Source organism: Aromatoleum evansii, assembly GCF_045689615.1.
In the GTDB taxonomy this organism is placed as follows: domain Bacteria; phylum Pseudomonadota; class Gammaproteobacteria; order Burkholderiales; family Rhodocyclaceae; genus Aromatoleum; species Aromatoleum evansii.
This window is the reverse complement of sequence record NZ_CP141259.1, coordinates 5,112,546-5,168,206: the sequence shown is the minus strand read 5'-3', so window position 1 is coordinate 5,168,206 and position 55,661 is coordinate 5,112,546. Positions and strand designations below refer to the sequence as shown.

53 protein-coding genes (2 of these 53 cut by a window edge) are annotated in these 55,661 nt (G+C 68.7%); 29 read left to right on the top strand and 24 right to left on the bottom strand.

Translation table 11 applies throughout. The features are described 5' to 3' along the window. Together trmB and sppA are read left to right on the top strand one after the other, a co-directional pair. Positions 1-726, top strand: the 3' portion of a protein-coding gene (gene trmB / locus U5817_RS24200) for a tRNA (guanosine(46)-N7)-methyltransferase TrmB (protein WP_407279111.1). 45 nt of this gene lie to the left of the window's left edge; only the last 726 of its 771 coding nucleotides appear in the window; the start codon falls outside the window, past its left edge; the stop codon is at positions 724-726. Between the two features lie 121 nt (positions 727-847). Continuing rightward, positions 848-2,659, top strand: a complete 1,812-nt coding sequence (sppA, locus tag U5817_RS24195) for a signal peptide peptidase SppA (RefSeq protein WP_407279110.1) — start codon at positions 848-850, stop codon at positions 2,657-2,659. 302 nt (positions 2,660-2,961) lie between these two features. Here sppA and hemW read toward each other — a convergent pair whose 3' ends face one another. The 5 genes from hemW to U5817_RS24170 are packed head-to-tail and all read right to left on the bottom strand — an operon-like array spanning position 2,962 to position 7,401. Further along, the gene (gene hemW / locus U5817_RS24190) at positions 2,962-4,188 is read right to left on the bottom strand and encodes a radical SAM family heme chaperone HemW (protein WP_407279109.1); all 1,227 of its coding nucleotides are present in this window, start codon (positions 4,186-4,188) and stop codon (positions 2,962-2,964) included. Continuing rightward, on the bottom strand, positions 4,185-4,781 hold the full coding sequence (rdgB, locus tag U5817_RS24185; protein WP_407279108.1) for an RdgB/HAM1 family non-canonical purine NTP pyrophosphatase: 597 nt from the start codon (positions 4,779-4,781) through the stop codon (positions 4,185-4,187). The genes hemW and rdgB overlap by 4 nt, the downstream gene beginning before the upstream one ends. 4 nt (positions 4,782-4,785) lie before the next feature. Beyond that, positions 4,786-5,505 carry a ribonuclease PH gene (gene rph / locus U5817_RS24180; RefSeq protein WP_407279107.1) on the bottom strand — a complete coding sequence of 240 codons (720 nt, stop codon included), beginning with the start codon at positions 5,503-5,505 and terminating at the stop codon, positions 4,786-4,788. 9 nt (positions 5,506-5,514) lie between these two features. After that, on the bottom strand, positions 5,515-6,432 hold the full coding sequence (locus U5817_RS24175; protein ID WP_169125238.1) for a protein phosphatase 2C domain-containing protein: 918 nt from the start codon (positions 6,430-6,432) through the stop codon (positions 5,515-5,517). 18 nt (positions 6,433-6,450) lie between these two features. Next, positions 6,451-7,401 (bottom strand): serine/threonine protein kinase, encoded by a 951-nt coding sequence (locus tag U5817_RS24170; RefSeq protein WP_407279106.1) that lies wholly within the window; start codon positions 7,399-7,401, stop codon positions 6,451-6,453. 93 nt (positions 7,402-7,494) lie between these two features. Here U5817_RS24170 and U5817_RS24165 point away from each other — a divergent pair, with 93 nt between their 5' ends. Continuing rightward, positions 7,495-8,361 carry a YicC/YloC family endoribonuclease gene (locus U5817_RS24165; protein WP_407279105.1) on the top strand — a complete coding sequence of 289 codons (867 nt, stop codon included), beginning with the start codon at positions 7,495-7,497 and terminating at the stop codon, positions 8,359-8,361. Between the two features lie 45 nt (positions 8,362-8,406). Here the strand turns inward: U5817_RS24165 and U5817_RS24160 are convergent, their stop codons facing one another. Then, positions 8,407-8,880 carry a C-GCAxxG-C-C family protein gene (locus U5817_RS24160; RefSeq protein WP_407279104.1) on the bottom strand — a complete coding sequence of 158 codons (474 nt, stop codon included), beginning with the start codon at positions 8,878-8,880 and terminating at the stop codon, positions 8,407-8,409. A gap of 208 nt (positions 8,881-9,088) precedes the next feature. Here U5817_RS24160 and U5817_RS24155 point away from each other — a divergent pair, with 208 nt between their 5' ends. Then, on the top strand, positions 9,089-10,228 hold the full coding sequence (locus U5817_RS24155; protein WP_407279103.1) for a S8 family serine peptidase: 1,140 nt from the start codon (positions 9,089-9,091) through the stop codon (positions 10,226-10,228). Positions 10,229-10,279: 51 nt separating this feature from the next. Here U5817_RS24155 and U5817_RS24150 read toward each other — a convergent pair whose 3' ends face one another. The 3 genes from U5817_RS24150 to U5817_RS24140 form a co-directional block, all read right to left on the bottom strand. Beyond that, positions 10,280-10,705, bottom strand: a complete 426-nt coding sequence (locus U5817_RS24150; protein WP_407279102.1) for a DUF488 domain-containing protein — start codon at positions 10,703-10,705, stop codon at positions 10,280-10,282. Between the two features lie 54 nt (positions 10,706-10,759). Then, entirely contained in the window at positions 10,760-11,551 is a 792-nt protein-coding gene (locus U5817_RS24145) for an EcsC family protein (RefSeq protein WP_407279101.1), read from the bottom strand. Between the two features lie 144 nt (positions 11,552-11,695). Beyond that, positions 11,696-12,352: a PEP-CTERM sorting domain-containing protein gene (locus U5817_RS24140; protein ID WP_407279100.1), complete on the bottom strand. Its 657-nt coding sequence runs from the start codon at positions 12,350-12,352 to the stop codon at positions 11,696-11,698. Between the two features lie 321 nt (positions 12,353-12,673). On the opposite strand from U5817_RS24140, the gene U5817_RS24135 reads away from it, so the two are divergent. From U5817_RS24135 to U5817_RS24110, 6 genes are all read left to right on the top strand, one after another. Then, the gene (locus U5817_RS24135; protein WP_407279099.1) at positions 12,674-13,897 is read left to right on the top strand and encodes an Eco57I restriction-modification methylase domain-containing protein; all 1,224 of its coding nucleotides are present in this window, start codon (positions 12,674-12,676) and stop codon (positions 13,895-13,897) included. A gap of 89 nt (positions 13,898-13,986) precedes the next feature. Further along, positions 13,987-15,279, top strand: coding sequence for a glutamate--cysteine ligase (gene gshA / locus U5817_RS24130; protein ID WP_407279098.1), 1,293 nt, complete (start codon positions 13,987-13,989; stop codon positions 15,277-15,279). Positions 15,280-15,288: 9 nt separating this feature from the next. Beyond that, a complete protein-coding gene (gene gshB / locus U5817_RS24125) occupies positions 15,289-16,245 on the top strand; it encodes a glutathione synthase (RefSeq protein ID WP_169125228.1) in 957 nt (318 codons plus the stop codon). Beyond that, entirely contained in the window at positions 16,242-17,297 is a 1,056-nt protein-coding gene (locus U5817_RS24120) for an FAD:protein FMN transferase (RefSeq protein WP_407279097.1), read from the top strand. Before gshB ends, U5817_RS24120 begins: the two co-directional genes overlap by 4 nt. Then, on the top strand, positions 17,297-18,196 hold the full coding sequence (locus tag U5817_RS24115) for a DMT family transporter (RefSeq protein WP_169125227.1): 900 nt from the start codon (positions 17,297-17,299) through the stop codon (positions 18,194-18,196). Before U5817_RS24120 ends, U5817_RS24115 begins: the two co-directional genes overlap by 1 nt. 92 nt (positions 18,197-18,288) lie before the next feature. Then, entirely contained in the window at positions 18,289-18,891 is a 603-nt protein-coding gene (locus U5817_RS24110) for a 2-hydroxychromene-2-carboxylate isomerase (protein WP_407279096.1), read from the top strand. 86 nt (positions 18,892-18,977) lie between these two features. On the opposite strand, the gene U5817_RS24105 is transcribed toward U5817_RS24110, so the two are convergent. After that, the gene (locus U5817_RS24105) at positions 18,978-19,619 is read right to left on the bottom strand and encodes a hypothetical protein (protein WP_407279095.1); all 642 of its coding nucleotides are present in this window, start codon (positions 19,617-19,619) and stop codon (positions 18,978-18,980) included. Positions 19,620-19,684: 65 nt separating this feature from the next. Here U5817_RS24105 and U5817_RS24100 point away from each other — a divergent pair, with 65 nt between their 5' ends. After that, a complete protein-coding gene (locus U5817_RS24100) occupies positions 19,685-21,616 on the top strand; it encodes an ATP-binding cassette domain-containing protein (protein WP_407279094.1) in 1,932 nt (643 codons plus the stop codon). Positions 21,617-21,761: 145 nt separating this feature from the next. Here the strand turns inward: U5817_RS24100 and U5817_RS24095 are convergent, their stop codons facing one another. Then, positions 21,762-22,970, bottom strand: coding sequence for an HD-GYP domain-containing protein (locus U5817_RS24095; protein WP_169125224.1), 1,209 nt, complete (start codon positions 22,968-22,970; stop codon positions 21,762-21,764). A 194-nt stretch (positions 22,971-23,164) separates the two neighbouring features. On the opposite strand from U5817_RS24095, the gene ilvA reads away from it, so the two are divergent. The 3 genes from ilvA to purU all read left to right on the top strand — a co-directional run bounded on the left by ilvA (position 23,165) and on the right by purU (position 26,131). Beyond that, on the top strand, positions 23,165-24,403 hold the full coding sequence (ilvA, locus tag U5817_RS24090; RefSeq protein WP_407279093.1) for a threonine ammonia-lyase: 1,239 nt from the start codon (positions 23,165-23,167) through the stop codon (positions 24,401-24,403). A gap of 236 nt (positions 24,404-24,639) precedes the next feature. Then, the gene (thrH, locus tag U5817_RS24085; protein WP_169125222.1) at positions 24,640-25,251 is read left to right on the top strand and encodes a bifunctional phosphoserine phosphatase/homoserine phosphotransferase ThrH; all 612 of its coding nucleotides are present in this window, start codon (positions 24,640-24,642) and stop codon (positions 25,249-25,251) included. A gap of 4 nt (positions 25,252-25,255) precedes the next feature. Further along, positions 25,256-26,131, top strand: a complete 876-nt coding sequence (purU, locus tag U5817_RS24080; RefSeq protein ID WP_407279092.1) for a formyltetrahydrofolate deformylase — start codon at positions 25,256-25,258, stop codon at positions 26,129-26,131. Positions 26,132-26,176: 45 nt separating this feature from the next. Here purU and U5817_RS24075 read toward each other — a convergent pair whose 3' ends face one another. The 5 genes from U5817_RS24075 to U5817_RS24055 all read right to left on the bottom strand — a co-directional run bounded on the left by U5817_RS24075 (position 26,177) and on the right by U5817_RS24055 (position 31,105). Further along, positions 26,177-27,811, bottom strand: coding sequence for a methyl-accepting chemotaxis protein (locus tag U5817_RS24075; protein ID WP_169125220.1), 1,635 nt, complete (start codon positions 27,809-27,811; stop codon positions 26,177-26,179). Positions 27,812-27,879: 68 nt separating this feature from the next. Continuing rightward, positions 27,880-28,326 carry a rhodanese-like domain-containing protein gene (locus U5817_RS24070; protein ID WP_407279091.1) on the bottom strand — a complete coding sequence of 149 codons (447 nt, stop codon included), beginning with the start codon at positions 28,324-28,326 and terminating at the stop codon, positions 27,880-27,882. Positions 28,327-28,497: 171 nt separating this feature from the next. Continuing rightward, positions 28,498-29,961: an ammonium transporter gene (locus tag U5817_RS24065; RefSeq protein ID WP_407279090.1), complete on the bottom strand. Its 1,464-nt coding sequence runs from the start codon at positions 29,959-29,961 to the stop codon at positions 28,498-28,500. An 11-nt stretch (positions 29,962-29,972) separates the two neighbouring features. Then, positions 29,973-30,311 carry a P-II family nitrogen regulator gene (gene glnK, locus U5817_RS24060; protein WP_169125217.1) on the bottom strand — a complete coding sequence of 113 codons (339 nt, stop codon included), beginning with the start codon at positions 30,309-30,311 and terminating at the stop codon, positions 29,973-29,975. Between the two features lie 50 nt (positions 30,312-30,361). Continuing rightward, positions 30,362-31,105, bottom strand: a complete 744-nt coding sequence (locus tag U5817_RS24055; RefSeq protein ID WP_169125216.1) for a TorF family putative porin — start codon at positions 31,103-31,105, stop codon at positions 30,362-30,364. 330 nt (positions 31,106-31,435) lie between these two features. Here U5817_RS24055 and U5817_RS24050 point away from each other — a divergent pair, with 330 nt between their 5' ends. The 12 genes from U5817_RS24050 to U5817_RS23995 all read left to right on the top strand — a co-directional run bounded on the left by U5817_RS24050 (position 31,436) and on the right by U5817_RS23995 (position 45,600). Next, positions 31,436-31,699, top strand: coding sequence for an accessory factor UbiK family protein (locus U5817_RS24050; RefSeq protein ID WP_407279089.1), 264 nt, complete (start codon positions 31,436-31,438; stop codon positions 31,697-31,699). A 285-nt stretch (positions 31,700-31,984) separates the two neighbouring features. Next, complete coding sequence (locus U5817_RS24045; RefSeq protein WP_407279088.1) at positions 31,985-33,484, top strand: YifB family Mg chelatase-like AAA ATPase; 1,500 nt, start codon at positions 31,985-31,987, stop codon at positions 33,482-33,484. A 75-nt stretch (positions 33,485-33,559) separates the two neighbouring features. Further along, the gene (locus U5817_RS24040) at positions 33,560-34,753 is read left to right on the top strand and encodes a multidrug effflux MFS transporter (RefSeq protein WP_407279087.1); all 1,194 of its coding nucleotides are present in this window, start codon (positions 33,560-33,562) and stop codon (positions 34,751-34,753) included. A 173-nt stretch (positions 34,754-34,926) separates the two neighbouring features. Then, complete coding sequence (locus tag U5817_RS24035; protein ID WP_407279086.1) at positions 34,927-36,360, top strand: aminotransferase class I/II-fold pyridoxal phosphate-dependent enzyme; 1,434 nt, start codon at positions 34,927-34,929, stop codon at positions 36,358-36,360. 13 nt (positions 36,361-36,373) lie between these two features. Beyond that, positions 36,374-37,348, top strand: coding sequence for a peptidase U32 family protein (locus tag U5817_RS24030; protein WP_407279085.1), 975 nt, complete (start codon positions 36,374-36,376; stop codon positions 37,346-37,348). Positions 37,349-37,376: 28 nt separating this feature from the next. Further along, entirely contained in the window at positions 37,377-38,324 is a 948-nt protein-coding gene (locus U5817_RS24025) for a peptidase U32 family protein (RefSeq protein WP_407279084.1), read from the top strand. Then, positions 38,321-39,280 (top strand): peptidase U32 family protein, encoded by a 960-nt coding sequence (locus U5817_RS24020; protein WP_407279083.1) that lies wholly within the window; start codon positions 38,321-38,323, stop codon positions 39,278-39,280. The genes U5817_RS24025 and U5817_RS24020 overlap by 4 nt, the downstream gene beginning before the upstream one ends. Before the next feature lie 131 nt (positions 39,281-39,411). Next, positions 39,412-40,341: an ABC transporter substrate-binding protein gene (locus tag U5817_RS24015; protein WP_407279082.1), complete on the top strand. Its 930-nt coding sequence runs from the start codon at positions 39,412-39,414 to the stop codon at positions 40,339-40,341. 5 nt (positions 40,342-40,346) lie between these two features. After that, positions 40,347-41,327: a peptidase U32 family protein gene (locus U5817_RS24010; RefSeq protein WP_407279081.1), complete on the top strand. Its 981-nt coding sequence runs from the start codon at positions 40,347-40,349 to the stop codon at positions 41,325-41,327. Continuing rightward, a complete protein-coding gene (locus U5817_RS24005; RefSeq protein WP_407279080.1) occupies positions 41,324-43,951 on the top strand; it encodes a PEP/pyruvate-binding domain-containing protein in 2,628 nt (875 codons plus the stop codon). The genes U5817_RS24010 and U5817_RS24005 overlap by 4 nt, the downstream gene beginning before the upstream one ends. Continuing rightward, a complete protein-coding gene (locus U5817_RS24000; protein WP_407279079.1) occupies positions 43,896-44,750 on the top strand; it encodes an SDR family NAD(P)-dependent oxidoreductase in 855 nt (284 codons plus the stop codon). Before U5817_RS24005 ends, U5817_RS24000 begins: the two co-directional genes overlap by 56 nt. A gap of 4 nt (positions 44,751-44,754) precedes the next feature. After that, positions 44,755-45,600 (top strand): fumarylacetoacetate hydrolase family protein, encoded by an 846-nt coding sequence (locus U5817_RS23995; protein WP_407279078.1) that lies wholly within the window; start codon positions 44,755-44,757, stop codon positions 45,598-45,600. 174 nt (positions 45,601-45,774) lie between these two features. Here the strand turns inward: U5817_RS23995 and bla are convergent, their stop codons facing one another. The 8 genes from bla to U5817_RS23955 all read right to left on the bottom strand — a co-directional run bounded on the left by bla (position 45,775) and on the right by U5817_RS23955 (position 53,973). Beyond that, positions 45,775-46,635 (bottom strand): class A beta-lactamase, encoded by an 861-nt coding sequence (gene bla, locus U5817_RS23990; protein WP_407281128.1) that lies wholly within the window; start codon positions 46,633-46,635, stop codon positions 45,775-45,777. 247 nt (positions 46,636-46,882) lie between these two features. Next, positions 46,883-47,326 carry a GFA family protein gene (locus U5817_RS23985; protein WP_407279077.1) on the bottom strand — a complete coding sequence of 148 codons (444 nt, stop codon included), beginning with the start codon at positions 47,324-47,326 and terminating at the stop codon, positions 46,883-46,885. A gap of 78 nt (positions 47,327-47,404) precedes the next feature. Continuing rightward, positions 47,405-48,142: an ABC transporter ATP-binding protein gene (locus U5817_RS23980; protein WP_407279076.1), complete on the bottom strand. Its 738-nt coding sequence runs from the start codon at positions 48,140-48,142 to the stop codon at positions 47,405-47,407. After that, positions 48,132-48,908 (bottom strand): ABC transporter ATP-binding protein, encoded by a 777-nt coding sequence (locus U5817_RS23975; RefSeq protein WP_407279075.1) that lies wholly within the window; start codon positions 48,906-48,908, stop codon positions 48,132-48,134. The genes U5817_RS23980 and U5817_RS23975 overlap by 11 nt, the downstream gene beginning before the upstream one ends. Continuing rightward, on the bottom strand, positions 48,905-50,005 hold the full coding sequence (locus U5817_RS23970; RefSeq protein ID WP_407279074.1) for an ABC transporter permease subunit: 1,101 nt from the start codon (positions 50,003-50,005) through the stop codon (positions 48,905-48,907). Before U5817_RS23970 ends, U5817_RS23975 begins: the two co-directional genes overlap by 4 nt. A gap of 18 nt (positions 50,006-50,023) precedes the next feature. Beyond that, a complete protein-coding gene (locus tag U5817_RS23965) occupies positions 50,024-50,956 on the bottom strand; it encodes a branched-chain amino acid ABC transporter permease (RefSeq protein ID WP_169127762.1) in 933 nt (310 codons plus the stop codon). A gap of 274 nt (positions 50,957-51,230) precedes the next feature. Continuing rightward, positions 51,231-52,346, bottom strand: a complete 1,116-nt coding sequence (locus tag U5817_RS23960) for a branched-chain amino acid ABC transporter substrate-binding protein (RefSeq protein ID WP_169127764.1) — start codon at positions 52,344-52,346, stop codon at positions 51,231-51,233. Between the two features lie 514 nt (positions 52,347-52,860). Continuing rightward, positions 52,861-53,973, bottom strand: coding sequence for a branched-chain amino acid ABC transporter substrate-binding protein (locus tag U5817_RS23955; protein WP_169127766.1), 1,113 nt, complete (start codon positions 53,971-53,973; stop codon positions 52,861-52,863). 162 nt (positions 53,974-54,135) lie between these two features. Here U5817_RS23955 and U5817_RS23950 point away from each other — a divergent pair, with 162 nt between their 5' ends. The 3 genes from U5817_RS23950 to U5817_RS23940 all read left to right on the top strand — a co-directional run. After that, the gene (locus U5817_RS23950) at positions 54,136-54,621 is read left to right on the top strand and encodes a hypothetical protein (protein ID WP_407279073.1); all 486 of its coding nucleotides are present in this window, start codon (positions 54,136-54,138) and stop codon (positions 54,619-54,621) included. Between the two features lie 4 nt (positions 54,622-54,625). Next, positions 54,626-55,204: an outer membrane protein assembly factor BamE gene (bamE, locus tag U5817_RS23945; RefSeq protein WP_407279072.1), complete on the top strand. Its 579-nt coding sequence runs from the start codon at positions 54,626-54,628 to the stop codon at positions 55,202-55,204. 73 nt (positions 55,205-55,277) lie between these two features. Continuing rightward, positions 55,278-55,661, top strand: partial view of an alpha/beta fold hydrolase gene (locus U5817_RS23940; RefSeq protein ID WP_407279071.1) — the beginning only. The gene runs 453 nt beyond the window's last position; only the first 384 of its 837 coding nucleotides appear in the window; its start codon is at positions 55,278-55,280; its stop codon lies off the right edge, out of view.

Below are 55,661 nucleotides of genomic sequence, written 5' to 3'. Positions count from 1 at the left end.
GCCGCCAACCCGGCCGAACCTCCCCAGGTCGCGTCCGGCGACCCCGAGGCGCGCTTCTCCAGCCGCTCGATCCGCAGCTTCGTGCTGCGTCAGGGGCGCATGTCGGTCGCGCAGCAGCGCCACATGGAAGAGACCTTCCCCAAGGTCTCCATTCCTTACCGCATCACGCCGCTCGACCTCGACGCCGCCTTCGGCCGCGCTGCGCCGAAAATCGTCGAGATCGGCTTCGGCATGGGCGAGACCACCGCGAAGATCGCCGCGGCGCTGCCCGACAAGGACTTCCTCGGCATCGAGGTGCACGGCCCCGGCGTCGGCAGCCTGTGCAAGCTGATCGCCGACAACGGCCTCGCCAACCTGCGCATCATGCAGCACGACGCGGTCGAGGTGCTGCGCGACATGATCCCGGAAGGCGCGCTCGCCGGCGTGCATGTGTTCTTCCCCGATCCCTGGCACAAGAAGCGCCACCACAAGCGGCGCATCATCCAGCCCGACTTCGTCGCGCTGATCGCCTCGCGCCTCGCCCCGGGCGGCTACCTGCACTGCGCGACGGACTGGGAGGAATACGCGCAGTGGATGATGGAGATCCTCTCCGCCGAGCCCGCGCTGGAAAACACCGCCGACGGCTTCGCGCCGCGCCCGGACTACCGGCCGCTGACCAAGTTCGAGAACCGCGGCCTGAAACTCGGCCACGGCGTGTGGGACCTGGTGTTCCGCAAGCGCGGCTGAACGCCCGGAATTCGCTTGAGGACGGAAGTGGGAGCGGCTTCAGCCGCGAATCGGTTAGCATTCCGCATACCGCTCGTTCGCGGCTGAAGCCGCTCCCACCGGATGAACCGAGGTAAGGCACATGTTTGGGTTTCTGGGCAGGATGTTCGCATGGATCTGGCGTGCGCTCGACCTGCTGCGGCGCGTCGTCGTCACGCTCGCGTTCCTGCTGGCGGCTGCCCTGGTCATCGCGTTCGCGCTGCATCCGGGGCCGTCCGTGCCCGACGGCGCGGCGCTGCTGCTGCGGCCCGCGGGAACCCTGGTCGAGCGCGTGCGCGTCGATGATCCGCTGGGCATCATCCGCTCAGGCGGCGCGCCGGTCGCGCAGACCTCGCTGCCCGACCTGCTCGAGGCGGTGCGCGCCGCGCGCGAGGACGATCGGATCAAGGCGCTGGTCATCGAGACCGATCAGCTCGGCCAGGGCGGACTGTCCAAGCTCGCCGAACTGCGCGAGGCAGTGCTCGCCTTCAAGAGCGGCGGCAAGCCGGTCTATGCGCGCGGCGAGCGCTTCACGCAGGGGCAGTACTTCCTCGCCAGCATTGCCGACGAGGTCCATCTCGCGCCCGACGGCTTCCTGCTGCTGCCCGGGCTCGCCCGCAACGTCAGCTATTTCAAGGGCGCGCTCGACGCGCTGGGCGTGAAGGTGCATGTGTTCCGCGTCGGCGAGTACAAGTCCTTCAGCGAACCCTTCACGCGCACCGACATGTCCGACGAGGACCGCCAATCCTCGCGCGAGCTGCTCGACGCGCTGTGGGCGGGCATGCGCGAGCGCGTTGCCGGCAGCCGCAAGCTCTCTCCGGAAGCGCTCGACCGCTACGTCGAGGACTACGCCGGGCTGCTGCAGGCCACCGGCGGCGACGCGGCCCGTGCCGCGCGCGAGGCCGGCCTGGTCGATGCGCTGAGCCAGCGCGACGAATGGCACCAGCTGCTGAAGGCGCGCGTGGGCGAGAGCGCCGACGGCAAGGACTATCGGCGCATCGACGCCGACGACTACCTCGCCGCGGTGCGCGCCGCCCGCTCGCACGAGGACGCCCGCGTTGCGGTGCTGGTCGCCCAGGGATCCATCGTCGACGGTGCCGCGGACGAGGATTCCGTCGGCGGAGACAGCCTGGCGGCACAGATCCGCGCGGCACGCGAGGACGAGCGCGTGAAGGCGGTGGTGCTGCGCATCGACAGTCCCGGCGGCAGCGCCTGGGCGTCGGAGGTGATCCGCCGCGAGCTGGAGCTCACGCGCCGTGAGGGCAAGCCGGTCGTCGCGTCGATGAGCTCGGTCGCCGCCTCGGGCGGCTACTGGGTCGCCGCCGGCGCCGACGAGATCTGGGCGCGGCGGGAGACGCTTACCGGTTCGATCGGCGTGTTCGCGATGTTCCCCGAATTCACCGAACCGCTGGCCCGGCTGGGCGTCACCACCGATCGTGTTGCCACGGGGCCGCTGGCCGGTACGCTCGACCCGCGCCGCCCGCTGGAGCCTGCGCTGGCGCAGGCGATGCAGCTGGGCGTCGAGCACAGCTACCGGCGCTTCCTCGAGATCGTCGCCACGGCACGCCGGAAGGACATCGCCGAGATCGATGCCGTGGCCCGCGGCCGCGTATGGACCGGCGAGGCCGCCTTGCGCCTGGGGCTCGTCGACAAGCTCGGCGGCATCGAGGATGCGGTCGCGGCCGCGGCGAAGCGCGCGCAGCTCGAACGTTACGAGACGGTATGGCCGACCGGCGAGATCAACATCCGCAACCTGCTGCTGCGCCGCCTGATGTCGGTGGTCGGCCCCGTGGGGATCACCACCGAATCGCCGCTCGCGCGCCTCCTCGGCAGCCTGCAGGCCCAGGCCGCCGACCTGCTGCGCTGGAACGACCCGCAGCACCTGTACGGCCACTGCCTGTGCGACGCGCCCTGACGCGGGTGCGCGCGCGTCGCGGGCCTCGGCACGTGGGAGCGGCTTCAGCCGCGAATGGGCGCCGATTCGCGGCTGAAGCCGCTCCCACCGCGAAGTCGGGCATCGCGGGCTTGATCTCGGTGGGCACAGGATGATCAGCTGCAGGCGTCATCCGCCGGATGTCGGTTTCCGTAGGGCGGGAGGAGCGCAGCGCATCCCGCCGCGCAGCGTTGAAGCAGGCGACGCGGGGCGCCCCCCGGCAAGGACGGCGCGATTCCACCCCGCCCCACTCCCCTTCGGCAGACGTCCTCCGTCGCCGGAGGTCAGTCGCGCAGGAACAGCGTCAGCAGATCGTTGAGGAAGCGCCGCCCCTGTTCGGTGGGGCGGATCTCCTCGCCGTCGGTTTCCACCAGTCCGCGCCGCCGCGCCTCGATCAGCTCCGCCTCGATCGCCGCGAAGGGCAGGCCCGTGCGCTCGGCGAACAGCCGGCGCGGGAAGCCGCCGGTGAGCCGCAGCGCGTTCATCATGAACTCGAAGGGCAGCTCCGCGACGCCGACCTCGCGGCGCTCCTGCACGAACTCGCGCCGCTGCGCCCCGTCGAGGTAGCGCGTGGGGTGCTTGTGGCGCATCTCGCGCACGATGCCCTCGTGGCTCGAGAGCTTGCCGTGCGCGCCGGCGCCGATGCCGAGGTAGTCGCCGAAGGTCCAGTAGTTGAGATTGTGCCGGCACTCCTGGCCGGGCTTCGCGAAGGCGGAGGTCTCATAGTGGCGGAAACCCGCGCCGGCGAGCCGCGCCTCGATCGCCTCCTGCATGTCCGCCGAGAGATCGTCGTCGGGCAGCGGCGGCGGGTTGTGCGCGAAGGGCGTGTTGGGCTCCAGCGTCAGGTGGTAGCACGACAGATGCGTGACGCCGAAGCCGAGCGCGGTGTCGAGGTCGGCGAGCGCCTCGGCGAGCGTCTGCCGGGGCAGCGCGTACATCAGGTCGAGATTCACGCGCTCGAAGTGCGCGAGCGCCGTGTCGATCGCGCGGCGTGCCTCGTCGCCGCCGTGGATGCGACCCAGCTGCGCGAGCTGGCGGTCGTCGAAGCTCTGGATGCCCAGCGACAGGCGGTTCACGCCCGCCGCGCGATAGTCGCGGAAGCGGCCTGCCTCGACGGTGCCGGGGTTGGCCTCCAGCGTGACCTCGGCCAGCGGGTCGAGCGGCAGCAGCGTGCGGATGCCGGTCAGCAGCCGGTCCAGCCCCTGCGCGGACATCAGGCTCGGGGTGCCGCCGCCGAAGAAGATCGAATGCACGCGCCGCCCCCACACCTGGGGCAGGGCGGATTCCAGGTCGGCGAGCAGGGCGTCGATGTAGGCCGCCTCGGGAATCTCGCCGCCGCGCTGGGCGTGCGAGTTGAAGTCGCAGTACGGGCACTTCTTCACGCACCACGGGTAATGCACGTACAGCGCGAGTGGTGGCGGGGAGGTCAGTTGCGCGCGCTCCGGCAGTTCGCCGGGCGCCTGGCCCGCGGCCGGCGCGACCGCGAGCGGGATGATGCGGCGTTCGGTCACAGCGGGTCGGTTTCCAGCCTCGACAGCAGGTGGCGCATCGCCGCACCGCGGTGGCTCAGCGTGTTCTTCAGCTTCGCGTCGAGTTCGGCGGCGGTCTGGCCCAGTTGCGGCACGTAGAACAGCGGATCGTAGCCGAAGCCGGCCTCGCCGCGCGGCGCGTCGAGGATCGCGCCGTGCCACTCGCCGTCGGCGATCTGCGGGCGCGGGTCGTCGGCGTGGCGCACCAGCACGACCACCGAGTAGAAGAAGGCGCGCCGGTCGGTGACGCCAGCGAGGCGCTCGATCAGCAGCGCGTTGTTGCGCGCGTCGGACTTGGGTTCGCCGGCATAGCGTGCGGACTGCACGCCCGGGGCGCCATTCAGCGCCATCACGCACAGGCCGGAGTCGTCGGCGATGGCCGGGAGCCCGCTCAGCTTCGCCGCATGGCGCGCCTTCGCGAGCGCGTTTTCGACGAAGGTGTTGTGCGGCTCATCCGCTTCGGGGATGTCGAAGGCCGACTGCGGCACCACCTCGATGCCGAGGGGGGCGAGGAGGGTCGCCATCTCGGCGGCCTTCTTGGCGTTGTTGCTGGCGAGTACGAGTCGTTTGCTCATCGTGTCACTGCTCCGCAATGGCCGCGCGCTGTGCGGCGAACAGCTGGCGAATGCCTCCTTCTGCGAGTGCCAGCAGCGCGTCGAGTTCCTCGCGCGTGAAGGGCGTGCCCTCGGCCGTGCCCTGCACCTCGACGAAGCCGCCGGCGCCGGTCATCACGACGTTCATGTCGGTGTCGCAGTCCGAATCCTCCGCGTAGTCGAGGTCCAGCACCGGCACGCCCTGGTGGATGCCCACCGACACCGCGGCGACGAAGTCGCGCAGCGGGCTCGCCTTGAGCCTGCCGGTCGCGACCAGCTTCGCGATCGCGTCATGCACGGCGACGCAGGCGCCGGTGATCGCCGCGGTGCGCGTGCCGCCGTCGGCCTGCAGCACGTCGCAGTCGACGATGATCTGGCGCTCGCCCAGCGCGGCGAGATCGGTCACCGCGCGCAGGCTGCGCCCGATCAGGCGCTGGATCTCCTGCGTGCGTCCGCTCTGCTTGCCCTTGGCGGCTTCGCGCGCGCTGCGCGTGTGGGTCGAGCGCGGCAGCATGCCGTACTCGGCGGTCACCCAGCCCTGGCCCTTGCCGCGCAGGAAGGGCGGTACGTTCTCCTCGACGCTCGCCGTGCACAGCACGCGCGTCGCGCCGAACTCGACCAGCACCGATCCCTCGGCGTGGCAGGTGAAGTTGCGGGTGATGCGGACGATACGCAGTTCGTCGGGGTGGCGGTGGCTCGGGCGCATGTGCGGTTCCTATTTGCTGAATTTCTGGATGGCGGCGTTGATTTCGGCAATCGCCTTTTCGATGTCGTCGTCGCTGATGTCGAAGCGCGAGGCGGGTGCGCGCGAGGTGTCGAAGCTTTCGAGCTGCGTCGTGAAATTGTCCAGCGCCATGGTCTGCGTCGATACCGCGTCGCCGTGCGGCTCGGTGGTGTCGTCGTGCCAGCGCATCGCGATCATCGACAGGTTGTCGCAGCTCGGCCCCGCGAGCTCCTCGGCGCGGTTCATCAGCGCAGGCACCGCCTGCATGATGTCGGGTGCCGACAGTCCGGCGGTCAGTGCGGTGTCGCCGAGCGGCCCCCACACGCCGTCGGTGCATAGTGCCAGGACGTCGCCGTCGCGCAGCGGCAGGCGCTTGGAGAATTCGACCTGCGGCGCGTGGTTGCCGCCGAGGCAGCTGTACACGCGGTTGCGCCCCGGATGGTGGGCGGCCTCCTCGGCGTTGAGCAGGCCCTGGTCCATCATCAGTTGCACGCGCGAATGGTCGCGCGTGTGCATCGCGATCCTGCCCTGGCGCAGCACGTACAGGCGCGAATCGCCCGCGTGCGCCCAGTAGGCGAAGCCGTCCTGGACGATGCACGCGACCACGGTCGTGCGCGGCGCCTCCTCGAGGTTCTTGTCGAAAGCGTAGTCGAGGATCGCGTTGTGCGCATTGGTCAGTGCGCGCGACAGGAACATGGAGGGGTCGCGCAGCACCGGGCGCGCGTCGCGCTGGAAAGCCTCGGTGATGAACTGCACGCAGATGTGCGAGGCGACCTCGCCGTGCAGGTGCCCGCCCATGCCGTCGGCCACCACCATCAGCAGCGCATCGCGCGAATAGCTGTAGGCGAGCCGGTCCTGGTTGTTCTTGCGCCGGCCGATGCGGCTTTCCTGGTAGATCGTGAACTTCACGCTCGCTTCCTTGTGTCTTTAGGTTCGTCCGATGAACGACTTCAGTCGTGCACCGAGGTCACCGAACAGGCTCGCATGCACGGCGTCGCCGTCCTCGTCGCGCCGGATCAGCGCCTTCTGCAGCGAATACACGCTTTGCGGGCGCGCCAGCGGGTCGAGCTTCAGGCACCAGTCGACGGTGTCGAGCAGGTGCACGGAATACCGCGCGCCGTACGTCTTGCGCAGCGGCACGAGCGTGTCGTCCTTGAGGCGCTCGTCCGATCGCTGCGGGGGATTGCCGGTGACGCACGCGTACAGGCTCGCCCCTACGCTGTAGATGTCGCTCCACGGCCCCAGCGCGTCGCGGTGCTCGAATTGTTCGGGCGACGCGAAGCCGGGCGTGTACATCGGCTTCAGTATGGGCTGGTCGCTCAGCAGCGTCTGCCGCGCCGCGCCGAAGTCCAGCAGCACCGGCGTGCCGTCGTTGCGCAGGTAGATGTTCGACGGCTTGATGTCCAGGTGCAGCAGCTTGTGCGCATGCACCTCGCGCAGGCCGTTGAGCATGCGCGTGAACACCACGCGGATGAAGCGCTCGCTCACCTCGCCGCGGTGTTTCTGGATATAGTCGTGCAAGGTGCGTCCGCGCTCGAACTTCATCACCATGTAAACTGTGCCGTTGGCGCGAAAGAAATTCAGCACCTGCACGACGTTGGGGTGCATCAGCTTCGCGAGCGAGCGGCCCTCTTCGAAGAAGCATTTCATCCCGTAGCGGAATGCGGGCATGTGCTCCTCGGAGACCTGCGGCTCGAATTCGCCGTCCTTGCGCAGGGCGAGCGAGTTGGGCAGGTACTCCTTGATCGCGACCGGTGTGCCTTCGGCGTCGTTGGCGAGATAGACGATGGAGAAGCCGCCCAGCGAAAGCTGCCGCTCGATCCGGTACTGGTCCAGCTGGAAGCCGGCGGGAAGTGGGCAGTTCGTTTGCGCAGGCATTTGGAGGAAGGCTGGGACCCGGCTTTCCGCGGCATATTCTTGTTTGGAACCCGCAGTGTACAGGATCGCGGCGGGTTCCCGGAGACACTACCGATGATCCACAGCATGACCGGCTTCGCCGTGCAGACCCGCGACCTGGGTCGCGTCAGCATCCACCTCGAGCTGCGCAGCGTGAATTCGCGCTACCTCGACCTGTTTTTCCGCATCGGTGACGAGCTGCGCCAGGCCGAACCGGCCATCCGCGAGCTGATCTCCGCGCGCCTGACCCGCGGCAAGGTCGAATGCCGGCTCAACCTGCAGACCAACGGCGCCGCGCCGCGCAGCCTCGCCCTCAACGCCGCGCTGCTCGAGCAGCTGGGCGACGCCGAAGCGCGCGTGCGCGACCGCCTGCCGTCTGCCGCCCACCTGTCGGTGGCCGAGGTCCTGCGCTGGCCCGGCATGCTCGCCGACGACAGCGTCGGGTTCGACGAAGTGCAGCCGGCCGTGCTCGAACTCGCGAAGGCCGCGCTCGACGAACTCGTCGCGACGCGCCGCCGTGAAGGCGACAAGCTCGCGGCGATGATCCGCGAGCGCCTCGACCGCATGCGCGAGCTCGTCGCCCAGGCCCAGCCGCGCGTGCCCGCGCTGGTCGCGGAGTACCAGGAGAAGCTCACGACGCGCCTGCGCGAGGCGGTCGCCTCGCTCGACGAGGACCGCATCCGCCAGGAAGTCGCCCTCTTCGCCCAGCGCATCGATGTCGCCGAGGAGCTGTCGCGCCTGACCGCCCACATCGACGAGGTGCAGCGCATCCTCAAGGCCGGCGGCGCCGCCGGCAAGCGCCTCGACTTCCTGATGCAGGAACTCAACCGCGAGGCCAACACGCTCGCGTCGAAGTCCGCCGCGACCGAAGTCACCGGCATCGCGATGGAGATGAAGGTGCTGATCGAGCAGATGCGCGAACAAGTCCAGAACATCGAGTGAACGTACTGCGGCCCGCGTAGCGGGCCGTCCGCCGCCTGGCCGCCGTCAGCGTCCGGACGCTTCCGCTGGCTGCAGGTGGCGGGCGATCGCGGCGCTCGCCAGCTCGGCTGCGCGCGCGGTGAATTCGCGGCAGCGCCGGTGCAGCTGCCGCTCGCGGAACATCGCCTGACCCTCGGCGCTCCCCAGGTTGCAGCCGAGCAGCCGGTCGCAGTCGCGCGCGCCGAAGATGCGCTCGAATTCCTCGACCAGGTCCTGCACTGCGCCGTAGGCGGCGGCGACCGGGCGGTCGGCGTGTGCGCGTCCCAGCACGTGGCCGATGCCGATGATGCCGCCGCTCAGTGCGCCGCAGGGCCCGCAGGTGCGCGCCACGCCGCTGCAGAATCCGGTGGCGGCGCGCGTCAACAGGTCCGCCTCCTCGGCCGTGCCGACGAGGGCCCGCACCACGCTTTCGGCACAATACAGCCCGCCGTCGAAAGCCGCTTCCGCCTTGCTCTGTGCCGAGTCGATAGGTCGCTCCATATATGCTCCCGTGAGCGCGGTCGGGATGCCGCGTCATGCATACAAATTATGACATTAAAATGTTTGCGCGACCGTGCCGAACGCCGCATGATTTCCGGCGTTTTGCTCGCGCAAGGGGGTGTTTGCGAGCATGATTGAAACACTATGGACGTCTGCGGACGTGCCTTGCGGAGCGGCGGCCCCGCCCAGCTTTCGAACGGAGCAGAAAATGAGGAACGGAATACTTGCAGCGACCATGGTCTGCAGCCTCGCCGGCTTGCCTGCCGGCGTCGCGGCGCAGATGCAGCCGGAGAATCTCGGCGTGTCGGTGGAGGTGCGCGAGGAGGTGCGCAACAGCTTCATCTTCGTGCTGCGCGACGACATCCCCGCGAACGAGGTGGCGCGCCACGCCAATGCGCTCGCAGCCGGGGCCGGTGGGCGGGTCACCCACACCTACACGACGGCGCTCAAGGGTTTCGCGGCGAAGCTGCCCGACGAGGCGGCGGCGCGCGTGCTCGCGGCCAACCCGCTGATCGCGTCCTACGAGCCCGATGCCATCGCCTACGCCTTCGCCAAGCCGGGCACGGCTGTGACGTATCCGTGCACGGACCCGCAGACGCCGTGGGGCGTCACGCGCGTCGGCGGAGCCGGTGACGGCACGGGCCGCACCGCGTGGGTGATCGATACCGGCATCGATTTCGAGCACCCCGACCTGAACGTCGATATCGCACGCAGCAAGAGCTTCCTCGTGCGCGGCAAGACGACGGCCGACGACGGCAACGGCCACGGCACGCACGTCGCCGGGACGATCGCGGCGAAGAACGACACCTGCGACGTCGTCGGCGTCGCAGCCGGGGCGACCGTCGTCGCCGTGCGCGTGCTCGACAACAGCGGCTCCGGCAGCTACTCCGGCGTGATCAAGGGGGTCGACTATGTCGCGCAAGTCGCGAAGGCGGGCGATGTCGCCAACATGAGCCTGGGCGGCGGATACAGCGCGTCGCTCAATGCGGCGGTCGAAAACGCAGCGGGCAAGGGCATCTTCTTCTCCCTCGCGGCCGGCAACGAGAGTGACGACGCCGCCCGGTACTCGCCGGCCAGCGCCAGCGGCGCGAACATCTACACGGTGTCGGCGATCGATGGAGCCGACAACTTCGCGTCATTCTCCAACTACGGCAATCCGCCGGTCGACTGCGCCGCGCCGGGCGTAAACGTCGTGTCGACAAAGAACGGCGGCGGCGTCACGAGCTATTCCGGCACCTCGATGGCCGCGCCCCACGTCGCCGGCATCCTGCTGCTGGGCACGCCGACCACCAGCGGCACCGTCAAAGGCGATCGCGACAGCAATCCGGACCCGATCTGCCACCGCTGATTGCGGCCTGAGCCCCGCCGCAGCGTGCGCGGCGGGGCATTGTCACGTCGTTCAGGGCGCGTCGCACCTTTCAGCTGCGGCCGGTGCGATCTCCGCGCCGCGTTCCGCGAGCAGCGCGCGCAGCACCGAACGGTGGCAGTGCGCCTCGTCGGCGCAGTAGCAGCCCACCGAGAAGTTCGTCTGGTGCGACAGCGCGGCCAGCACGTCGAGCGAGCGGCTGTTGTCGGGTGAGTTCATCTCGGCGCGGTAGCGCTTCACGAAGGCCTGCCACTCGCCCGGGTCCTGCCGCTGCTGCGCCTGTTGCGCGAGCTTCATCGTCTCGACGCTCGGGGCGAGGTTGGGATACCACACGTCGTACCAGTCCTGCGTGGCGAACTCGGTCTTCGGCACACCGCGTGGCGGACGGCGTACCGTGCCGATGCGCAGGCCTTCGTCGGCCGCTCGCGGCGTGCCCAGGCGGACGATGCGCAGGACCATGACCATCCCTCCTTTCTTCATTCCCCGCAGGGGGTGTCGCCGCCCGCGCGGACCTTAGCGGTGGCCGGGAATCTCCTTATACACCCGCCATACCTCTTCCGCACCATGGCGCCGTTCCAGCCGGCGCACGATGAAGTGCCCGCGCGCCATGTCCTGGAAGTGGCCGATGAAGACGGTGTTGATCACCGCGCCGCCGACGGCGCCCAGCACCGGCACCGCCTGTGCGGCGACCTTCTGCGACACGTTGATCGAGAAGCGCGAGGCGAGCTGCGCGATGAGCCGGACGACGACGGGGGCGCCGTGCTGGACTGCGCCCTGCTGTGCGAGGAAGCGCGCGGCCTCCGACACGGCCTTTGCCATTGCGGCGCGGGCGGCGAAGTAGGCGGTTTCGGCCGCATCGTCGCCTGCGGCGCGGCCGCCCAGCGCGAGCACCTGCAGGCATTGCAGGCGCGCGTCGAGGCTGCGCAGGTCCTCGCCTTCGCTGCGCGCGATGTCGGCGATCGAGCGCAGCATGATCGTCGTCGACACGGGCAACTCGATCGCCAGCGCCGCCAGCCCGAAGGCGCCGCCGGCCGCCCCGGTGGTGCCCACCGCGAGCTTGTGCCAGCGGTTCGCGGGCGTCTCTGCGCGCTCGTGGTCCAGCGTGCGCAGCGCGACGTCGAGCGCGGTTTCGATCGCCTTGCGCGTCGCCCCCATCACGGCGGCGTTCCAGCGCTTCGGCAGCATTTCGAAGCCGCGCTCGATCGGCGAGCCGAGAGCCTCGCTGATGCGTGCGGCGAGGCCGGGGTTCTCAAGGAGGGCGCGCGCCTGCTGGAGTTCTGCGACCTCGGCGGGGGAAAGAGGCATCGTGGCGATCCGGACGAAGGGGCGTTGGGGCTGCGAGCGTTGTGGCCCCATGATCCGCCATTCGACGCCTTGCCGCACGGGAAGGTTCGTTCGGCAGCGGTACGTGCCGGAACACTTGCCGGCGATCCGGCAGTGCAGGTGCGGTCAGCGGCGGCGCAGGCTGATCCCGATGCCGAGCAGGCCGATGCCGACGAGGGCGAGTACGCCCGGCTCCGGTACCGCGGCGGCGACAGCGTCCGCGCTGCCCGGGAGATCCGCGGCCAGGAGGCCGGTCGGGACTTCGAACAGCATCAGGCGGTAATGGGCGGCGAAGATCCCCTGGGTTGCGCTACCCGTCCACGCGGAGCGTTCGCTGTCTGCGTCGATCAGCGCGAGGAGTTCATCGAACTCGCCGGTCGCGGGGCCGTCGAGATCGAGTTCGTCCAGATCGAACGCGGCGGTGGGCTGCGACAGGTCGAACACATATCGGCCCAGGCTGGTCGGTGCGCTGCCGGGCAGTACCGCGCCCAGATCGACCGCATAGAGCGGCAGACCGCCCAGTTCGGCGAGCGAATATCCGAGGTTTCCGCTGCCCGGAAGCCAGGCAATCGAAAAGCTCGTCGTGCCGCTGATGCCGGCGACCGTTCCCGATCCGGTCGAGGGCGCGGTGGGCCCGGCGCGCGTGATCGTGACCGTCGCGATGCCGCCATAGCTCGCGAGACTCTGCGCATCGATGCCGAGCGCTGTCCACGCCGGGGACGACACTGTCGTGCCAAGCACAGCAGCAAGTGCGCAGCGCGTGATCAAGGTGCGCGACGGCATGTCGGCATGACCTCCTTCCGCGTCGACAATGGAGTTGCACCAATATGGTGCAAGAACTGCGCCAAACTTCGCAAGTTACGGAATTTAATCAGGTATTTTATGCAATGACGTAGGCATTACGACCGCAGTGTAAAATGTGCCGACAGTGGCCGACATTTTGCGGGCGAGGGATCGCGTCGGGATTGCCGATTTGCGCGCCGGGCGTCCCCGGTTTATCTTCCGCAGGCCGCTCCTCAATCGATTCCGCTCCTCCATGACGACTCGCTTTAACCTCGCCGGCTCCAGGTTCGCCCGTCCGCTCCGTTTCGCGTGGCGACTGGCATGAATGCGCCGGTGCGCGCCCGCGACGTCGCCGTGCTCGGCCAGGTGTTCACGCCGGAGGCGGTCGTGCGCGCGATGCTTGCCCTGCGCCGCAATCGCGGCCGCGTGCTGGAGCCGTCTTGCGGCGACGGCGCTTTCCTGCGCCATCTGCCGGGCGCGGTCGGGATCGAGTACGACGCCGTGCACTGCCCGCCCGGCGCGACGCGGATGGACTTCTTCGCCTACCCGGAAAGCGAGCGCTTCGACACCATCATCGGCAATCCGCCCTACGTGCGCTTCCAGGACATCCCGGCCGCGACGCGGGAACTGCTGCACGACGAGCACTTCGACGGGCGCTCCAACCTGTATCTCTTCTTCATCGAGAAGTGCCTGCGCCACCTCGCGCCGGGCGGCGAGCTGATCTTCATCACGCCGCGCGACTTCCTCAAGGTGACCTCGGCGGTGAAGCTCAACCGCCTCATGATGGCGGGTGGCACGATCACCGACGCGATCGAGCTCGGGGATGCGCGCGTGTTCGACGACGCGGTGCCCAACTGCCTGATCTGGCGCTTCGAGAAGGACAACTTCGAGCGCAGCGTGCGCTACGCCGAAATCGGTGCCGCCGATCGCCTCGCGGATGCGCTCGCAGCGCCGGCGTGGCAGACGCGCCACCTCGTCGAGTGCGCCGGCCACCTGATGTTCGCGCGCGGCGACTACCCATTGCGGTTGTCCGACGTCGCCTTCGTCAAGGTCGGAGCGGTGTCCGGCGCCGACGACATCTATGCGGACGCGACCGCGGGAAACCGCGACTTTGTGTGCTCGGCGACGGTGAAAAGCGGCGCCACGCGGCGCATGCTGTGGGTGGATCCCGAAGATTCGCCGCCCGCGGCGCTGCTGCCGCACAAGGCGCGCCTGATCGCGCGCCGCGTGAACAATTTTGACGAGCGCAACTGGTGGCATTGGGGGCGCGGGTATTTCCAGTCGGCGCGCCCGCGCGTGTATGTGAATGGACGCACGCGCCGGCCGCAGCCCTTCTTCCTGCACGACTGCCCGCACTACGACGGCGCGGTGCTGGCGGTGTTTCCGCGGCGCGAGGACGTCGAGCTCGCGGCCTTCCGTGACGCCTTGAATGCCGTCGATTGGGGCGATCTCGGCTTCGTCTGCGACGGGCGTTACATCTTCACCCAGCGCAGCCTCGAGAACGCGCCGCTGCCCGAGCACTTTCGCGTCTTCGCCGCGGTCTGAATCCCTGCAGGGCTGGGTGTTGTAGTATTCGTGCAAAACCATCGCCGCCGGCGCACCTCGCCGGCGGCATCCATTACGGGAAAAATTCCATGGTTCCTCACCTTACGACGGCCCTCACCGGCCCGCTGCTGGAGCTGGAGAAGCACTTCCTCGGCCATGCCACGGAGATCGAGCGCTGGATGCGCGTGCAGTGGCAGGACCATATGCCGCCCTTCTACGCCTCGACCGACCTGCGCAATTCGGGCTTCAAGCTCGCGCCGGTCGACCTCAACCTGTTCCCCGGCGGCTGGAACAACATCAACGACGTGTTCATGCCGCTGTGCGTGCAGGCCGCGCAGGACGCGATCGAGCGCATCTGCCCGGACGCGCGCCAACTGCTGCTGATCCCCGAGAACCACACGCGCAACCAGTTCTACCTGCAGAACGTCGCCAAGCTCGTGTCGGTGCTGCAGCTCACCGGCCTCGAGGTGCGTGTGGGCTCGCTGCTGCCCGAGATCACCGCGCCGACGACGTTGGACCTCGCCAACGGCGGCACGCTGACGCTGGAGCCGCTGCTGCGCACCGGCAACCGCGTCGGGCTCGCCGGCTTCAACCCCTGCGCGATCCTGCTCAACAACGACCTGTCGGGCGGCGTGCCGGCGATCCTCAAGGGGCTCGACGAGCAGTGGCTGATCCCGCCGCTGCACGCGGGCTGGCACGCGCGGCGCAAGTCGGTCCATGCCGCCGCCTACGATCGCGTCGCACGCGAGTTCGCCGAGGTGATCGGCATCGACCCGTGGCGCATCAACCCCGAGTTCGGCGTGTGCGGCCAGATCAACTTCCAGGAGCGCACCGGCGAGGAATGCCTCGCCGCCGAGGTCGACAGCCTGCTCACGCGCATCCGCGGCAAGTACAAGGAATACGGCGTCGACGAGACGCCCTTCGTCGTCGTCAAGGCCGACGCCGGCACCTACGGCATGGGCGTGATGACGGTGCGCGACGCCTCCGAGGTCGTCGGCCTCAACCGGCGCCAGCGCAACAAGATGAGCGTCGTGAAGGAAGGCCTGCAGGTGCAGGAGGTCATCATTCAGGAAGGCGTGCATACCTTCGAGACGGTCGATGACGCGGTCGCCGAGCCGGTCGTGTACATGATGGACCGCTTCGTCGTCGGCGGCTTCTACCGCGTGCATACCGAGCGCGGCCGCGACGAGAACCTCAACGCGCCGGGCATGCACTTCAAACCGCTGGCCTTCCAGACCTGCTGCTCGCTGCCCGACTGCCGCCAGGCGCCGGACGCCGCGCCGAACCGCTTCTACGCCTACGGCGTGGTCGCGCGCCTCGCGCTGCTCGCAGCCTCGGTCGAGATCGAAGAGACCGAGCCGGCCGAAGCGGACGTGGCGTAAAGGGCGGTCATGGGAAAGAGCCTGAAGATCGCCTTCATCGTCGATCCCCTCGACAAGCTGAAGGCCTACAAGGATTCCAGCATCGCGATGATGCGCGCGGCACATGCGCGCGGGCATGAGGTGTTCGCGATCCAGCGCCCGGCGCTGAGCTGGTGCGAGGGCGTGGTGTCGGCGCGCGCGCTGGCGCTCGAGCCCCTGGCGGACGACCACGACTGGTACCGGCCGGGCACCGAAGCCCTGCTGCCGCTGACCGCCTTCGACGCCGTGCTGATGCGCCAGGACCCGCCCTTCGACTTCGAGTACGTGACCGCGACCTGGATGCTCGAACGCGCGGTCGCCGCCGGTGCGCGCATCTTCAACGACCCGCGCGCGATCCGCGATCATTCCGAGAAGCTCGCGATCTGCGAGTTTCCGGACCTGATCCCGACGACGCTGGTCGCGCGCGACGCGGTCGACGTCAACGCCTTCATCGATCAGTTCGGCGACGTGATCCTGAAGCCGCTCGACGGCATGGGCGGTACGCAGATCTTCCGCGTGCGCGCGGACGACCCGAACCGCAACGTGATCATCGAGACGCTCACGCACGAAGGCACGCGCACGATGATGGCGCAGCGCTTCCTGCCCGAGATCGCCGAGGGCGACAAGCGCGTGCTGATCATCGGCGGCGAGGTCGTGCCGTATTCGCTCGCGCGCATCCCCAAGGCGGGCGAGACGCGTGGCAACCTCGCGGTCGGCGGGCGCGGCGTCGCGATGCCGCTGACCGAGCGCGAGCACGAGATCGCCGCCTTCCTCGCGCCCATCCTCCATGCGCGCGGCCTGCTGATCGTGGGTCTGGACGTGATCGGCGGGCGGCTGACCGAGATCAACGTCACGAGCCCCACCTGCTTCGTCGAGATCGCGGAGCAGACCGGCTACGATGTGGCCGCGCTGTTCGTCGACCAGCTCGAGAAGGCCTGCACGCGATGAACCTGCGCGAGGCGCTGCGGCGGGCTGCCGCGCTCCTGCTACCCCTGCTGTGTGCGGCGTTGCTCGCGGCGTGCTCCAACTCCGAGCTGCACAAGCAGGAGGCCTACGTGTTCGGCACGCGCGTCGATGTCACCGTGTATGGCGAGACGCGCGAGACGGCCGAGGCGGCGATGGCGGAGGTATTGCGCGAGTTCGACCGCCTGCATCGTGCCTACCACGCGTGGCAGCCGTCCGAGCTGACCGCGCTGAATGACGCGATCGCGCGCGGCGAGGTCGCGACCGTGTCCACCGAGCTCGCGACCATGCTCACGGACGCGGCCCGGCTGGCGGACCTCGGCGACAACCTGTTCAACCCGGCAATGGGTGCGCTGATCGAGATGTGGGGTTTCCAGGCCGACGAATTCGTGCCGCGCCGCCCAGACGCTGCTGCGCTGCAGGCGGTGCTGGAAGCCGCTCCGCGCATGTCCGACCTCGTCATCAGCGGCAACAAGGTCGAAAGCCGCAATCCGGCCGTGAAGCTCGACCTCGGCGGCTACGCCAAGGGCTACGCGCTCGACCGCGCGGCGGCGATCCTGCGCGCGAAGGGCATCGAGAACGCATTGATCAACATCGGCGGCAACATCCTGGCGCTGGGCAAGAAGGGCGACAGCCCGTGGCGCATCGGCCTGCAGCACCCGCGCGAACCGCAGCCGCTCGCGACCCTGCCGCTCTACGACGGCGAGGCGATCGGCACCTCGGGTGATTACCAGCGCTACTTCGAGCTCGACGGCAAGCGCTACTCGCATCTGCTCGACCCGCGCAGCGGCGGGCCGGCGGAGGCCACGCAGTCCCTGACCGTGCTCGTGACCCCGCGCGAGGCGGCGGGTACGCTCTCGGACGCCGCGAGCAAGCCGCCCTTCATCGCCGGCGACAACTGGCGTCCATATACGCGCCGCTACGGCATCGACCATGCGCTGCGCGTGGCGGCCAACGGGCACATCGAGGTCACGCGCGAGCTGCGCGCGCGCCTGCAGTTCCCGTCCGGCAGCGCGCCTGTCACCGTCGTCGACTGATGCCGCCGCTGCGCGCGCACCTCGATCGCCTGGCGATCTCCATGATGATGCTCTTGTGCACCATCTGGGGAATGCAGCAGGCGGCGATCAAGATCACCAACGCCGGCATCTCGCCGCTGTGGCAGGCGGGCTGGCGCTCGGTCGGCGCGACGCTGCTGATCCTGCTGTGGGCGCGCCTGCGCGGGGTGAAGCTCGGCGAGCCGGACGGCACGCTGGCGCCGGGCGTGATCGCCGGCCTGCTGTTCGCCGCCGAGTTCGCGCTGATCTTCGCCGCGCTGCAGTACACCACCGCCTCGCGCGGCGTGATCTTCCTGTACACCGCCCCCTTCATGGTCGCCCTCGGGGCGGTGTGGCTGCTGCCGCACGAGCACATGCGTCGCGCGCAGTGGGGCGGCATGGGGCTGGCCTTCGCCGGGGTGCTGGTGCTGTTCGGTGAGGGCCTGCTGGAGCCTTCGGGGAAGGCGTGGATCGGCGACCTGATGATGCTCGGCGCGGCCGTGGCTTGGGCGGCGACGACGCTCACCATCAAGCTGAGTCCGCTCGCGCGCGCCTCGGCGGAAAAGACGCTGCTGTACCAGCTCGGCGTGTCGGCCCTGTCGCTGACATTGCTCTCGCTCGCCTTCGGCGAGCCCGGCGTGTTCGCGGCCGATGCGCGCGTGTGGACGGCCTTCGCCTTCCAGACCGTGATCGTCGCCGCGGCGAGCTACCTCGCATGGTTCTGGCTGATCTCGCAGTACCCGGCGACGCGCCTGTCCTCGTTCTCCTTCCTCACCCCGGTGATGGGCGTGCTCGCGGGCGTGGTGGTGCTCGGCGAGCCGATGACGCCGGCGATCTGGCTCGCGCTGGCGCTCGTCGGGGTCGGCATCTGGATCGCCAACCGTCCGCCGCGGGACGCCTGAGCGCACTCGTGCACGGATGCGCCGGCGCGCGCATCGTGCCGCCGGATCGGCTACAGTGATCGTTCATCCGCCTTTCCACGGGAGGCCGCCGCATGTCGGAGCCGAAGATCGAGTTCTGGTACGAGTTCGCGAGCTCGTATTCCTACCTGTCGGTGATGCGCATCGAGGCCCTGGCGCGCGACGCCGGCGTCGCCCTGGAGTGGAAACCCTTCCTGCTCGGCCCGGTGTTCCTCGCGATGGGCTGGAACGATTCGCCGTTCAACATCTACCCGCCCAAGGGGCGCTACATGTGGCGCGACCTCGCACGGCTCGCGGACAAGTACGGACTGCCTTTCCGCATGCCCAGCCGCTTTCCGCGCAGCGGCCTGCTCGCGGCACGGCTCGCGCTGCTGGGCGTGGAGCAGGGCTGGGTCGCGGAGTTCTCGCGCAAGGTCATGCTCGCGAACTTCGCCGAGGACCGCGAGATCGGCGAGCCGGAGGTGATCGGGGCGATCCTTGCGGAGCTCGGTCTGCCGGTCGACGAACTGCTCGCCGCCGCGGTCACGGAGGACAACAAGCGCGCGCTGCGCCGCCAGACCGAGCGTGCGGCCGAACTGGGGATGTTCGGCGCGCCGAGCTTCCGCGTCGGCGAGGAGCTGTTCTGGGGCAACGACCGGCTGGAAGACGCACTCGCGTGGGCGCGGCGCCCGTCGTAGGGCGGGAGCAGCGCAGCGAATCCCGCCGCGCCGGCGCCGCAGGGTTCGTTTTTCCGCCCTGAGGCCTGCGTGGGCCCTCCGGTGCCTCAATTGGCCGGCTTGGCCGCGTCCTTCGCCTTTTCCGCCTCGCGCTGGCGGATGCGTTCCTCGTAGCGTGCGCGGTCGCGCGCCGCCGCTTCGGCACGGCCGGCCGCTTCGGCTTCGGCCTGCGCGCGCGCCTTGGCCTTTTCCGCGTCCTTCTGCTTGCGTTCGGCCTGCTGCGCTTCCTTCGCGCGGACCGCATCGGCCTCGCGCTGGCGGCGCGTGCTGTCCGCCATCGGGTCGGGCTGGATCTCGAACACGCCTTCCGCGGCGGGCGCGGCCGGTTCTGTCGGCGCGTCGGTCTGCGTGCGCCCGCTTTCCGCGGCGGCGCGCCGCTTTAGCGCGAGTTCGGTGCGGCTCGCCTCAGCCTCCAGCGCGCGCGCCTTGCCGACGGTCTCCAGGTGCGCGTCCTTCGCGTTGGCGATGCAGCGATTGACGAGGAAACGCTCGTAGCACTGCGGCAGTTCCGCGGCGAGCGCGTCGTCGGCCTGCCGGCGCAGCGCCTTGGCCTCGTCGCGCAGCTTGGCGGCGCGCTCCAGCTCGGGGTTGGCCTCAGGGGCGGCGTCGGCGGCAAGGGCGCCGCCGCAGGCGAGGGCGAGCAGCAGGGGCAGGAACGCTGGCAGGTGAGGTGTTAGGCGAGGGGGCACGATGTCCGGCGTCGGTCGGGTTCGGGGATGCGTAGAATAACGCCTTTGCCCGAAGATGCGCTGACGTGATCCAGTTTCGCAACCTCCGCCTCGCCCGGGGCGCCAAAGTCCTCGTCGAATCCGCCTCCCTGCAGATCCACCCCGGCTGGCGGGTCGGCCTCACCGGCGCCAACGGTACCGGCAAGTCCAGCCTGTTCGCGCTGCTGCGCGGGCTGCTGCACCAGGACCAGGGCGACCTCGACATCCCCGCGGGCTGGCAGATCGCGCACGTCGCGCAGGAAACGCCGGCGCTGGCGAAGCCTGCGATCGAATACGTGCTCGACGGCGACGCCGAGCTGCGCGCGGTCGAGGCGAAGCTCGCCGCGGCCGAAGCGGCGCACGATGGCGCGCATATCGGAGAACTGCACGCGCGCCTGCACGAGATCGGCGGCTATGCATCGCGCGCCCGCGCGGCGGCGCTGCTCGACGGCCTGGGTTTCGTCGGCAACGACCCCGAGCGCCCCGTGTCGGACTTCTCCGGCGGCTGGCGCATGCGCCTGAACCTCGCGCAGGCGCTGATGTGCCGCTCCGACCTGCTGCTGCTCGACGAGCCGACCAACCACCTCGACCTCGACGCCGTGATCTGGCTGGAGCAGTGGCTGCGCGACTACCGCGGCACGCTGCTGCTGATCTCGCACGACCGCGAGTTCCTCGACGCCTGCATCACTCACATCGCCCACATCGAGCAGCAGCGCCTGACCCTCTACTCCGGCGGCTACTCGGACTTCGAGCGCCAGCGCGCCGAGCGCCTGGCGCAGCAGCAGGCGCTGTTCGAGAAGCAGCAGCGCGAGGTCGCGCACATCGAGAACTACATCCGCCGCTTCCGCGCCCAGGCCACCAAGGCCCGCCAGGCGCAGAGCCGCATCAAGGCGCTCGAGCGCATGGAGCGCATCGCCGCGGCGCACATCGACACCCCGTTCTCGTTCAGCTTCCGCGAAGGCCCGGCTGCGCCCGACCCGCTACTGCAGATCGAGGATGGCGCGGTGGCCTATGGCGAGCGCACCGTGCTCGACCGCATCCGTCTGACGCTTCGGCCGGGCGAGCGCGTGGGCCTGCTCGGGCGCAACGGCGCCGGCAAGTCCACGCTGATCAAGCTGCTGTCCGGTGAACTCCAACTCGCCGCGGGCAGCCGCAGCGAAGGCAAGGGCCTGGCGATCGGCTACTTCGCCCAGCACCAGCTCGAAACCCTGCGCCCGGAGGAATCCCCGCTGCAACACATGGTCCGCCTCGATCCGCGCGCCCGCGAGCAGGAGCTGCGCGACTACCTCGGAGGCTTCGACTTCCGCGGCGACGGCGTCGGCGGCACCTCGACGCCGGCGACCACGCCCTGCGGCCCGTTCTCTGGCGGCGAGAAGTCGCGCCTCGCGCTCGCGCTGATGATCTGGCAGCGCCCCAACCTGATGCTGCTCGACGAGCCGACCAACCACCTCGACCTCGAGATGCGCCACGCGCTCACGCTCGCGCTGCAGGACTACGAGGGCGGCATGGTGCTGGTGTCGCACGACCGGGCGCTCTTGCGTGCGACCTGCGACCGCTTCCTGCTCGTCGACGACGGCCGCATCCAGCCCTTCGACGGCGACCTCGACGACTACCGCGACTGGCTCGCGACGCGCCGCGCGCAGGCCGCCGAGGCCGCGAAGTGCCCCGACCGCGAGGCCGACAAGGCCGCACGCAAGGCCGACCGCGCGCAGTCCGCCGCGGAGCGCCAGGCACGGCTCGCGGCGCGCCGCCCGCTGGTGAAGGAGATCGACCAGATCGAGAAGAAGCTCGCCGGCTGGCAGGGCGAGAAGAAACTGCTCGACGCGCGCCTGTCGGACCCGACCCTGTATGCCGGCGGCGATTCCGCCCAGCTGCAGACCCTCCTCAAGCGCCAGGCGGAACTCGCCGGCTGGATCGACGAGGCGGAAATGCGCTGGCTGGAGATCTCGGAGGCGCTGGAGGCGCTGCCGGCGGATTGAACTGCCGCGTATCCGGCGTAGGGCGGGAGGAGCGCAGCGCATCCCGCCGGTCCGGGCGTCGGGGCATGATCGAGCGCCGCGTGGCGGGATACGCCTTCGGCTCCTCCCGCCCTACGGTTCGTTGCCGACAGGATTTGATCGCGTCCTACGCCACCGCGACCCAGCGCGCCGGGTCGATCTGCCACTGCGCGAAATCCTCGTGCTCGACCACCGCATCGCACGAGTCCGCGAGGTTCAGCTCGCGCGGCGTCGTGTAGCAGCGCTGCTTGAGGTCGAAGATCACCAGCACCCGCGGCTTGAGCAGATTGTCCGGGTTCTGCTCCTGCACCACGGCGAGCGCCCCGCTCTGCAGGCTCACGAGCGAGCCGGTCGGGTAGATGCCGATCGAGCGGATGAAGGCATGCACGAGCTTCGGTGCGAAGTGGAACTTGCTCCATTCGAGGAGCTTCCGCAACGCCAGCGTCGGCGGCATGCCCTTGTGGTACACGCGGTTCGAGGTGATCGCGTCATAGACGTCGACGATCGCGGCCATCTGCCCGTACAGGCTGATGCCGTCGCCCGCGAGGCGGTTGGGGTAGCCGCTGCCGTCGAAGCGTTCGTGGTGCTGCGCGGCGACCTCCAGCGCGATCTCGCTGATGCCGGGCGTGTCCTGCAAAATGATCTTGCTCTGCACGACGTGCGACTTCATCGCGTCAAACTCGGCGTCGGTGAGCTTGCCCGGCTTGTTGAGAATGTTTTCGGGCACCTTGGCCTTGCCGACGTCGTGCAGCAGTGCGCCGATCGAGATCTCGCGGATCACCTCGCGCGGCAGCTCCAGCGTGCGCGCGAAGCACGTCATCAGCGCGCATACCGACACCGAATGCATGAAGGTGTAGTCGTCGTGGTCCTTCAGGTGCAGCAGCGGCAGCAGCGCGTCCGACTTGCGGAACACCGACGCGACGATGTTCTCGACCAGCGGTTCGATCTGCTCCACCTCGATCTGCTTGCCCAGCCGGATGTCGCCCATCATGTCGCGCACGATGCGCCGCGCTTCCCCATGCAGCCGCCGCGCGCGGTAACGCTCGGCCTCGGGCGAGATCGCCAGCTCCTCCGCCGGCCGCGTCGTCGCGATGCGGTCCAGCGTCGCGTCGACTTCGCGCGCGGCTTCCTCCGCACTCGGCGCATCGGCCACGTCGCCGCCGCGCGCCGTGTCGATGTAGATCTCGCGCACGCCGGTCGCACGCACGCGCGCCAGCGTCGCCGCGTCCTTGACGAGGAAGCGGCTGAGCACGAAGTCGTGGTCGATCCAGTCGCAGTTCAGGTCGTGGATGAACATGCCCCGCGCGAGCTGGTCGATGCGAATGAGTTTGATCATTGGCGGGATGCGCGGCGCGACTGCGCGTGGTTGGTCGGGCAGATGCCATTTATACCGCATATCGGCGGCGCCGCGCGACCGCGGCTGTGCGACGCTTCGTCCGCAGCCGGGGCCCGAATGCGGGCTTTTTGCGGCTAAAGTGGCGCATGGGAGCCCGTCGTGCCCCCGCGCAACCCTTGTCCCGAGGATTCCGCATGCCCGCTGCCCTCCCGCTCGACCTGCCGGCCCTGCTCGCCGCGCGCGAGCGCATCCGCGACGCCATCCTGCGCACCGTGCAGTGGCAGAACGACCCGCTCTCCGAGGAGCTGGGGGTGCCGCTGCGCCTCAAGCTCGAGAACCTGCAGCGCACCGGCTCGTTCAAGCTACGCGGCGCCACGCACAAGATCGGCCGCCTGCTGGCCGGCAAGAATCCGCCTATCGGCGTCGTCGCCGCCTCTGCCGGCAACCACGCGCAGGGGGTGGCACGCGCGGCGGCGCAGAGCGGGCTGCGCGCCGTCGTGTTCATGCCGGTGAACGCGCCGCTGACGAAGATCCAGTCCTGCCGCAAGCTCGGCGCCGACGTGCGCCTGGTCGGCGAGACGCTGGAAGCGGCGACGGACGAGGCGACGAAACTCGCCAAGGCCGAAGGCCTCGCCTTCCTCCATCCCTACGACGACTGGGACGTGATCGCCGGGCAGGCGAGCTGCGGCCTGGAGATGCTGGAGGACGCGCCGGACACGACAGTCGCGATCGTGCCGCTGGGCGGCGGCGGCCTGATCTCGGGCATCGCCTTGGCGCTCAAGCTGCAGAACCCGGCGATCCGCGTGATCGGGGTGCAGACCGAGGCGGTCGCGCCGTGGCGCAGCTACCTGCGCGACGGTGCGTTGGAGGAGGTGCCGCCGGGCGCGCACACGATCGCCGACGGCATCAAGGTGAAGCGCCCCGGCAAGCTCACGCGCCAGGTCATCGCACGCTACGTCGATGAGATCGTGACCGTGGACGACAACGCGATCGCCGAGGCCATCGTGACGCTGCTCGAACGCACGCGCACGATAGGCGAAGGGGCAGGCGTCGTCGGGCTCGCCGCGCTGATGCAGAAGAAGATCGCGCTGCGCGCGGACGACCGCGCTGTGGTCGTGATCTCCGGCGGCAACGTCGACATGACGCTGGTGGGGCGCTCGATCGACTACGGCCTCGCCTCCAGCGGACGGCTGATGTGCGTCGCGGTGACGATCTCCGACGCGCCGGGCCAGCTGCTCTCGGTGCTCAAGACGGTCGCCGACCTGGGGATGAACGTGCGCCACGTCGAACATCGGCGCGGCGAACTGCACGTGCCCGTGGGCATGACCGAGGTGATCCTGCAGATGGAGACGCGCGACTTCGAGCATCAGGACGAACTGCGCGCGCATTTCGCGCAGCAGGGCCTGCGCGTGCGCAACCTGCTGGCCGGCTGAGCGGAAAAGAAAAACGGGACGACCGGAGGCCGTCCCGCCAAATGGCCTCCATCGGGGCCAAGGGTTACGCATTTAGCCCTGCCATTATAGGGCCATATCACCCAGACCGCTGGCCTTCTAATAGGTTCCCGGTAGATTAAATTTTTTGAACGATGACGGTTCCGCGTGCGGCGGCGGGGTGGTCGGCGACTGCTAGAATCCGGGGTTCATTTATTCGCCGAAACAGGAAGCTTGCCGTGCAGATCGTCTGTCTCGACCTTGAAGGTGTGCTGGTTCCCGAAATCTGGATCGAATTCGCCGAGCGTACCGGCATCCCGGAGCTACGCCGCACGACGCGCGACGAGCCGAACTACGACACGCTGATGAAGTACCGGCTCAACATCCTTGCCGAGCGCAAGCTGGGCCTGCCCGACATCCAGGACGTGATCGCCAGCATGGGCCCGATGGCCGGTGCGCGCGACTTCCTCGACGACCTGCGCGAGAGCTACCAGGTCGTGATCCTCTCCGACACCTTCCAGGAATTCGCCAAGCCGCTGATGAAGCAGCTCGGCTGGCCGACCCTGCTGTGCCACCGCCTCGAGGCCGACGCGAACGGCGTGCTGGTGAACTACCACCTGCGCATGCCCGACCAGAAGCGCGAGGCCGTCAAGCGCTTCAAGGAGCTGAACCTCAAGGTCGTCGCCGCGGGCGACTCGTACAACGACACCGCGATGCTCGGCGAGGCGCACGGCGGCATCCTGTTCCATCCGCCCGAGAACGTGATCCGCGAATTCCCGCAGTTCCCGGTGACGCGCAGCTATGCCGAGCTGCGCCGCGAGATCGACAAGGCGTTCGCGCGCGTCGCGTAATCCGATGCATCGCGACCGCTTCTACACCCTGTCGGCGTCCTGCCCCGACCGCGTCGGCATCGTCGCGCGCGTGTCGGGCTTCGTCGCCGAGCACCGCGGCTGGATTCTCGAGACCTCGCTGCACGCCGAACCGCCGGAGGAGGGCGAGGCGGTCGGCCGCTACTTCATGCGCATCGAGATCAAGGCCGACTCGCTGCCCTTCCACCTCGCCGAGTTCCGCGAGCGCTTCCGCCCCATCGCCGAAGAGCTGGAGATGGAGTGGAGCATCACCGACTCGGCGGTGAAGAAGCGCGTCGTCGTGCTGGTGTCGAAGCAGGAGCACTGCCTTTACGATCTGCTCGCGCGCTGGCAGTCGAAGGAGCTGGACATCGAGATCCCGTGCGTGATCTCCAACCACGACACCTTCCGCGGCTTCGTCGAGTGGCACGGCATCCCCTTCCATCACGTGCCGGTCACCCCGGACAACAAGGTCTCGGCGTATGCGGAGGTGCGGCGCATCGTCGAGGAGGTGCGCGGCGACACCATCGTGCTCGCGCGCTACATGCAGGTGCTGTCGCCGGAGCTGTGCGCCGCGTACCCGGGGCGCATCATCAACATCCACCACAGCTTCCTGCCCAGCTTCGTCGGCGCGAAGCCCTATCACCAGGCCTGGAAGAAGGGTGTGAAGCTGATCGGTGCGACCTGCCACTATGTCACCTCGGAACTCGATCAGGGGCCGATCATCGAGCAGGACGTGATCCGCATCGACCACTCCGACTCGGTCGAGGACATGGTGCGCTACGGCAAGGACATCGAGAAGACCGTGCTCGCGCGCGGGCTGCGCTACCACCTCGAAGGGCGCGTGCTGCTGCACGGCAACAAGACGGTGGTGTTCCGCTGATTGCGGCGGGGCGCCTGCCGGCGTCCCTCCGCTGCAAGGCGCGCCTCAGGCGGTGCGGAAGTTACCCACGACCTGACGCAGCGAATCCGCGGTGTGCGCCGAATCTTCGGCCGCCGCGGCCATCTCGGCGATCGTCGCGCTGGTGTGCTCGACCGCCTGCGAGATGGCTTCCATGCCGTTGGCGGTCTGCTCGGCGACGATGCGCTGCTCCCTCGTGGAGTGCGCGATGTCTTCCGACAGCGCCGAGACGCGCCCCGCCGCGTCGACGATCTGCATGAACGCTTCCTCGAGCCGGCCGATCTTGTCGGCGTCCTCGGCGACGTCCGCATCGACTGCGCGCATGGCCTGCACCGCGCTCGTCGCCTGCTGTTCCACGGCCTGCACGATGTTCGCGATCTCGGCCGTGCTGTGGCCGGTGCGCTCGGCGAGCTTGCGCACTTCGTCGGCGACCACCGCGAAGCCGCGCCCGGCCTCGCCCGCGCGCGCCGCCTCGATCGCCGCATTGAGCGCGAGGAGGTTCGTCTGGTCGGCAATCTCGCGGATCACTGTGGAGATGGCGTTGATCTGCTGGATGGACGAGGACAGCGCGTTCACCGCCTGCGTCGCTTCGACCGAGGCATGCCGGGCGCGGTCGGTGGCGACGCGGCTCTCGCGCATCAGCCGGCCGCCGCGCTCGGCGGCCTCGTTGGCGCGGGTCGCCGCGTCGGACACCTGCGCCGAACCGGTCGAGATTTCGCCCACGGAGACCGTCAACTGCTGCATCGCGGCGGTCATCTTCATGACCTCGTCGGACTGAACCTGCGCGCGGTCGTGGATGTCGCGCGCGCTCGCGCGCACGTTCTCGGACGCTTCGGCGACGCGGTCGGAACCCTGGCGAACCTGGGCCAGCGTCCGGCACAGGGTTTCGAGCGAAGCATTGATGGCGCGCGCCATTTCCCCCAGCTCGTCGCCGCTGTGCACGGTGCTCTTGGCCGTCAGGTCTCCCCGGGCGACCTGCGCCAGGGCGTGCTGCACGTCGGCGACGGGGCGGGTGATGGCGCGGATGATCAGCGTGGTGAAGATCGCGAGCAGAACGACGGCACTGCCGACGAGGATCGTGGCATAGCGGTTCAGTTCGCGCTCCATGCGCGCGGCTTCATGATAGACCTGCTCCACCTCCTGGGTGCGCAGGGCGAGGAGTTCCGCGAGCGGTTTGGAGACGCTGGTGATGACCGGCGGCCAGTCGTCCTCGAGGATGCCGGTGAGCAGTTCCTTGTCGTTGCTCGCCGAGTAGGCCGCGTCGAGCTTGGCGAAGAGTGCGGGCAGGGTCGCGAGGCCCTGTTCGAGCTTCTCGGTCAGCGCGAGTTCGGCCGTTTCGTCGGCGCCTGTCGCGGACATCTGGCGGTATTCGGCCCACAATCCGGGCAGCGACTCGCGTACTTCGGCGAGATGGCGGCGCGAGCCGGGCGCGGGCATCTGGTCGGTGATCACCCCGGCGATGCGGAAGCGCACCTCGCCGAGCTGGTCGCTCACCGCCTGGATCTTGCGCAGCGGGAGGGCGTTTTCTTCATACACCCGGCGCAGTGCCTCGGTCGAGGACGCGTTGCCGTAGAAGAGCATGGCCGCGATGGCGACGATCATCGCGAGTGCGAAGGCCGCCAGGGCGTAGAGTTTCGCTTTCAGCGAGAGGGTGGTGCGCATCGGTATTCCTTGCAAAGCCGCAGGTTGCGCCGCGACGGGCGCAGCCTGCGCTTCGCCCGTGCTGCGCCTTACTTGACCGGGAGGCCCTTGGCCTTCCAGCCGGGCAGGCCGTCGCGCAGCCAGTTCACCTTGGTGTGGCCGGCCTTCATCGCGGCAATCGACAGCTTGTAGCTCTTCCAGCAGTCGTGGCCGTTGCAGTAGGTCACGATGGGCTTGGCCTTGTCGCTCGGCAGCTTGGCCAGGTCGACGCTGTCGGCGGAGGAGTCGAAGTCCGGCTTCTTCTCGCTCTTTTCCTTGTACGGTACGTTGATGGCGCCGTCGATATGGCCTTCGGCATATTCGGCCGCCGAGCGCGCGTCGATGACGACCGCGCCCTTCGATTGCAGATCGCGGGCCTGCTCGGGCGTGACCACCGTTGCGCCGGCCAAGCTGGTCGGGTTGTCGACGGCATGCGCGGCAACGGCCGTGAAGGAGAGCAGCGTGGCGGCGGCGATGCGTGAAAGGATGCGGATCATGGAACCCTCGGCGTGTGTAAGAAAAAGTAAGCAACTAAGTATATTCGAATAGTAATACCTATTTCGCGGTAGTGGCAATGCTGGGCCCGGTGTTTGCCGGGGTGAACGAAAACGGGCGCCCCCGAAGGGGCGCCCGTTGCAGGACCGGACGAGGGAGCGATCCGGAGATGGTCAGATGTGGTAGGCCGTTTCGCCGTGGGCCGTGATGTCGAGGCCTTCGCGTTCCTCTTCTTCCGGCACGCGCAGGCCGATCAGCACATCGACGATCTTGTAGGCGACCACCGACACGACGCCCGACCACACGATCGCGACCACCACGCCCCAGATCTGGCTGGTGACCTGCGCCGAGGTCGAGAACGGCGCGACCGCATTGGCGACGTAGTCATACACGCCGACGCCGCCGAGGTCCGGGTTGGCGAACACGCCGGTCAGGATCGCGCCGAGGATGCCGCCCACGCCATGCACGCCGAACACGTCGAGCGCGTCGTCGGCGCCGAGCATGCGCTTGAGGCCATTCACACCCCACAGGCAGATCACGCCGGCGAGCAGACCGATCACCAGCGCGCCCATCGGGCCGACCCAGCCGCAGGCCGGGGTGATCGCCACCAGGCCCGACACCGCGCCCGAGGCCGCACCCAGCAGCGAGGGCTTGCCCTTCATCAGCCATTCCGCAACCATCCAGGACATCGCCGCCATGCCGGTCGCGACCATCGTGTTGAGGAAGGCGAGCGCGGTGAGGCCGTTGGCTTCGAGGTTGGAGCCGGCGTTGAAGCCGAACCAGCCGATCCACAGCATCGACGCACCGACCATGGTCAGCGTCAGCGAGTGCGGGGCCATCGATTCGCGGCCGTAGCCGATGCGCTTGCCGATCATGAAGGCGCCAACGAGACCCGCGATCGCCGCGTTGATGTGCACCACGGTGCCGCCGGCGAAGTCGAGCGCGCCCTTCTGGAACAGGAAGCCTGCGGTCGCAGCGGCGGCTTCACCCGCGGCGGCATCCACGTAGGCATCCGGGCCCGCCCAGTACCACACCATGTGGGCCATCGGCAGGTAGGAGAAGGTGAACCACAGCACCATGAACAGCAGGACCGCGGAGAACTTCATGCGTTCGGCGAAGGCGCCGACGATCAGCGCCGGGGTGATCGCCGCGAAGGTCGCCTGGAAGATGATGTAGGCGAACTCGGGGATCGCGACGCCCTTGCTGAAGGTCGCGGCGACCGAATCGACCGTCACGCCGCTGAGGAAGGCCTTCGATAGCCCGCCGATGAAGGCGTTGCCCTCGGTGAAGGCGAGGCTGTAGCCGTATACGAACCACAGCACGATCATCAGCGAGAAGATCACGAAGACCTGCATCAGCACCGACAGCATGTTCTTCGAGCGCACCAGGCCGCCGTAGAACAGCGCGAGGCCCGGGATCACCATGAAGGCGACCAGCGCGGTGGAGGTCAGCATCCAGGCGGTGTCGCCCTTGTTGACCGTGGGGGCCGGCGCCGCGGCGGCTTCGGGCGCGGCTTCAGCGGCTGCGTCGGCGACCGCGGTGATGGCCTCGGCCGCAGCCGGGGCATCCTCGGCGCTGGCGAGCCCGGCGAAGCCGAGCGCCAGGACCGCAAGCAGGACAGCAAACAGTTTTTTCATGGTGTTCTCCCTTACAGCGCTTCGGCGCCCGTTTCGCCGGTGCGGATGCGGATGGCCTGCTCGAGGTCGAAGACGAAGATCTTGCCGTCGCCGATCTTGCCGGTGGCGGCGGACTTCTCGATCGCCTCGATCACCTGATCGAGCAGCTCGGTGCGCACGGCGGCCTCGATCTTCACCTTGGGCAGGAAGTCGACGACGTACTCGGCGCCGCGGTAGAGCTCGGTGTGACCCTTCTGCCGGCCGAAACCCTTGACCTCGGTGACGGTGATGCCCTGCACGCCGATCGCCGAGAGGGCCTCGCGCACTTCGTCGAGCTTGAAGGGCTTGATGATGGCGGTGACGAATTTCATGATGCTTTCCTTTCAGTGTTGCGGGGCCGGAGCCCCGCGGCGTTGCAGGCTCAGAAGGTCTTGCTGAGGCTTACGACGTAGCGGCCGTCGGCGTCGAAGTCGCTCTTGTCCTTCATGTTGGTATCCACGTAGTGCAGGCCGAGCGTGACGCCCGCGACGGCCTGGCTCACGCCGACCTTCCAGTCGGAGTAGGACTCGGCCGGGCCGGCGATCATCTGGTGGCCGACGTGGGCGTTGAGCGTCGTGCCCGGGATCACCTCGTAGGCGGCCGACAGGTCGAAGTACTGGCTGCCCTTGGAGTCCGGCGCGCCAAACAGGTTGGTGAAGGAGTTCGAGTACTTGAAGGACAGGAACTGCCACGACAGGCCGACGTAGCCTTCCAGCGTGTTCGGGTTCTTCAGGCCGATCGTGTTGCGCCAGCTCGAGTCGAATTCGCCCGGATAGACATACTGCAGCAGGCCGACGTCGTAGCCGATGTCGCCGATCGTGCCCTTGTAGCCGCCGTAGACGTCCAGCTCGAGGCTGTTGCCCGAGTTCTCGCCGGTGCCGCGCTCGAGGTCGCTCAGCCAGGACACGTTCGAGCCCCACACGCCGATGTAAAGGCCGCTCGAATGCGCATAATCGAAGCCGCCCTGCAGCGCCGGCTTCTCGTCGGTCTGGCTGATGCCGCGGTAGGCATAGTCGGAGACGAGGGCGACGTTCGCGGCGATCGGGCTGTCGCCGGCGGCGGCCGTGCCGGAGGCGATTAGCGGGAGGGCTGCTGCAACGGCCAGGGCGATGATGCGCTTGTGCATGGTGTTGCTCCTTGATGGTTGGTGTTTGATTGCTGGCGAGTCCTCCTTTGCATGCGGCGTGCCAAGTTGCGGAAACGGTAGCGCAAGATATTGTTTAGAAAAGAAAAAAGCTGTTTTGGAGCGGCGTTGCGCACGGAATTTTGTGCACTTGCAGCAGAGTGTCTGCGCACGAAATGCACCTCCATGGTGCGTTCTAGTCGATTTCGTGGTGCGTGACGTCCCAGGCAGCCGGGCCGCACACCGGAATGGGGCGCGGCGGGCGTCCGTCCGTACTCGCTCCCGCGCCCGTGCTAGACTTTTGCTCTTCGCTTACGCACCAGAGGTATCTACATGGCAGGCCCCCGCTTCCTCGACGAGATCGGTGCCAAGTTGTCCGAACTCGCCGCGAGCAATCCCGCGAAAGACTTCGAAAAGAACGCCAAGGCCCTGCTCGGCAGCGCCTTCGGCAAGCTCGATCTGGTCACGCGCGAAGAATTCGACGTGCAGCGCGAGGTGCTCGCGCACGCGCGCCAGAAGCTCGCCGAACTGGAAGACCGCGTCGCCACGCTGGAATCCGAACTCGCACGCGCTCGCGCCGACCGCGACGAGGAGTGAGAGCCTTCCCCATGGCTTGAGCATGCCTTGGCTTGCCCGGCGCTCAATCTCACGAGCAGCCGAACCGTGCTTTTCGTGGGAGCAACTGTGTGGGAGCGGCTTCAGCCGCGAAGCAGCGGTGTTGCGCAGTGATCCGCCGATTCGCGGCTGAAGCCGCTCCCACATCGGCCCACTGCGCCCGACAGACGTGTGCCGTGTTGCACGACTGGACGTGATGCCGCTGCCCTGCTTAGCTATTTGTCATCGCCTCCGGTAGACTGCGTGCAGTCCATTCCGGAGGTACCGATGTCGCTGGCTCTCGTACGCACCAGGGCGCTCGCGGGCATGGGCGCGCCCGAGGTGACGGTGGAAGTCCATCTCGCCAACGGCCTGCCCGCATTCAACCTGGTCGGCCTGCCCGACACCGAAGTCCGCGAGGCGCGCGAACGCGTGCGCGCCGCGATCGCGACTTCGCAGTTCGAATTCCCGCAACGCCGCATCACCGTCAATCTCGCACCCGCCGACCTGCCCAAGGAGGGCGGGCGCTTCGACCTGCCGATCGCGCTGGGCATTCTCGTTGCGTCGGGCCAGGTCGATGCGGCGGGGCTCGCGAAGCATGAGTTCGTCGGTGAGCTATCGCTCGACGGCAGCCTGCGCGCGGTGCGCGGCGGCCTCGCGATGGCGCTGGAGAGTGGCCGCAGCGGCCGCGCGCTGGTGCTGCCCGCCGCGAACGCAGACGAGGCGGCGCTCGCACGCGGCGCCAGCGTGCTGCCCGCGACGAGCCTGCTGGCGGTGTGCGCGCATCTCAACGGCCATACGCCGCTCGCGCGCCGGCTGCCGCCACCCCTCGCGGAAGGGCGCGAGGACGAACCCGATCTCGCCGAGGTGAAGGGGCAGCTGCAAGCCCGGCGCGCCCTCGAGGTTGCCGCGGCCGGGGCGCATTCGCTGTTGATGTTCGGCCCGCCCGGCACCGGCAAGTCCATGCTCGCGCGTCGCCTGCCGAGCCTGTTGCCGCCGCTCGACGAGGGGGAGGCGATCGAGAGTGCGTCGATCCAGTCGCTGGAAGGCGGTTTCGATGCCCGCCGCTGGGGCCGTCGGCCGTACCGCGCGCCGCACCACTCGGCGTCCGCGCCGGCGCTCGTGGGCGGCGGCGCGAACCCGAAGCCGGGCGAGATCAGCCTCGCCCACCATGGCGTGCTGTTCCTCGATGAACTTCCGGAATTCGACCGCCGCGTGCTCGAGGCGCTGCGCGAGCCGCTGGAGACCGGCACCGTGACGGTGTCGCGCGCACGGCAGCGGGCCGAGTTTCCCGCGCGCTTCCAACTCGTCGCGGCGATGAATCCCTGCCCCTGCGGCCACGCGGGGGACAAGGGCGGACGCTGCCGCTGCACGCCCGACCAGGTCGCGCGCTACCGCGGACGCCTGTCGGGGCCGCTGCTCGATCGCATGGACCTCGTCATCGAGGTGCCGCTGCTCGACCATGGGGAGATGACCGCGCAGCCGGCCGGCGAACCCAGCGCGACCGTGCGCGAGCGCGTCGTGCAGGCCCGGGCGGTGCAACGGGAACGGCAGGGCGGGGCAAATAGCCACCTCGCGCCGGGGCGCGTCGATGCGCTGTGTGCGCCCGACTCTCAGGGCAAGGCGCTGCTCGATCAGGCGATCCGGCGGCTGAACCTGTCCGCACGCGGGTATCATCGCATCCTGAAGGTCGCCCGCACGATCGCGGACCTGGCCGGCGCCGAGCGCGTCGGTCCGGCGCATCTGGCCGAGGCGATCCAGTACCGGCGCGGCCTCGATCCCCGCTGACGCGGCCCCGCGGGGGACGCAGACGCGGCAGGGGCGCACGGTAGCCAATAACAAGACGCCCCAGAGATTCCCCTGATGCCCGCCACTTCGCCCTGGCTAGCGTTTGTCCTCGCCGCGCTCGCCGCCATCGGGCCGTTTTCCATCGACACCTACCTGCCGGCCTTCGGCGCGATGGGCGCAGAGCTCGGCGCATCGCAGCTGCAGATCCAGCAGACGCTGACCGCCTACATGGCGACTTTTGCCTTCATGGTGCTGTGGCATGGTGCGCTCGCCGACCATTTCGGCCGCCGCCACGTGCTCATCGCCGGCAGCGTGCTGTTCGCGCTGGCCTCGCTGGTGTGTGCGCTGGCGCCGTCGATCGAATGGCTGTGGGTGGGCCGCGCGCTGCAGGGCATGGTCGGCGGCGCGGGCATGGTGGTCGGGCGGGCGGTGATCCGCGACCTGTTCGACGGGGCGCACGCGCAGCGGCTGATGTCGCGCGTGATGCTGATCTTCGGCGTCGCGCCGGCGATCGCGCCCATCATCGGCGGGCTGCTGCTGGCCGCGGCGGGCTGGCGGGCGATCTTCTTCTTCCTCGCCTTCTTCGGCGCGCTGCTGGCCTTCCTCACCTGGCGCTTCCTGCCCGAGACGTTGCTCGCCGAGCACCGCCATCCGCTGCATCCGGTGCTGCTCGCGCGCGCCTACCGGCGGGTGCTGGGCAGCGGTGCCTTCGTGCTGCTCAGCGCGGCGGCGGCGTTCAACTTCAACGGCTTCTTCCTCTACGTGTTGTCGGCGCCGGCCTTCCTGATGCAGCACCTGGGCCTCAGCGCCCAGCAGTTCGGCTGGCTGTTCATTCCATCGGTCATCGGCATGAGCGCCGGTTCCGCATTGTCGGAGCGGGTGGCCGGACGCTGGCATGTGCGCCGCACGGTGGTGGTCGGCATGGCCATCATGGCGACGGCGGCGCTCGCCAACCTGCTCGTCGCGACCTTGCTGCCGCCCGGCCTGCCGCAGTCGGTGCTGCCCATCATGCTGTACACCTTCGGCATGGCGCTGTCGATGCCGAGCATGACGCTGCTGGCGCTGGAGCTGTTTCCCTCGCATCGCGGCCTGGCGTCGAGCTGCCAGAGCTTCCTGCAGGTCGGGATCAATTCGAGCATCGCCGGCATCTTCGCGCCCATGCTGTGGCATTCGCCGCTGACGCTGGCTGCGGGCATGGCGGGCTTCCTGACGCTGGGCGGCGTCGGCTTCGTCGCATGGTGCCGGCGCGCAGGCGGCTGCATGCGCTGAGGCGTCGTGTGCTGCGCGGCAGCACGCCGGGCCGGCTGCAGGTACATAACCATAATGACGAGATGGAATTGCAGAAAATCATGATCTCCGCTTCATGATCCTGCCGTGTCGCGCCGGGGCGCACGTGTCGATGATGTCGACATGTTCGCAGGCGTGGCCCGGAGGGGAATGGAATGGATTTCGTGATGCCGCAGCTGGCCGTGGGAAGCCGCGCCGATGCCGCCGACGGCGCCGCGCTGCGGACGGCAGGCATCGACACGCTGCTGTCGCTGGCGCCGCTGGCGCGCCCGGCGGAGGTGGCGCTGCAGCTGGGGCTGGCAGTGGCCGACCGCGTCGCGCTGCCCGCCGCGACGATCCGCGAGGCCGCGGCCTTCCTCGCTGGCCGTATCGCCGCAGGGCACCGGGTGCTGATGCACTGCGAGCAGGGTATCTCGCGCTCGCCGGCGCTGGCCGCCTGTTTCCTGCACGAATACCTCGGCCTGCCGCTCGACGAGTCCTTCGCGAGGGTGCGCGCAGCGCGGCCACAGGCCGAACCCCATCCTGCGCTGGTCGCGTCGATCCGTGCGCATTACGCCGGCGCGGACCTGCCGGGCGTGGATCTCTCCGGCAACGAGAATCCTGTCGGACCCTCGCCCGCGGCGCGCACCGCGATCCTCCGTGCGAGCGCGGGCCTGCATCGCTATCCGGCGGCCGACAGCGGCGTATTGCGCGACGCGCTGGCCCGCCGGCTGGGACTTTCGGCCGCGCAGATCGTCATCGGCAACGGCGCGTGCGACCTGATCGACCTCGCGCTGCGCGCCTTCGCCGGTGCCGGCGGCGAGGTGCTGATCCCCGATCCGGCCTTTCCCGCCTACCGCTCGGCCGCCGCTCGCGCCCGTGCGCGTGTCGTCACGGTCCCGCTCGCGGGAAGCTGCTACGCGGTCGCGGAATACCTCGCGCGCCTGACGCCCGCGACCCGCCTCGTGATCGTCGCATCGCCGCACAACCCGACTGGAACGCTGATGGCGCCCGCCGACTGGGCGCGCCTGCGTGATGCCTTGCCCGACGGGGCCGTGCTGCTGCTCGACGAGGCCTACCGTGACTACGCCGAGGGGCATGATCTGATCGATGCGGCGGCGGACGTGCGGCGCGGCGCACCGGTGCTGGCGCTGCGCTCGTTGTCAAAGGTCGAGGGGCTCGCGGGCCTGCGCGTCGGCTACGGCTTCGCGCCCGAGGCGCTGGTGCGGCGGCTGGCCGCACTGTGTCCGCAGTACCACGTCGGGTCGCTGGCGCAGGCCGCGGCGCTCGCGGCGCTGGCGGACGACGCGCACCGCCGTGCCAGCGTCGCCGCCAATGCGCGCGGGCGGGCGGTGCTGATGGCGGGGCTCAGGCGCCTGGGTGTCGAGTTCGTGCCTTCGGCGGCGAACTTCGTATTGCTGCGCGCGCCGCGCGAGGCGCTCGCCCGCCTGGCGCAACGCGGCGTCGCGGTGAAGTGCATGGCCCGCTACGGCCTGCCGGACCACATCCGCGTGAGCGTCGGCCTGCCTTCCGAGAACGCGCGCTTCCTCGCCGCGCTGGGCGAGCTGCTGCGCGAAGACCATGAATGCCGGGCAGCGATCCCGGCCTGAAGGAGACGTGAAGATGGTGATGATGATGGCCCCCGGCGGCACGCTGGAGATGGCGAAGACGGTGCTCGACGAGGGCGCGGACGCGGTGTACGTCGGCGTGGTCGGCTGGAGCCGGCGCGGTGCGCAGGACGAGCTCAACGACGACGAGATCCGCCACACGATCGACTACGCGCTCGCGCGCGGCAAGGAGGTGCGTGTGGTCGTGAACACGCTGCCGAGCTCGACCGAGCTGCCGATGTTCGTCGAGCGCGTCGAGCGCTATGCGGGCTGGGGCGCGCAGGGCTTCATGATCAGCGACCTCGGCGCGATGCGGCTGGTGAAGGAGCGCCTGCCGCACGTGAACGTGCATACCAGCGTCGGTTGCGGCATCACCAACTACGAGGACGTGCGCTTCCTGCGCGAACTCGGCGCGGACTACGTCGTTCTGCCGTATCGCCTGTCGGTGGAGGAGATCCGCCAGATCAAGGGCGCGGGCAAGGTCGGCATCGAGGTCTTCCTGTTCAAGACCCCCTCGGGCGGCAAGATCTGTCCGGGGAAATGCAACATGAGCAGCTATTTCAGCTTCCGCCGCTGGCTCGACACCGAGGGCAAGGACCACTTCTTCGGCTCGGCCTCGCGCGGCGGCGACTGCCTGCGGGTGTGCCAGACGGAGTGGAACTTCAACGTCGACGACATCGATTACCGCATGCCGATGACGATCAAGACCAACCCGGCGCTGTGGCTGGAGGAGCTGCCGGACTACCTCGCCGCCGGCGTCGACTGCCTGAAGGTGCCCGGGCGCGACCGTTCGGCGGTGCTCGTGCGCGACATCGTGCGCGTATATCGGCGCGCGGTCGACACGATCCTCGAATCGGACCGCCCGGATCTTTCCGTATTCGCGTCCGAGCTCGAGATCCTGCGCGGGCGCTGGATGACCGAGCGCGCCAAGCGCGACAACCGCCTGCTGCGCCAGGCGATCGACGAATCCCGGCGCGTCGCCGCCGCTTAAGCCAATACCCCCTGCGAGGAGACCACACATGTTCGAACTATCCACCGACGTCGGCAACCTGAAGGAACTGCGCGAGGGCGATTTCTCGGCCTACGACGCGATCTACCTCGGCGATTTCTCCTGCCCCGAGTATCCGAACAACTTCAGCTCGCACGCGGAGCTGCTCGAAGCCGGGTTGCAGCACGTCCATGCGAACGGCCAGAAGGCCTACCTGCGTCTCTATGCAGTGCCCGGCAACGACGATCTCGACTGGGTCGGCGACGTCATCGACACCGCACTCCAGCTGCCCTTCGACGCGCTGGAGGTGCATAACCTCGGCGTGCTGCGCATGCTGCGCGAGCGCGGCTGCACGGCGCCGATCCACCTTGGGGTGTTCGGCAACCTGTACACGCACGAGACCGCGAAGGTGCTCAAGGACCACGGCGTGACGCGGGTGTATCCCAACCCGGAACTGTCGCTCGACGAGGTACGCTACATCGCCGAGCACGCCGACATCGAGGTGCTGGTGCCGGTGCACGGCAAGATCCCGCTGGTGATCTCGGAGACCTGCTTCATCCTCGAGCACAGCGAGGAGGGTGCCGAGGGCGGCTGCGGCGAGGGCAGCTGTTCCTACCAATGCACGCAGGAGCACTGGCTCAAGCGCGGCCGCGACGACGGCAGCCGCGCCGACTGGTCGCTCAAGGACACCGGGCGCATGACGCTGTCGGGCAAGGACCTGTGCATGGTCGAGCATGGCGAGCGGCTTGCGGGCATGGGCTTGAAGCACTTCTACGTGCATAACAAGGGCGAGGCGCCGGGCTATGCGGCGGCCGTCGGGCACATCTATCGCGACGCGCTGGCGCGTGCCTTCGCCGGCGAGGCCGTGGGGGATTTCGCGCCGGCGCTGGATACGCTCGCCGGCCTCGCGCGCGAAGGCCTGTGCAACGGCTATTACTTCGAAGGCGCGGGCCAGCGCTACATCGGACGCGACAGATGATCGCCAGGCTGCTCGCCCCGGCCGGTTCGCTCGAGATGGCGCACGCGGCGGTCGACCAGGGCGCCGACATCCTCTACGTCGGCCCGCTCGGTTTCTCGCGCCGGCCCTACGAATCCGAGATGAGCGACGACGCGATCCGCGAGGCCGCCGCCTACGCGCGCAGCCGTGGCGCGGAGCTGCGGGTCGTGCTCAACACCTTCCCGACGCCCTACGACTTCGACCGCTTCGTCGACAAGGCGCTGCGCTATGCAGCCGACGGCGCCTCGGGTTTCATCGTCACCGACATCGGCCTGCTCCGCGCGCTGCGCCGCGAGATCCCGGACACGGTGCTGCATGTGAGCATCGGCAGCGGCATCAGCAACCTCGCCGATGCCGCCTTCTACCGCGACGCCGGCGCCGACGTGATCATCCTGCCCTACCGCTGGGACGTTGCCGAGATCGAATCCGTGCGCCGCGCGAGCGACATCGGGCTGGAGACCTTCCTGTTCGAGACGGTGCAGACCGGCAAGCTGTGCCCCGGCAAATGCATCATGAGCAGCTACCTGCGCTTTCGCGACTGGAAGGAGGTCGAGGGCAGTCGCGACTTCCACGGCAGCGCGAACCGCGGCGCGAAGGAGTGCTACCGCGTGTGCCAGGCCAACTGGGAATTCGGCGCGGTGGGGGGCGATCCTGTCGAGATCAAGCTGCGCCGCGACGCGCGCCTGATGCTCGCTCAGCTGCCGGCCTTCGTCGCGGCCGGCGTCAGCTGCTTCAAGCTCTCCGGGCGCGAACGGCCGGTCGGCATGATCCGCGACCTCGTGCGCTTCTACCGCCGCGCGATCGACGAGGTCGCCGACGGCGCGACCGATCTCGGCCACCACGCCGCCGAGCTCGCCGAACTGCGCGGGCGCTGGGTGCGCGAAAAGGCGAAGCGTGTCGATACCCTGATGGATCGGGCGGCGAGCTATGTGGCCTGAGCCGGCATTTGCGGCCGACCACGTAGGGCGGGAGGAGCCGCAGGCGTATCCCGCCACGCGGCGATCGGATTGGCGGGATGCGCTGCGCTCCTCCCGCCCTACGGTGCGCGGTATTCTCGGCGGGGTGTCGGATGTCCGCTGTTAGCACCCTGCCCACCCTGCGCGCGGCCTTCGAAGCCACCGGCAGCGGCGCGTGGCTGATGCGCGCGATCGTCGCCTGCGGCCTCGACGAGGCCAACGGCTATCGCCTCGCGCTGCAACTGGGCGACGACCGCATGCGCGGCGAACGCCACGCGACCGAGGCGCGGCTGATCGACGGCGAGGTCGAGCTCATCGACACCGACTGGCTGTCGCTCGCGCGCCATCGCGCCGCCGGCCTGCCGCTGGTCGCGGCCGCCCCGTACGGCGCGATCTTCGGCGGTCTCGTCGCCCCGCGCGGTGGCGCGCTGCGCAGCCTCGCGGACCTGCCGGGCAAGCGCATCGGCCTCGTCCATGCGCAGGACAAGAACTGGCTGTTGCTGCGCGCCGCGTGCCGGCTGCGCCACGGCTTCGATCCGGCGGAGGTGTCGCATTGCATCGCTGCCGGCTCGAAGAGCGCCCTGCACGACGCCCTGTGCGGCGGCGGGCTCGATGCGGCGCTGCTGTACTGGCACCAGGTGCCCGGACTCGTCGCGGGCGGAGCCTTCCGGGAGGTCTGCGACCTGGCCGGGCTGCTCGCGACCTTTCCCGTTCCGCGGCCGCAGGTGCCGACGAGTTTCTTCGTGTGTCACGAGGACTTGCCGCGCTCGGCGCCTGCCCTGCTGCAGGGCTTCGCACGCTCGGTGAGCGCCGCGGCGGCCCGCCTGCGCGCGGATCCCGGCCTGTGGTCGCGCGTTTCCGGCGTGCCCGTGGGCAGCTGGGCCGGTGCAGCGCTGCGCCGCAAGTGGCTCGCGCGCGTCGGCCTCGCGTGGGCGCCGGAGATGGCCGCGCGGCTGCAGGAGCTCGCCGACCTGATGGCGCCGCCCGGCGCTCCCCGACATGCACTGCCGGCCGGCTGCCTCGCCGCCGGCCTCCTTCTGTGAGGTGAATGATGACGATCCTGATGGCCCCCGGTGGCAGCCTCGAAATGGCCTATGCGTCGCTCGCGCGCGGCGCCGATTCGGTCTATGTCGGCCCGCGCGGCTGGAGCCGCCGCCCCGCCACCGACGAGCTCGATGACGGCGCGATCGCGGAACTGGCCGCCGAGGCCGCCCGCGACGGCAAGGACGTGCGCGTCGCGATCAACGTGATGCCGGCGCCCGACGAGGTCGGCCTGTTCCTCGACCGTGTCGCGAGCTTCGCGAAGATCGGCGTCAGCGGTGTGATGGTCTGCGACCCCGGCCTGATCCCGCTGGTGCGCCGCGCGCATCCCGCGCTCGACATCCACGTCAGCGTCACCGCCGGCGTGTTCAACGTCGAGGACGTGCGCTTCTACGATGAGCTGGGGGCCGACTACGTCGTGCTGCCCTACCGCTGGGGTGTGGACGAGGCGGCGCAGATCCGCGCCGCGAGCCCGATGAAGCTCGAAGCCTTCCTGTTCCAGAACCCGCACCGCGGCCGCATCTGCCCTGGGCGCTGCTATTCGAGCAGCTACTTCCACGTGAAGCACCTGCGCGGCGACGACGACAAGGATCTCTACCTTGGCTCCGCGGCGCGTGGCGGGAGCTGCTACCGCATCTGCCGCGGCGAGTGGTCGCTCACCGCCGGCGAGCGCCGCCATCCCGATTCGCCGCGCCTGAAGAGCAGCCCCGAGCTGCTGCTGTGGGAAGTTCCGGAATACGTCGCGATGGGCGTCGAGCGCTTCAAGATCCCGGGGCGGGAACGCTCCGCGCCGCTCGTCGCGGATATCGTCGGCTTCTACCGGCGCGTGCTCGACGCGGCGCTGCGTGGCGAGCGCGTCGAAGGCTTCGCGCCGGAATGGCTGGAACTCAAGGACCGCTGGAGCGGGGAGCGCGACAACCGCGACGATTCCCGCATCCGCGGCGCGGAGCGGGCGGGCCGCGCGCTCCATGCCGGAGTTGCGGCGTGAGTAAGGAGGAGGGCGCCCCGACGGCGTCCGCCTGGATCCGCGACCTCGCCGCGCTCACGCCGGCCGACGCCCGTGCGGTTGGCAACAAGGCGCTGCGCCAGGGCCTGCTGCTCGCAGCCGGCTTCCCCGTGAGCGCCGGCTTCTGCGTCACCGCGGCGGCCGTCGCGGCCTGGCGCGCGGGCGGGCCTGCCCGCGAGGACGTGCGCGCCGCGTTGCTGGCGGCCTATCGCGACCTCGGTGGGCGCGTAGCGGTGCGCAGCTCGGCGATCGAGGAGGATGGCGAGGGCGCGAGCTACGCCGGCGTCTACGCCACCGAACTGGGCGTGCACGGCGAGGCGGCGCTGCTCGCCGCGCTGGAACGCTGCATTGCGTCATGGGCGGAACCGGCCGCAATCGAGTACCGCGCCCGGCTTGGTCACGCCGATGCGGCGCTGGCGGTGCTCGTGCAGCGCCTCGTGCCGGCCGTCGCCGCCGGCATCGCCTACACGCGCGCGCCGCTCGACCCGAAGCGCCGCGAGGTGCACGTCGATGCCGTATGGGGGCTGGCGGAACCGCTCGCCGCGGGCAGCCATGTCGGCGACAGCTTCGTTCTGTCCCACGCCGGCCGCCTGCTGAGGAAGCGCATCGGCCACAAGCGCGAGGCGCTCGCTGTTGATGGAACGCATGCGGTGCGCCCGCAGCGCGCCCGCGCCGCCTGCCTGACACCCGCCGAGGCACGCGAAGTCGCCCGGCTCGCGCTGCGCGCGGAGGCCTTCTTCGGCGGACCGCAGGATGTCGAATTCGCCGTCGACCTGTGCGGCGTGTGGCTGCTGCAGGCACGCCCGCTCGTCGCCGCGAGCACGGCAGGCGGTGGCGGGCTGGAACAATATCTTGCCCGCGAGCGGCGGCGCCTCGGGCGCAAGTTCACCAACCTGCGCCGGCGCGGCGTGCTGCATGGCAGCGAGCTGGTGCTCAGCAACGGCAACGTCGGCGAACTGCTGCCGACACCGACGGGGATGAGTTTCGGCCTGTTCCGCGACATCTTCGCCGGCCGTCGCGGCGCGATCGTCACCGGGCGCCGCCGGCTCGGCTATCGCTTCGATCCGCGCTGCGTCGATCACCTGTACGAGCTCGTCGCCGGACAGCTGTGCTTCAACCTCGAAGTCGACGCCGCCACCTTCGTCGACGGCGCGGAGCCCCCCGTCGACGACTATCTCGCCCGTGTCGCCGCCGACCCCTCGCTCGCCAACTATCCCGAAGTGCGCCTGTACGGCCGGCTGCCTGCCGACGCGCCGGCCGCTGCGGCGCGGGCGGGCTTCGGGCGGGCCATGCGCGCAGCGGCCCGCGACTACCTCTCCCGCTACGAAACGCAGGTCGAGCCGCGCCTTGGCGTTCCCGCTGCGCTCGCCGACGCCGTCACGGCCGGCGATCCCCGCCGTGTCGTTGCCGCCGTGTCGGAGCTCGTGCGCTTCCTGCGCACCGGGCCCTGCGTCGAATTCGTGATCGCCGCGCGGCTCGGATTTCATTTCGCGACCGAAGTCCGCCACACGCTCGAAGCCCGTTTCGGAACGGACAGCGAAGCGCTGTGCGCGCGTCTGTTGTCCGGACTGTCCGGTAGCCTGATCACGCGCCAGGCGCTGTGGCTGGAAGAGGTCGCCGAGGGGCGCCGCAGCCGCGCGGACTACCTCGCCGCCTACGGCCACTGCGCCGACAACGAACTCGAACTCGCCGAGGCGCGCCTGGCCGAAGACCCCGGCCGCCTCGACGAGCTGCTCGCGAACCTGCGCGCGAGCGGCCGCCTGCCGGCGGCGGAGTTCGCGCACCAGCAGGCGGTGCGTCGCACGGCCGAGGCGGAACTCGCCCGGCGGCTCGCTGCAGCCGGCGCCGACGATGCCGCGCGCGCGGCCCTCTTCGAGGCGCTCGCCTTCGCGCAGCATTTCCTGCCGCTGCGCGAGACGATCAAGCACCACTACACCGTCGTCCATGCCCTTGTCCGCCGTGCCGCGCTGCGCCTCGGCGCGCACCTCGGCTGGCCCGACGAACTGATCTTCCATCTCCACTCGCGCGAACTGCCCGCCGCGCTGCGCGACCCCTCGGCCTTGCGCCGGCGCGCCGAACGCCGTGCCGCCGAGCACGCGCTGGCGCGTCTCGCCGCACGCCTCCACTGTGTTCCGGCTGTCGTGTTCGGCTCGCGCCTCGATGCCATCGGCGTGCCCACGACCCGCGCCGGTGATGGGGAAGGCGCAAGCGCCTGGAGCGGCACGCCGCTGTCGCCCGGCAAGGTCTGCGGCGTCGCGCGCGTCTTTGCCCCCGGCGAGCCGGTGCCGACCGAAGGCTGGCGTGGTGACGAGATCCTCGTCCTGCGCGCCGCCAACCTCGGCGTCACGCCCTTGTTCCGCATCGTCGCGGGGCTCGTCGTCGAAGTCGGCGGGCTCCTCGCCCACAGCGCCTGCCAGGCGCGCGAAGCCGGCATCCCCGCGGTCGCGCTGCCCGACGCGACGCGCCTGATCGCCGGCGGTGAGCGTGTCGTCCTCGACGGCGCCAGCGGGCGCATCGCCCTGCTCGAATCCGCCCTCGGAGACCTTGCCGATGAATCCGTCCACAATCCCGCCGCACCACTCGCCACCCACCTCGCCACGGTTTGACCTCGACGGCCGCATCGCGCTGGTCACCGGCGCCGGCGCCAACGGCGGCATCGGCCACGCCCTCGCACTGGGCCTCGCGCGTGCCGGCGCCCGCGTGGCGATCGCCGACATCGACGCCGACGGCCTCGCGCAGACCGCACGCGAACTTGCCGACTTCGGCCCCGCACCGTTTGCGCGCCTCGCCGACATCGCGATCGCCGACGAAGTCGAGGCCGTGTTCGCCGGCATCGACCGGGAGCTGGGCCGACTCGACATCCTCGTCAACGTCCCTTTCGCCTTCCCCTCCCGCGTGCGTCCGCACGAACTCGCCGCCGCCGATTGGGACCGCATGCTCGCCGTGAACCTCACCGGCTACTTCCTGTGCTGCCAGGCCGCGCTGCGCCGCATGCTGCCGGCGGGGCAGGGCAGCATCATCAACATCGGCTCCAACGCCGGCGAAAGCGCCCTCGGCCGCGGCGCACTGCCCTACGGCTGCACCAAGGCGGCGGTACACCAGATGACGCGTGAACTCGCCGTCGAATACGCGGGCGCCGGCATTCGCGTGAACGCCATTCTGCCCGCGCAGACCCTCACGCCGGGCCTGCGCGCGCACCTCGAAACGCCGCGCTTCCGCGATCACGTGCTGCCGCGCATCCTCGCCGGCCTGCCGCAGGGGTGGCTGCTCGATCCCGAGGACTACGTCGGCCCGGCCGTCTTCCTCGCCTCCGATGCCGCGCGTGCCGTCAATGGCGTGCTCCTGCCCGTCGACGGCGGCAACCTCGCGATGAACGCCGGCGGCAGCCACACCTGGCCGGCCTGAGCCCGTGAAACTCGTCCGCTACGGCTCGCGCGGCCGCGAACGGCCCGGCCTGATCGATGCCAACGGCGTGCTGCGCGACCTCTCCACCCACGTCCCCGACATCGACGGCGCCGCGCTCGCCCCGGCGCGCCTCGCCGCGCTGCGCCGCCTTGACCCAAGGGCGCTGCCCGCCGTGTCCGGTCGCCCGCGCCTGGGCGTGCCCGTCGCCGGCGTCGGCAAGATCGTCGCCGCCGGCCTCAACTACCGCGCCCATGCCGCTGGCGGCCACACCCTTCCGTCCGAACCCATCCTGTTCCTGAAAGCGCCGTCCTCGCTGTGCGGCGCACGCGACGCCGTGCGCCTGCCGCCCGGCGCCACCCGCGGCGATTGGGAAGTCGAACTCGCGCTGGTGATCGGCCGTCGCGCGCGCCGGGTGTCACCTGCACGCGCGCTCGAGCACGTTGCCGGCTACTGCATCGCCAACGACGTATCGGAACGGCATTTCCAGTTCGAGCGCGGCCCCACCTGGGACAAGGGCAAGAGCTGCGACACCTTCTGCCCGCTCGGTCCGTGGCTAGTTACCCGCGACGAAGTGCCAGACCCGCAGGCGCTGGACCTGTGGCTAACTCTCGACGGCGAGACGATGCAGGCGGCAAACACCGCCGACATGCTGTTCACCTGCGCCGAACTCGTGGCCTGCGCGAGCCGCTTCATGACCCTCCACCCCGGCGATGTGCTCCTCACCGGCACGCCGCCCGGCAGCGGCTTCCTCCGCTCCCCGGCGCGCTACCTGTGCCACGGTGACACGATGCGCCTGGGTATCGCCGGGCTGGGGGAGCAATGTTCGCGGGTGATCACGCTGAACGCCTGACGACGCATTCGTCGCGGAGAAAACAAGGGCAGAGCCGCGGAAGCCGCGCGCGGGAACGCCGATTTCTGGATGGCAGCAGACGACCCTAATCGGTCAGATGATGTTTTCATCATCAATAGCCGTATTCAGATCCCATAGCTGCCGTTGGCCCTTGTCGTCTGCAAGTTTGCAACATCAAGGAGCGACCGTATCCTTCAGCACCACTCCTATTCTTGCAATCGCCTGATTGCTGGCCTGCATGGACGCTTTGGTTTGCGTGATATAGATGGCAACCACAAATGGCTGCTTCGATGGCGGCCAGATCACTGCGACGATCGAGCGGGAACCGTAACCTCCCGCACCTGTCTTGTCAGCAATCTTCCAGTCAGATGGCAGTGAGGCACGCAGGAGCGCACCGGCGACCTGATCGTCCAGCATCCATTGCGTCAGCTCGGATCGGGATGAGACTGACAACCCGTCGCCAAGAAGTATCTTTCTCAGACTACTGACGATGGCGTTGGGAGTGGTGGTGTCACGCACGTCGCCCGGCGTACCTTCGTTCAACTCGGGTTCTTTGCGATCAAGCCGGGTTTGTTCATCGCCGATAGACCGCATGTACGCGTTGAATTCAGTTGCTCCTCCAATGGTATCAAAGACGACGTTCGCGGCGGTGTTATCGCTATAGCTCACCGCTGCCTGACAAAGCTTGCCCAGGGTAACGGTTTCGGGTGACAGCGACTTCTCCATAATCGGCGAATAGGTGACCAGCATTTCCTTGCTGATCGATACGGATTGATCCAGAGAAAGGGCCTTTCCATCGACCTTCGCGAGCAAAGCTGCGCAGGAAAACGTCTTGTGCGTACTGTTCAATGGAAACCGCTCATCGCCCCGATAGTTCCAGGTCGTTCCTGTGTTCACGTCAAACAAAGTCATGCCGACTCGGGCCTGCAAGGCACTCTCTTCGGCCTGGACGGCTTGGATCAGCTTCGTGGTGTCTAGGGCGAAAACGGGGGCAGGAATAAACGAGGCAACGATACATGCAAGCACGATGCCTATCCCGGCCGCAACTTTGTTTCTCAATGTAGATTTCTCCACGGAAAGAACGTACAGGCCAAGAGTTAGCCGACACCAGAACCCAAGTGTCCGGTTTCTAACGGGGCATCAGCCGCTCATGCGGCTCGATCTTATCAGCCCGCAAGGTCCGCTCCTGGCCGCCTTCAGCCCATCCGCGCCGCGCGAGAATTGGCGCCGCCTTGCCACATTCCATGTGACCGATGCCGTCACCCATTTCCGTCGGTCCGCCTTACCCCGGACTGCCGTTCGCTCCAATCGTCACATCCCCGAACCACACCGTCTTCCAGCGCGCGACCTTGTCGTCCGCGTCCAGGGTCCGCGGCGACACCGGCGTCGCGTCGGGAAAGCCCGGATCGCCCTCGATGACGCGGCTATTCACCGTAGCATAGAGGCGGGCGCCCTCCGCGTAGGTCACGGCGACGAGCACGCCGCAGTTTCTGCACAGCAGGAAGTCCGCCCGTCCATCCCCTTGTCGGTAGCGTCCGAGGGCGGTCGGGTCGCGGACCTCGATGTGCAGGCGTCCGGCCGGGTCCGAAACGTAGGCGGCGCCGTGCTTGCGGCAGTAGTCACAGTCGCAGGCGCGTGGAGGGTAAGTCGCCGCGGGGCTGGGCAGTTCGATGTCGAGGCGGAGCTTGCCGCAATGGCAAGCTCCCTTCAGCTTGGATGGGGGCATAGCGGACTCCCGCGGAAAAGAAAACGGGCGCCGAGCTTCGCGCCCGGCGCCCGTTCGGCGCTGCGTGGGTTGGCCGCGTCAGGCCGCTTCTTCGCCCAGATACGCCGCGCGCACCTTGGGATTGGTCAGCAACTCCGCGCCCGAGCCGGTCAGCGTGATCTTGCCCGATTCCATCACGTAGGCGCGCTGCGAGAACTCCAGCGCGAGGTTGGCGTTCTGCTCGACCAGCAGCACCGTCACGCCTTCCTTGGCGACTGACTGCACGACCTCGAAGATCTTCTCCACCACCAGCGGCGCGAGGCCCATCGACGGTTCGTCGAGCAGCAGCAGCTTGGGGCGCGACAGCAGTGCACGGCCGATCGCGACCATCTGCTGCTCGCCGCCCGACAGCGTGCCGGCGACCTGTGCGAGGCGCTCCTTCACGCGGGGCAGCATCGTGTAGACGCGCTCCAGATCCTGCTCGATGGCGGCCGCGTCGTTGCGCGTGTAGGCGCCCATGCGCAGATTCTCCTCCACCGTCAGGCGCGTGAAGATGCCGCGGCCTTCCGGCACCAGCGCGATGCCGCGACGCAGGCGCTTGTGCGCCGGCAGCACGTGGACCTTCTCGCCCTCGTAGTGGATCTCGCCGCCGGCGATCTTCAGGCTGCCCGCGATCGCGTTCAGCGTGGTGGTCTTGCCGGCGCCGTTGGCACCGATCAGGCTCACCAGTTCGCCGCGGTACAGCTCCAGGTCGATGCCCTTGACGGCCTTGATGCCGCCGTACGCGACCTGCATGCCGGAGAGCTGCAGCAGGGGGGAGATGGGATTAGTGTGCATGCTTGTGGCCTCCGCCCAGGTAGGCGCCGATCACGGCTTCGTTCTTCTGCACCTCGGCCGGCACGTCCTCGGCGATCTTGCGCCCGAAATCGAGCACGGCGACGCGGTCGCACAGGCCCATCACGAGCTTCACGTCGTGCTCGATCAGCAGCACGGTGATGCCGTCGCCGCGGATCTGCTCGATGAGGTTCTTGAGCTGGACCGTTTCGGTCGCGTTCATGCCAGCGGCCGGTTCGTCCAACGCCAGCAGCTGCGGCTCGGTCGCCAGTGCGCGCGCGATCTCCAGGCGACGCTGGTCGCCGTAGGAGAGGTTCTTCGCCGTCGCGGTCGCAAAACGCTCGATGCCGACGTACCTGAGCAGCTCGTAGGCGCGTTCGGTGGTCAGGCGTTCCTCTTCGACGGTGTGCTTGTTCTGCGTGAGGATGCCCCACACGCCCGCGGTCGTGCGGATGTGGTGGCCGGCCATCACGTTCTCGAGCGCCGAGAGCTCGCGGAAGAGGCGGATGTTCTGGAAGGTGCGTGCGATGCCCTGTGCCACCACGAGATGCGGCTTGCCCGAGGGCAGGGGCGTGCCGTTGAACACGAACTCGCCGCCGTCGGGCGTGTAGGCGCCCGTCAGCACGTTGAAGAAGGTCGTCTTGCCTGCGCCGTTGGGGCCGATCAGGCCATACACCTCGCCCTTGCGGATCGTCAGCGACACGTCCGAGAGCGCCTGCAGGCCGCCGAAGCGCTTGCCGATGTTGCGGGCTTCGAGCAGGGTGATCATTCGGTCACCCCCTTGTTCTTCAGGTGGCGGATGTGGGAGTACTTGGCATTGGCCGGGATCAGGCCGGCGGGGCGGAGCAGCATCATCAGGATCATCGCGAGCGACAGCAGCAGCATGCGGAGCACTTCGGGGTCGAGGATCACATGGCCGAACAGCGCGTTCTGCACCGGGGCGGCGATGTGGCGAAGTATTTCGGGCAGCGCGGACAGGATGATCGCGCCGACGATCGCACCGGCGATGTTGCCCATGCCGCCGAACACCACCATCGTCAGCACCGCGATCGACTCCATCAGCGAGAACGACTCGGGCGACACGAAGCCCTGGAAGGTGCCGAACAGCACGCCCGACACGCCGCCGAAGGTCGCGCCGAGCGAGAACGCCAGCAGCTTCATGTTGCGCGTGTTGATGCCGATCGCCTTGGCGGCGAGCTCGTCGTCGCGCATGGCCGCCCACGCGCGGCCCACGCGCGAGATCTGCAGGCGCTGGATGAAGATGATCGAGCCGACCACGCACGCGAGGAAGAAGTAGTAATAGAGGAACAGCGAGTTGATCGACAACTCCTCGGTGACCTGGATGTTGCGCGACAGGTCCCAGCCGAACAGCACGATCGGGTCGAGCGCGTTGATCCCCTGCGGCCCGTTCGTGATGTTGATCGGGTAGTTCAGGTTGTTCATGAAGATGCGCACGATCTCGCCGAAGCCCAGCGTCACGATCGCGAGGTAGTCCCCTCGCAATCGCAAGACCGGGAAGCCCAGCGTGATGCCCGCCATCGCCGCGAAGAAGGCCGCCAGCGGCAGCACGATCCAGATCGGCATGTGCAGGTCGAAGTGCGGCGACGCGAGGAAGGCCGCGGTGTAGGCGCCCACCGCGTAGAACGCGATGTAGCCGAGGTCGAGCAGGCCGGCGAAGCCGACGACGAGGTTCAGGCCCAGCGCGAGCAGGATGTAGAGCAGCGCGAAGTCCAGCACGCGCACCCAGGTGCGGCCGAACATCATCGCCACCAGCGGCGCGCCGATCGCGATCGCGATCACGAGCCAGCGCGCGGCCTGCGGGTTGCGTTTGCCCAGCCAGGGAACGGCCAGTGCGAGTTCGTTCATGTTCTTGTCACTCCCGCGTTATGCCCGGTCGGACACGCGTTCACCCAGCAGGCCGGTGGGCCGGAAGATGAGCACGAGGCCGAGGATGATGAAGGCGAAGATGTCCTGGTAGGACGAATTCAGGAAGCCGAAGGTGAGGTGCTCGATGTAGCCCGCGCCGAAGGATTCGACCAGGCCCAGCACGATGCCGCCCAGCATTGCGCCGCCGAGGTTGCCGATGCCGCCCAGCACGGCCGCCGTGAAGGCCTTCAGGCCCGGCATGAAGCCCATGCCGTAGTGCGCGATGCCGTAGTTGCTCGCGAACATCACGCCCGCGACGGCCGCGAGCGCGGCGCCGATGACGAAGGTGAGCGCGATGATCATGTTGGTGTCGACGCCCATCAGTGCGGCGACGCGGTGGTTCTCGGCGGTGGCGCGCATCGCGCGGCCGAGCTTGGTCTTGGTCACCAGCAGGACCAGGCCGGCCATCATCAGGGCCGAGACGATGACGATCGTGATCTGGATCGGGGTGATGAACACGCCCTCGATCGGCTGCACCGGCGTCGTCGAGATGAGCTGCGGGAAGGTGTGGTAGTTGCGCCCCCAGATGATCATCGCCAGCGTCTGCAGCAGGAAGGACACGCCGATCGCGGTGATCAGCGGCGCGAGCCGCGGCGCGTTGCGCAGCGGGCGGTAGGCGAGGCGCTCCATCGTGAAGGCGAGCAGCATGCACACCGGGATCGCGACCAGCAGCGACAGCGTCAGCATCGCGATCGGCGACATGCCGGGGGCCACGCCCATAAGGAACATCATGGTTTGCAGGGCGGTGAGCGCGCCGACCATCACCAGGTCACCGTGGGCGAAGTTGATCAGGCCCAGGATGCCGTACACCATCGTGTAGCCGAGGGCGACGAGCGCATACACGCTGCCGACGACGAGGCCGTTCACGATCTGTTGAAGAAAGATTTCCATGTTTACCCTCGGAAGGTCGGGTGCGGGCCGCACAGGGGTGAATGATGCGGGGTGGCCGTCGTGAGGCCGGTCCGCCGTTCGGACGCTGGTTTGGCGCGCGCCGTTCGCGCGCGCATGAGGTTCGGCGCGGGTGTGCCCGCCGGACCGCAGGAAAGCTCAAAATACATCGGGTTACATGTCGCGAGAGTCACAAAAAAGGGGGTGCGATCGTGCTGCGTGATCGCAACCCCCGCTTCGGGTCATCCAGACTGGCGGGCCGGAATGACCGTCGGAATTACATTGGTGCCCAGGTGCCGGCCTTGAACTGGTACATCGTGATGGCGCCGTCCTTGATGTCGCCCAGATCGTCGAAGGCCACCGTGCCGGTCACGCCGGAGAAGCTGCCCTTCTTCAGCTCGGGCAGGTACTTGGCCGGCTCGACCGAATTGGCCGTCTGCATCGCATTGATCATCGCCGTTGCCGCGTCATAGGCATAGGGCGAGTAGATCTGCACGTCGGCGTTGAAGCGCGCCTTGTAGCGGTTGCGGAACTCGGTGCCGCCCGGCATCTTCTCGATCGGCAGGCCGGCCATCGAGCAGTAGGCGTTGGCGCCGATCGCCTCGCCCGCGAGCTTGATCATCTCCGGGCTGCAGCCGCCGTCGCCGGTGACGAACTTCGCTTCCACGCCGAGCTGCTTGAGCTGGCGCAGCATCGGGCCACCCTGGGCGTCCATGCCGCCGAAGAAGATCACGTCGGGCTTGGCGCCGCGGATCTTGGTCAGGATCGCGTTGAAGTCGGTCGCCTTGTCGGTCGTGAATTCGCGCGCGACGATCTTGCCGCCGCCCGCCTTCACCGCCTTCTCGGTCTCGTCGGCGAGGCCCTGGCCGTAGGCCGTGCGGTCGTCGATGATCGCGACGGTCTTCGCGGCGAGGGGGCCGACGATGAACTTGCCGAGAACGCCGCCCTGCTGGACATCGTTGGCGATGGTGCGGAACACGCCCTTGTAGCCCTGGCGGGTGAGGGTGGGGTTGGTGGCCGAGGGCGAGATCATCGGCACGCCGGCCTGGTTGTAGATGCGCGAGGCCGGGATCGTGGTGCCGGAGTTCAGGTGGCCGACGACGCCTTTCACGCCGGCGTCGACGAGACGCTGTGCGACCGTGGTGCCGGTGCGCGGGTCGGCCTGGTCGTCTTCGCCCATCAGTTCGAACTTGACCTTCTTGCCGCCGATGGTGACGCCCTTGGCGTTGGCGTCCTCGACGGCGAGGCGTGCGCCGTTCTCGTTGTCCTTGCCGAGGTGGGAGATGGTGCCGGTCAGCGGGGCGACGCTGCCGAGCTTGACGACCATTTCCTGCGCCTGGGCGACGGACAGGCCGATGCCCATGATCGCGAGTGCGACGACGGTGTGCTTCATGTTTCTCCTCCAGCGAGATCGATTCGTGAGATTGAGGGCCTGAACGACACTTTTGGCCTTCGTGAGCGCCGAAGGGCCGCCAGGGTACTGCACGTGATACCGCCTTTCCGTTCGCCCCCGACTATCACCGATGCGGCGCAACGGTCCCGGGGGGCTGAAAAGTTCGCGTATTCTGCCCAAAAACGGACCGTGATGCGCAAATTGCAACAGTGCTGTGCAGGATCCGGGCTTCTGCAGCGCAGCAAGGACTCGCCGAGGCCGTGATTCGCCGATGACGAGAGCCTGCATTGCGGGCCCGGATCATTGTCTGGTGCGGGTTTCGAACGGATCGGCCTGTCTTTGCACGCATGATGCATTGCACAAGCCGTGCCAGATTGTGGAAAACCCTAATGCCGCCAGTCGGCTCCCGCCCGCCAGGCGCCCGCAGGCAAAAGAAAGGGGCGCCGTAGCGCCCCGATCCGGTTCATTCCCGCCGCGCGCCGCACGCTCGTGGTGCGGTGCGCGCTTCACGCGATCAGTTGAGGGCTTCCCACTTGCCGCCCTTGAACTGGTACAGCGTCACGCCGCCGTCGAGGATGTCGCCGTTCTTGTCGAAGGCGATCTTGCCGGTCACGCCGGGAACGCTGAGCTTCTGCAGTGCCGGCAGGTACTTGCCCGGTTCGACCGAGCCCGCGGCCTTCATCGCCTCGATCAGCGCCATCGCGGCGTCGTAGCTGTACGGGGCGTAGAGCTGCACGTCGCCCTTGTACACTTCCTTGAAGCGCTTGTTGAACGCGGCGCCGCCCGGCATCTTGTCCATCGGGATGCCGGCCTGCGTGCAATAGGCGTCGCCGCTCATCGCGTCGCCCGCGAGCTTGATCATCTCGCCGGTGCAGGCGCCGTCGCCTCCGAGGAACTTGGCGCCGAGGCCGAGCTGCTTCATCTGGCGCAGCATCGGGGCGGCCTGCGCGTCCATGCCGCCGAAGAACACGGCGTCGGGCTGCTTGCCCTTGATCTTGGTGAGGATGGCGGTGAAGTCAGTGGCCTTGTCGTTGGTGAACTCGCGGCCCACGACCTGTACGCCTTCCTTCTTCAGGCTCTCGGCGAAGGCATCGGCGAGGCCCTGGCCGTAGGCGGTGCGGTCGTCGATGATCGCGACCTTCTTCGCGCCCAGCTTGTTCGCGTACGTCGCCATCGCCGCGCCCTGCTGCAGGTCGTTGGCGATGACGCGGAAGGTGACCTTGTAGCCTTGCTGGGTGAGCTTCGGGTTGGTCGACGACGGCGTGATGACCGGCACGCCGGCCTGCTCGTAGATGCGCGAGGCGGGGATCGATGCGCCCGAGGTGACGTGGCCCACCACGCCCTTCACGCCCGCGTCGGTGAGGCGTTGCGCGACGGTCGTCGCGGTGCGCGGGTCGGCCTGGTCGTCCTCGCTGAGGAGCTCGAACTTGACCTTCTGGCCACCGATCGTGGTGCCCTTGGCGTTGGCGTCCTCGATGGCGAGGCGCACGCCGTTTTCGCCGTCCTTGCCGATGTGGGCGATCGGGCCGGTGAGCGGGCCGGCGTGACCGATCTTGACGACGGTCTGGGCATGGGCGGCCGACAGGCCGGCCGTGGCGAGTGCGAGGGCGATCAGGGTCTTCTTCATGAACCGTTCTCCGGAGCGTTGTATGCGGACAGGGGCCGGTTCGCGATTGTGCCGCGCCCCGGTATGGTGCGATTCTAGCCCACGGCCGAGGTACGCCGACATAATGTGATGCGTCGGCGATGCCAGCCGCCCGTGAGGACCCTGTCGAGGAGGATGCGTCCGATGAATCGCCTGTTCGCCCTGCTGTGCAGCCTGCTTGCGGCGCTGGGGCTTGCCGCCTGCGATCAGTTCAACCTGAAGGAGCTGGAGCCGGGGGTGTCGACGGCCGCCGACGTGCGCCAGCGCTTCGGCCCACCGCAGATGGAGTGGCACAACGACGATGGTTCGGTGACCTGGGAATACACGCGCCAGCCCATGGGCACGGAGTGCTTCATGATGACGATCGGCACCGACGACGTGCTGCGCAAGGTCGAGCAGGTGCTGAACGAAAACAACTTCGCGCGCATCCAAAGAGGCATGACCGGTGACGAGGTGCGGCGCATCCTCGGCGCGCCCGGCACGCGCGAGCGCTTCGATCTCGCGAAGGAAACGGTGTGGGGCTGGCGCGTCGGCAAGGAGGCTTCGGGCGATCCGGTGTACTTCCTGGTGCATTTCAACGACGACGCGCGTGTCGCGCGCACGAGCCGCTTCGTCGAACAGCGGGGGTGAGGTCGTGAGGCAGGTTGCAGCGCAGGTCAAATCCCGCCGCGTAGGACGGCGTATCGCGACGCTGCTCGCGGCGGCGGCGCTGGTCGCGGGCTGTGCGCAGACGGGGGGCTTCCGTCCCGTGGCGAGCGAGGCCGAGGCCATCGCCGTGCATGGCGAGCCCGCGCGGCGCTGGCACAACGAGGACGGCACGCGCACGCTGGAGTACCCCACGCAGCCCTTCGGCCATGTGACGCTGATGGTCACCGTCGACGCCGCCGGCTCGGTGCTGCGGCAGGAAAACGCGCTGTCCTTCGAGAACCTTGCCCGCATCGAGCGCGGCATGACGCGCGAACAGGTGTCGCGCCTGCTCGGCACCCACCGCTCCGTAGAGATCTTCCGCCTGAGCGGCGCAGAGGTGTGGGACTGGAACATCGAGAACGACGGCCCGGGCATCTACACCTACTTCAACGTGCACTTCATCGACGGCAAGGTCGTGCGCACCAGCCGCACCTACATCTTCCCGCACGACGGGCCGGAGATGGGCGGGCGCAGCGGCGTTTTCCCGTTCCCGGCATTTCCGCGCCACCTCGTGTCCGCGTCCTGACCGCGTCCTTGTACCCGGGCGGCGGCGGGTTCTGCCGGTATACTGTCGCAATACGTTGACAGAAGGTTGCGCGATGATCCGGTTCAGGGCCGACGACGGCGAACACATCCACGTGAAGATCGAGGGCGAGGGGCCGCCGCTGGTGCTGCTGCATGGCTGGACCGCGAGCCATCGCGACTGGAGCCCGTTCATCGAGGCCTTCGCCGCGCACCATCGCGTCTATCGCTGGGATGCGCGCGGGCACGGCGGCCATGCGCTGCATACGGACACCCCGGTGAGCGCCGCGCGCATGGCGCGCGACCTCGAGCAGATGCTTGAGCACTGGAACCTGCGCGACGCCGTCGTCATCGCTCATTCGATGGGCGCGCTGACGCTGTGGCAATACATCCGCGACTTCGGCTGCAGCCGCCTGCGCAAGATCGTGATCATCGACCAGTCGCCGCGCCTCGTCACCGAC

Bases quoted from the DNA above. Each gene is read 5' to 3' on its own strand.
- sppA (WP_407279110.1), top strand. From the start codon at position 848: ATGTTTGGGTTTCTGGGCAGGATGTTCGCATGGATCTGGCGTGCGCTC.
- rdgB (WP_407279108.1), bottom strand. From the start codon at position 4,781: ATGAGCAAACGACTCGTACTCGCCAGCAACAACGCCAAGAAGGCCGCC.
- rph (WP_407279107.1), bottom strand. From the start codon at position 5,505: ATGCGCCCGAGCCACCGCCACCCCGACGAACTGCGTATCGTCCGCATC.
- U5817_RS24170 (WP_407279106.1), bottom strand. From the start codon at position 7,401: ATGCCTGCGCAAACGAACTGCCCACTTCCCGCCGGCTTCCAGCTGGAC.
- U5817_RS24165 (WP_407279105.1), top strand. From the start codon at position 7,495: ATGATCCACAGCATGACCGGCTTCGCCGTGCAGACCCGCGACCTGGGT.
- U5817_RS24160 (WP_407279104.1), bottom strand. From the start codon at position 8,880: ATGGAGCGACCTATCGACTCGGCACAGAGCAAGGCGGAAGCGGCTTTC.
- U5817_RS24155 (WP_407279103.1), top strand. From the start codon at position 9,089: ATGAGGAACGGAATACTTGCAGCGACCATGGTCTGCAGCCTCGCCGGC.
- U5817_RS24150 (WP_407279102.1), bottom strand. From the start codon at position 10,705: ATGGTCCTGCGCATCGTCCGCCTGGGCACGCCGCGAGCGGCCGACGAA.
- U5817_RS24145 (WP_407279101.1), bottom strand. From the start codon at position 11,551: ATGCCTCTTTCCCCCGCCGAGGTCGCAGAACTCCAGCAGGCGCGCGCC.
- U5817_RS24140 (WP_407279100.1), bottom strand. From the start codon at position 12,352: ATGCCGTCGCGCACCTTGATCACGCGCTGCGCACTTGCTGCTGTGCTT.
- U5817_RS24135 (WP_407279099.1), top strand. From the start codon at position 12,674: ATGAATGCGCCGGTGCGCGCCCGCGACGTCGCCGTGCTCGGCCAGGTG.
- gshA (WP_407279098.1), top strand. From the start codon at position 13,987: ATGGTTCCTCACCTTACGACGGCCCTCACCGGCCCGCTGCTGGAGCTG.
- gshB (WP_169125228.1), top strand. From the start codon at position 15,289: ATGGGAAAGAGCCTGAAGATCGCCTTCATCGTCGATCCCCTCGACAAG.
- U5817_RS24120 (WP_407279097.1), top strand. From the start codon at position 16,242: ATGAACCTGCGCGAGGCGCTGCGGCGGGCTGCCGCGCTCCTGCTACCC.
- U5817_RS24115 (WP_169125227.1), top strand. From the start codon at position 17,297: ATGCCGCCGCTGCGCGCGCACCTCGATCGCCTGGCGATCTCCATGATG.
- U5817_RS24110 (WP_407279096.1), top strand. From the start codon at position 18,289: ATGTCGGAGCCGAAGATCGAGTTCTGGTACGAGTTCGCGAGCTCGTAT.
- U5817_RS24095 (WP_169125224.1), bottom strand. From the start codon at position 22,970: ATGATCAAACTCATTCGCATCGACCAGCTCGCGCGGGGCATGTTCATC.
- ilvA (WP_407279093.1), top strand. From the start codon at position 23,165: ATGCCCGCTGCCCTCCCGCTCGACCTGCCGGCCCTGCTCGCCGCGCGC.
- purU (WP_407279092.1), top strand. From the start codon at position 25,256: ATGCATCGCGACCGCTTCTACACCCTGTCGGCGTCCTGCCCCGACCGC.
- U5817_RS24075 (WP_169125220.1), bottom strand. From the start codon at position 27,811: ATGCGCACCACCCTCTCGCTGAAAGCGAAACTCTACGCCCTGGCGGCC.
- U5817_RS24070 (WP_407279091.1), bottom strand. From the start codon at position 28,326: ATGATCCGCATCCTTTCACGCATCGCCGCCGCCACGCTGCTCTCCTTC.
- U5817_RS24065 (WP_407279090.1), bottom strand. From the start codon at position 29,961: ATGAAAAAACTGTTTGCTGTCCTGCTTGCGGTCCTGGCGCTCGGCTTC.
- glnK (WP_169125217.1), bottom strand. From the start codon at position 30,311: ATGAAATTCGTCACCGCCATCATCAAGCCCTTCAAGCTCGACGAAGTG.
- U5817_RS24055 (WP_169125216.1), bottom strand. From the start codon at position 31,105: ATGCACAAGCGCATCATCGCCCTGGCCGTTGCAGCAGCCCTCCCGCTA.
- U5817_RS24050 (WP_407279089.1), top strand. From the start codon at position 31,436: ATGGCAGGCCCCCGCTTCCTCGACGAGATCGGTGCCAAGTTGTCCGAA.
- U5817_RS24045 (WP_407279088.1), top strand. From the start codon at position 31,985: ATGTCGCTGGCTCTCGTACGCACCAGGGCGCTCGCGGGCATGGGCGCG.
- U5817_RS24040 (WP_407279087.1), top strand. From the start codon at position 33,560: ATGCCCGCCACTTCGCCCTGGCTAGCGTTTGTCCTCGCCGCGCTCGCC.
- U5817_RS24035 (WP_407279086.1), top strand. From the start codon at position 34,927: ATGGATTTCGTGATGCCGCAGCTGGCCGTGGGAAGCCGCGCCGATGCC.
- U5817_RS24030 (WP_407279085.1), top strand. From the start codon at position 36,374: ATGGTGATGATGATGGCCCCCGGCGGCACGCTGGAGATGGCGAAGACG.
- U5817_RS24025 (WP_407279084.1), top strand. From the start codon at position 37,377: ATGTTCGAACTATCCACCGACGTCGGCAACCTGAAGGAACTGCGCGAG.
- U5817_RS24020 (WP_407279083.1), top strand. From the start codon at position 38,321: ATGATCGCCAGGCTGCTCGCCCCGGCCGGTTCGCTCGAGATGGCGCAC.
- U5817_RS24015 (WP_407279082.1), top strand. From the start codon at position 39,412: ATGTCCGCTGTTAGCACCCTGCCCACCCTGCGCGCGGCCTTCGAAGCC.
- U5817_RS24010 (WP_407279081.1), top strand. From the start codon at position 40,347: ATGATGACGATCCTGATGGCCCCCGGTGGCAGCCTCGAAATGGCCTAT.
- U5817_RS24000 (WP_407279079.1), top strand. From the start codon at position 43,896: ATGAATCCGTCCACAATCCCGCCGCACCACTCGCCACCCACCTCGCCA.
- U5817_RS23985 (WP_407279077.1), bottom strand. From the start codon at position 47,326: ATGCCCCCATCCAAGCTGAAGGGAGCTTGCCATTGCGGCAAGCTCCGC.
- U5817_RS23980 (WP_407279076.1), bottom strand. From the start codon at position 48,142: ATGCACACTAATCCCATCTCCCCCCTGCTGCAGCTCTCCGGCATGCAG.
- U5817_RS23975 (WP_407279075.1), bottom strand. From the start codon at position 48,908: ATGATCACCCTGCTCGAAGCCCGCAACATCGGCAAGCGCTTCGGCGGC.
- U5817_RS23970 (WP_407279074.1), bottom strand. From the start codon at position 50,005: ATGAACGAACTCGCACTGGCCGTTCCCTGGCTGGGCAAACGCAACCCG.
- U5817_RS23965 (WP_169127762.1), bottom strand. From the start codon at position 50,956: ATGGAAATCTTTCTTCAACAGATCGTGAACGGCCTCGTCGTCGGCAGC.
- U5817_RS23960 (WP_169127764.1), bottom strand. From the start codon at position 52,346: ATGAAGCACACCGTCGTCGCACTCGCGATCATGGGCATCGGCCTGTCC.
- U5817_RS23955 (WP_169127766.1), bottom strand. From the start codon at position 53,973: ATGAAGAAGACCCTGATCGCCCTCGCACTCGCCACGGCCGGCCTGTCG.
- U5817_RS23950 (WP_407279073.1), top strand. From the start codon at position 54,136: ATGAATCGCCTGTTCGCCCTGCTGTGCAGCCTGCTTGCGGCGCTGGGG.